Source organism: Microbacterium sp. A84 (assembly GCF_051842815.1).
Classification (GTDB): domain Bacteria; phylum Actinomycetota; class Actinomycetes; order Actinomycetales; family Microbacteriaceae; genus Microbacterium.
This window is the reverse complement of the sequence record NZ_JBPXMS010000005.1, coordinates 1-55,746: the sequence shown is the minus strand read 5'-3', so window position 1 is coordinate 55,746 and position 55,746 is coordinate 1. Positions and strand designations below refer to the sequence as shown.

Below are 55,746 nucleotides of genomic sequence, written 5' to 3'. Positions count from 1 at the left end.
CGGGCGGTGGCCCTGGAGCCGACATCGGTGGTCTGGCTGATCGAGTTCCGCGACGCCCCTCAGGCGATTACGCGAACACTGGCGATCGAGCTCTCGCCCGCTGCAGGCGGCACGCAAGTCACTCTCACGTCATCCTGGCAGCGCCAGGGCGGCTGGCGCCGCATTGTCGGATTTCTGCTGCGCTCGCTGCAGCGCTTCTTCGTGTGGCTGCAACTGTTCCAGACCGGCGGCGCGATCAGTCGGGTGTTCCGCTGATCAACTGGCGCGAAGGTCAGAATCCGAACGGGGCGAGCACCAACTTCGGTACCCGCCCCCTACCCTGGGGAGGGAAGCTGCTCATCGGGTTGAGCTGACGCCTGGCGGCGTCATGCCCAAATTATCGGTGGCGGCCACCGCAGCGTCGGATTCTGCGTGAAGTGAACGGTACATGGCGGAAAGTGATGTAAAACCAGACAGACGTGCAACCTGCGCCTGGGAAAGCTGAGAGTGGGTTCGACGCAGCCCCTGCGCCGTGCGCGTGCGTGCCTGTCGCAGTTCCCGACGCACGGTGGAGCCCTGTGTCGAGAAAGCTGCCTGCAGCGTCCGGGTTGCGATGCCGAAACGACCGCTGATAGAAGGCAGCGTCAGGTTCGGATTGGTGTGATATTCGGCGATGAAGGCTCGGACCTGAAGAACGACACTCCCCTGCGCAGAGATGTCTCCGATGATCGTTCGTGCGCAGGATTCGACGATCGCCTCCGAACAGGCCGCAAGAGCATCCGGCTCATCCTCCGCGGGCGGCGGCGAGGCGCACACGGCGTGCACGAAAGCGTAGAGCGGCGCGATCCGGTGCCAGGGGAGAGCTGTTCCTTGCACGTCGTTCGACAGATTAAGGGCGAGTGGCGGCACAACTCCGGCCCCAGCGCTGATGTACATCAGTTCGCTCTGTGGTCCCGTGACCGAAATCTCAGCCGGACGGTCACTCGGCAAGAGCATGATGGCGTTATCCCCGCGTCGGACAACGGGTCCCTGTGTCGACACCGACAGCTTGCCCTTGCGCGCGAACAGGAGAAGGGTGCGCGCTTTCGATGCTTCGTCGCGTTTCCAGCGAACCCTCACACGAGGCGTCGTGACCATCGCCAACGTGGTCTGCGCATAGTGAGCGAGGCGTGCGTCGAGGGCCAACTCCCGCCCCAATTCCGTTATTTCAAAGTTCGCGCTGCGCAGATATTCTCCGAGGCCCGCATTGCTCGCTCCGTCAGACGGATCAGTGATGCGGAACTCCTCCTTCAGGAGAGGTGTGCGATAACGAGCGCGTAGCGTTCGCACGGCAGCTTCCTTTCACGGTGTGCGCCCGATCATGGAGGCGACATAGGCGTCACCTATGAACGACTGGGTGCAGGTTCCCGAACTGTAGCACTGGCTCTCGGACGCGCCGGGCGCCGTCCGCCGAGGTGAAACCGGCGATTCGGCGAGAGACAGACGAGGAGGGGCGATCTGCTCGAAAAGTTCGCCCCTCCTGGGACTTGGATCGGACCTGACGGGAGCGGGCCGACCGTCTGTCAACTTCAGCGGATCAGCTTGCCGTCCTTACCGAAACGACGATTCCTGGTGCCAAAGAAGAGGCTGCCACCGATGAGGATGGCGGCAATCGCTCCTACGATCGTTCCTCCCGCGATATCGCTTCCCGTCGCTGCGAGACCTGATTCCTCGGGCTCGCTCGGAACGGGCGCATGCGATGGCTCGGGCGCAGGCGCAGGCGACGGCTCCGGCTCAGGCGCTGGTGCCGGCTCCGGCTCGGGCGCTGGTGCCGGCTCGGGCGCTGGTGCCGGCTCCGGCGCAGGTGACGGCTCGGGTGCAGGCGCCGGCTCCGGCGCAGGTGACGGCTCAGGTGCAGGCGACGGCTCAGGTGCAGGCGACGGCTCAGGTGCAGGCGACGGCTCCGGCGCCGGCTCCGGCTCAGGTGTCGGCTCCGGCTCCGGTGTCGGCTCCGGCAGGATTTCCGTGGGTGTCTCGGTCGTGTCCGGAGGGCTCTGCACCGGGGGCAGTCCCGGAGGGGTGCCTTCCGCTATGGCGGTATTCACTACCTTGCCGTTATCGACATCGGCTGCCGTGATCGCATACGGTGCGTCAGCCGTACAGACTGTGCTTTCGCCGGGCGAGAGGGTCGTGGGGTCACACGTGACCCCGATACCCACGGTCTCGAGCATGGTGTCGTCAACGGCAACATCATCAAGGAGCACGTTGCCTGTATTTGTGACCTCGAACTCCCACGTGATCTCATCACCCGTGTCCGTGACGCCGTTGTCGTTCACATCCGTTACTTCGGCGACGCGCTTATCCAACCCCACGGCAGGCTCAGCGTCGACGAGCGGAATCGCAAGCCCCCAGACCAGCGCGCCACGGTGTGGCGAATCCGCATGGATGGCCTCGATGACCAGACTAGACACTGGCTGAGTCAAGGTGAACCAGTGGGAGAGCTCAACGTTGGGCCCTTGTCCCGTCGCCGCGTACTCATTGCTCGCGGGGTCGTAGGTGACTACGGGTTCCACTGCGGGCGCAGCGTTACCATCCGGAACGCGATCGTAGTCATAGCTCAACCATGGTCCTCCGGCATCAGAGGTGAGCGTGATTTTCTCGCCTGCGCCGATAGCCAGATCCAGATCAGCCAAGAAAACCCGAGACCCGGCGGGCAGAACGCCAGCGTCGAGGCCGCTGAAGTCCAGCGTGAATCGCCAAGTTCCGTTCCAGAGGGTACGGACGAATGTCGAACCATGGAACGTGTCGTTGGGCGCTCCATGGCCCCAAGGCGGCTGGAAACCACCGGTGGAGAATTGGGCCGCAGAAACGTTGCCAGCGAGGATCAGCTCGCTCGTCATGGTTGCGGTGCCATGCATTGATGCATCTACTGTGTACCCGGGGACGTTCGGGTCCAGCGCCATGAGCTCTGTCGGTGTGGCGGAAGTCGGCAGGTTATCAAAAGAGGCACCAAACCCGTCCGGCGCAAGAACGAACCCCGTATACACGCCACCCGGCGCATCCTCTGGCGACTCGTAGTCAGGCGTAATCACCGTTGCTGCCGCAGATGCGGGTGTTACTCCGCCGGCGAGCACCAAACCGGTTGCGATAGCCACCGCCCACGACACCTTTCGCAGCCGAGGACCTCTCTCGTCGTCTCGATATCTCGTGTTCATGACAATCCTCTCGATCCGTGAAGGGGCATCCCCAACACCGCTCCGAGGCGGTGCACCCTACGTCCGGGCACTGGTTCTTTCCTTCGATCTGCGGGCGGATGCCAGTCGGCAACCGCTCAGAACTCCTGCGGATCTCGAGCGAGCGAGTCTTCGGGCGTTCACAGAGGAGATGAAGAACCAGAGGGCGCAGCACGCGGGCTGCGCAATATGACACGGGCACTGCACGAAACGGCGGCCGTGTGCGCCCACCCAAGGACATGTCGGCATTTACTGCCGCCAGAGCCTCAGAGCCCCGCCCCTGTGGCCGCAGCAGAGTGGGCCGCGACGTTCCAGCAGGAGAACGGTCGCGAACCGACGATGAGCGAGTATCAGGCCGCGAAACGAAACAGCCCTCCACCTGGATCCGAAGACCTGGTGAAGGGCTGTATTCATTCGCGTGCGCGAGGGGGGACTTGAACCCCCACGCCCGTAAGGACACTGGCACCTGAAGCCAGCGCGTCTACCATTCCGCCACTCGCGCGAACGTTTTGTTCCGAAGAACTCAACTTGAAGAGGATATCACGCAGAATCGCTCTCCCTGAACTCGCCAGGGCCGGCCCGCTCACGCCCCATGCCGGCGAGAAAGGCCCTGCGGCATGAGACCGGTGATGCCAAGCCCTGCCTCGTGCAGGAAAGCCATTCTCGACCTCAGCGCGGCCGGAACAACGCCAATTGCGACACCCGGCAGGCGCACATTCAGTTCACCTGGCTACGATGTGTCTACCGGTCGGCAATGCCAGAGGAGCCCAGTGGGACTACTTGACAGCTTTGAGAAAGGTCTTGAGCGCGCCGTAAACGGCGCATTCGCCAAGACCTTCCGTAGCGGCATCCAACCGGTGGAGATCGCTTCGGCCATCCGCCGCGAAGCCGACATCAAAGCCGCAGTAGTCAGCCGTGATCGCATCATCGCACCGAACAGCTACGTGGTGCACCTCAGCGCAGACGACCTCGACCGGATGCGCGCACTCGGCGGTACCCTCACCGACGAACTGCACGCACTCATCGACACCCACGCGAAGGCACAGGGCTACAGCTTCGCTGGCCCCGTCTCCATCGCACTCGAAGCCGATGAAAAGGTCGCCACCGGAACAGTCCGTGTGGACTCCGGCACCGTCGAAGGTCGGGTCAGCTGGCAGGCCGTCGTCGACGTCGACGGACGCCGCCACACCATCACCCACGCGCGCAGCGTCATCGGGCGCGGCAGCGACGCGGACATCACGATCGCGGATGCTGGATCCAGTCGCAAGCACGTCGAGATCCTGTGGGACGGCGAGCGCGCCATGATGCGCGACCTCGGCTCCACCAACGGCACCAAGGTCAATGGCGACAAGGTGCGCGAAGCGCCACTGCCCACCGACACCACCATCACGATCGGGCGCACCGACCTCGTGTTTAGAATCGTCCCCGTGACCATCGATCGCACGTCGGGAGTGAATCGATGAGCGATGTTCCTGAACTGACGCTCCTGCTGCTGCGCATCGGATTCCTGGTACTCCTGTGGTTCTTCGTGTTCGGTGTCGTCTACTCGCTGCGCGCCGACCTGTTCGGCGTGAAAGTGCGAAAGCTTCCCGCCGAGGCAGCGGCCGGCGTACCGGCACCGATCGCCACACCGGCCGCGGTCACCGCAGCAGTGGCATCACCGGCCGCAAGGCCGCAGGGCGCACCGCGCACCAGCGGAGCCGCCACCACACGCACTGTCTCCAAGCTCATGATCACCTCCGGTCCGAAAGCGGGACTCGAACTTCCCCTCGGCACCGAGCCGATGACGATCGGCCGCTCGAGCGAATCCGGCCTCGTCATCCGCGACGACTACACCTCCAGCCACCACGCCCGTCTGCTACTGCGTGGCGACAGCTGGATCATCCAGGATCTCGACTCCACGAACGGCACGTTCCTCGCCGGCGCACGCGTGAGCGGGGCTCCGGCACCGATCAGCATCGGCGACTCCATCAAGGTGGGCGCCACAACCTTCGAGCTGCGAGCCTGACGCGGGCATGGTCTTCGAAGGATCGAGTGCTGCGATCTCCCACACCGGGAAGATCCGCTCCAACAACCAAGACTCCGGCTACTCCGGCGACAACCTGTTCGCCGTCGCCGATGGCATGGGCGGCCACGCCGGAGGCGACGTCGCATCCAGCATCGCCATCCAACGGTTGGAACGCCTCGACCAGGACTACGACTCCACCGATGATGCGCAAGCGTCCCTCCAGGCTGTGGTTACGACGGCCGCAGCAGACCTCATCCGTGCTGCCAAAGAGCGCCCGGAGCTTGCCGGTCTCGGCACCACGGTCAGCGCAATCATCATGGTCGATGACCACGCCGTCATCGGTCATATCGGCGACTCGCGCATCTACCTCTACCGCGATGACGAGCTGACGCAGATCACCGCCGACCACACCTTCGTCCAACGCCTGGTCGACTCCGGCCGCATCACCCTGGAAGAGGCTCGATACCATCCGCGCCGCTCGGTGCTGATGCGCGTGCTCAGCGACATGGACAATGACCCAGAGCTCGACCTCTTCGTCATGCCCACGCTCCCGGGCGACCGTTGGCTGCTCTGCTCCGATGGCCTCACGGGTGTCGTCGACGACCCGCACATCCTCAAGGCCATGCGTCTGGGCCTGCCCCCGGGCCGCACCGCCGACAATCTGCTCAAGCAGGCACTCGACGGCGGCGCCCCCGACAACGTGACGATCGTGCTGGTCGAGGTGGGTGGCGCGCATCCGCTCTCCTCCGGCCCCGCGACCATCGTCGGATCCGCATCCAACCCCTCCGGCATGCTCATCCCGGCCGCGCGCGCTGGCCGCGCCAGCTGGCTGCACCCCGTGCGGCAGGCCGCCAACGAGCCCTCGCACTTCGAGCCGGCCGCCGACTACCTCGAAGAACTCATCGAGGAGGATCGCCGCCGCGCCAAGCGCCGTCGTATCGGCTGGATCGCTGCGCTGGTCGTCGTGATCCTCGCACTCACCGGCGCGGGATTCCTCGCGTACAGCTGGACTCAGACGCGCTACTTCATCGGCGCTGACGAAGACAGCGTCGTGATCTTCCAAGGCGTGCAGCAGAGCATCGGCCCGATCTCGCTGTCGACCGAGTTCGAAGACACCGACATCCTGCTCGCCGACCTGCCGCCGTACCAGCGTTCCTCCGTGGAGCGCACGATCAACGCGCGTTCGCTCGCCGATGCCATGGCGATCGTTGACCGCCTGCGCGCTGGGGCAGAAGCCGTCACCGGCGAAACCACCATGCCCCGCCCCACACCGACGCCCACTCCCACGACGCCGCCCGCGACCCCGACCGCCCCTGCCGAAGGCGAGGACGCCGGATGAGCGCCGACGTCGCCGCCGATACCGCGGTCATCAAGGCGCTGCGCCGGATGCGGATGCCGCAGACGCAGCGCAACCGCGAGTTCTGGTTGCTGCTTTTCGCCTGCGCCCTGAGCGGCGCGGCGCTCACACTCGTGCAGCTGGGTGCGCTCGGGGGTATCGACCCGTTCATCCTGTTCATCGGTGGCGGCCTCGCCGTGCTCGCCTTCGCTCTGCACTTCGTGCTGCGGTTCGTGGCATCCGATGCTGACCCCTTCGTCCTGCCCATCGCTACCCTGCTGACGGGCCTCGGCATCTCGATGATCTACCGGCTCGACATCGCCGAGCACCTCACCGGGTGGGCGGCGTATTCGACGAAGCAGCTGGTGTGGACGGCGATCTCACTCGCCGGCGCCATCACGATCGTCATCCTGCTACGCAACTACCGCATCCTCTTCCGGTACACCTACGTGTTCGGTCTCGCCGGAATCGTGCTGCTGCTGCTGCCGTTCGTCCCCGGGCTGGGCGTCAGCGACGCCGGGGCCGACGTGTGGGTCTCACTCGGTGGCCTCTTCTCTTTCCAGCCCGGTGAGATCGCCAAGATCTGCCTGGCGATCTTCTTCGCCGGCTACCTGGTGCGTACCCGCGAAAGCCTCACCTCGGTGGGGAAGTCATTCCTTGGCATGACCTGGCCCCGGATGCGAGAGCTCGGACCCGTCATCGTCGTCTGGGTGATCTCGCTCGGCATCATCGTCGTGCAGCGTGATCTCGGTACCGGAATGCTGATTTTCGGCATGTTCATCGCGATGCTGTACGTCGCTACCGGCAAGACGAGCTGGGTGCTGATCGGGTTGACGCTCGTGGCGGCCGGAGTGTTCGCCGCCACCCAGATCCTGGCGTACGTGCGCGGCCGCTTCACGAACTGGCTGTTCGCATTCGATCCGGAAGTGGTCGACCCTTCCGGTTCCGGATACCAGCTCGTGCAGGGCATCTTTGGACTCGCACACGGCGGGCTGATCGGTACCGGTCTCGGTCAGGGTCGGCCCGACATCACCCCGCTCGCACAGAGCGACTACATCATCCCCAGCCTCGGTGAAGAGCTCGGCCTGATCGGCCTGTTCGCAATCCTGTGCCTCTACATGGTGTTCGTCAGCCGCGGCGTGCGCATCGGCATCGCCGGCCAAGACGACTTCGGCAAGCTTCTCGCCATCGGCCTCTCCTTCACGATCGCCCTGCAGGTGTTCATCATGGTCGGCGGCGTCACCCGCCTCATTCCGCTCACCGGTCTCACCACGCCGTTCCTCGCTGCTGGCGGCTCGTCGCTGGTCGCGAACTGGCTCATCGTGGCGTTGCTGCTGCGAATCTCTGACGGCGTACGTCGCCAACCCCGGGTGGTGATCGGCTGATGACAAAAGAACTCCGACGCCTCAGCATCGTGATGCTGTTCATGTTCCTGGCCTTGTTCGCTGCGACCAGCTGGATTCAGGTGATCGAAGCCGACCCCCTCGCGCAGGCGGAGGGCAATCGGCGCGCTGTGCTGGACAGTTTTGAGATCCAGCGCGGCTCGATCATCGCCGATGGTATGCCGATCGCGACGTCGGTGACCTCAGACGACGAGTATCGGTACCAGCGCGTGTACACCGACTCGCCGATCTGGTCGACCGTCACCGGCTTCTTCAACCCGGTGCTGCAGTCCTCCACCGGTATCGAGAACGCCCTGAACCCGGAGCTCTCCGGAACCGGAGCGAGCGCCTTCTTCACGGAGATCGAGCGCATCTTCTCGGGACAGCCGCAGCGCGGATTCAGCGTCGAGCTGACTCTGGATGCCGCAGCGCAGCAGGCCGCGTACGAAGGACTCGGCGGCCTGCAGGGTGCCGTGGTCGCCATCGAGCCTGCGACGGGCAGGATCCTCGCCATGGTCTCCACGCCCGGATACGACGCGAACTCGCTCGCGGTGCACAGCGGCAGCCAGGCCGAGGCCGCCTACGATGCTCTCGACGCCCTGAAGCCCAACCCGCTCGCAAACCGCGCGATCGGCGAACTCAATCCGCCCGGGTCGACCTTCAAAGTTCTGGTCGCGGCCGCGGCATACGCCACCGGGGATTGGACCGCGCAGTCGACGCTGCCCAACCCTGCCCGTTACACGCTGCCTGGTTCCACGGATCCGGTGTTCAACGCCTGGAACGGCACGTGCGGATCCGGGGAGACTGTGACGATCGCCGAGGCCCTCCGCCTGAGCTGCAACATCCCGATGGCGGAGCTCGCCGTCGAGATCGGTGACCAGGCGATCCTCGAGACCGCCGAGAAGTTCGGCTTCAATCAGCGCTTCGACACGCCGCTGACATCCGCCATTTCCAAGTACCCCCGCGGGCTGAGCGACGACAAGACGGCGCTCACCGGGTTCGGTCAGGGAGACGTCACGGCAACGCCGCTGCAAGTTGCGATGATCTCGGCCGGCCTTGCTAACGATGGAGTCGTGATGAACCCTCGCCTGGTGGATGCCGTGATCGGCAACGATCTCTCGGTCATCCGTGAATACGAGAATACGGAGTTCGACCGCGCAGTCGATGCCGACGTCGCCGATGCGGTCACCGCTTCCATGGTGGCGAGCGTCGCGAACGGCGCGGCGACGGGTGCAAGAATAGACGGTATCGACGTCGCCGGTAAAACGGGGACGGCCGAGCACGATGATGACGATCCGTACACGCTGTGGTTCACCGGTTTTGCGCCGGCGGACAACCCCCGCGTTGCGGTGGCGGTCGTAGTCGAAAACGGCGGCGGAATGGGACAGTCGGGATCCGGTGACTTGCTCGCCGCCCCGATCGCGAAGAAGGTCATAGAGGCGGTGCTTTACAAATGAGGCCGACGCAGGGTGTGTCGTTCGGTGGTCGATACGAGCTCCAGTCACGTATCGCGATCGGCGGTATGGGCGAGGTGTGGGAAGCGACTGATCACGTCATCGGACGCATCGTCGCTATCAAGATCCTCAAGGACGAGTACATGGGGGATCCGGGCTTCCTCGAGCGCTTCCGCGCTGAGGCCCGGCACGCCGCACTCGTCAACCACGAGGGCATCGCCAGCGTGTTCGACTACGGCGAAGAGAATGGCAGTGCCTTCCTCGTCATGGAGCTCGTGCCCGGTGAGGCACTCTCCACGCTTCTCGAGCGCGATGGTGCACTGAGCGCCGACAAGACGCTCGACTTCGTCGCGCAGACGGCATCCGCGCTGCAGGCCGCACATGCCGCTGGTCTCGTGCACCGCGATATCAAGCCCGGCAACCTGCTGATCACCCCGGATGGCCGGGTGAAGATCACCGACTTCGGCATCGCCAGAATCGCCGACCAGGTGCCACTGACGGCGACCGGTCAGGTCATGGGCACCGTGCAGTACCTGTCGCCTGAGCAGGCTTCGGGTCACCCGGCATCCCCGGCGACCGACACGTACTCGCTGGGAATCGTCGCGTACGAGTGCCTGGCAGGCAAGCGCCCGTTCACCGGCGAGTCTCAGGTCGCGATCGCAATGGCGCAGATCAACGAGCAGCCCCCGCCGCTGCCGCCGACGGTGCCGATCCCGGTGCAGAACCTCGTCATGGCGATGATCGCGAAGAAGCCGGCCGACCGACCATCGTCGTCGGCAACCGTTGCGCGCGCAGCGCAGGCCCTGCGACGCGGCGACTTGAACTCCGCAGCGATCGCCGTACCGGCGATTGCATCCGGCGGCGTCGCAACCGATGACGTGACCAGACTCCTCACCTCGAACGGCGAGGACGGCGCCACGCGCATCCTCGCGACCACGGCGCAGCTGCCTGCCGGCAGCGCGGATGACGAAGGTCACTCGAAGAAGAAGCGCAGCTCGTGGACGTGGCCGCTGATCGCACTGATCGCGCTGCTCGTGATCGTGCTCGCCGGCACCGTGTACGCGCTGACGAACCAGGGTGATCCGACGCCGGTCGATACGCCCACATCCGCAGCGCCGACGACACCACCACCCACCACTCCCACCCCGGCACCGGAGCCGACACGCGTGAACGTCGATTCGCTGGGATTGAGCGGGCTGACCTGTGAAGAGGCCACGACAACGCTCACCGAGAACGGCTTCACGCTGTTCAGCTGCGTCCCTGGTAACGCGGCAAGTTCAGACGAAGAGGTGGGCCGGATCTACCAGGTTGAGCCGGGCGGCAACGTGGCGGTAGACCAGACAATCACGCTCACGCACTACGGGGATCGCACACCGCTGACTGCGCCGTCGGACACCCCGGTGATCAACGGGAACCCGACCGAGGTCGAGGCCGGTTCGACCGTGACGATCACGTGGGGCGCAGGGTTCACGTGCCCCAGCGGAACAAATGTCGACGGCTACACGGTGAATCTCACCGGTGCCACGTTCGTCGACGGCGTCGGACCCACGTTCGCCGCGGACGTGCGCAGTGTGCAGGTTCTGGTCTCCGATGCCGAGCGCATGGTCGCCTCTTACGCCGGGATCTGCGCTGGCGGCGGAGAACCGCGCACCTCGGCGAATTCGAATGATCTTTCGGTGACCATCACCCAGCCGGCACCGGAGCCAACACCGCCGACGCCGACGCCTGGCGCGGACAGCGGCGATGTTGGCGGTGTCGTCGATGGCGGCGACGTCGTCAACAAGGACGGCACCGACAACAAGACCGGCGAAAGCTAAGGGTATCCTTGGTAGATTCACGTCGTTGCTAGACCAGGGGGAGCCTTCCGTGTCCGCAGAGCCGCGCATCATTGCCGAGCGATACCGTGTGGACGAACCCATCGGCCACGGCGGCATGGCGAAGGTCTATCGCGGTTACGACATCACGCTCGGTCGCGAAGTCGCCATCAAGATCCTTGACCCTGACCTCGCTCGCGACACGGCTTTCCGCACGCGCTTTCGTCTGGAAGCACAGGCGGCGTCGCGCATGTCGCACCCATCGGTCGTGCGCGTGTTCGACGCCGGAGACCCGATGTCGGGTGGCGACGGTTCTGCTGTGGCCGGATCGCCGGGCAGCGAGCCATACATCGTCATGGAGCTCGTGCAGGGACGCCAGCTGAAGGAGATCATCGCTGCAGGCCCCGTGCCGGTCGAGGATGCGCTCCGCTACGTCGACGGCATCCTCGAGGCGCTCGACTACTCGCACCGCGCCGGCGTCGTGCACCGCGACATCAAGCCCGGCAACGTGATGGTCACTGAAAAAGGCCAGGTCAAGGTCATGGACTTCGGCATCGCGCGAGCGGTGTCCGACTCATCATCGACCGTGGCTGAGACGACCCAGATCATCGGCACGGCCGCCTATTTCTCTCCCGAGCAGGCCAAGGGCGAGCCGGTGGATGCACGTGCCGACCTGTACTCGACCGGCGTCGTGCTCTACGAACTTCTCACCGGCCGTCAGCCGTTCCGCGGCGAGTCGCCGGTGGCTGTCGCGTACCAGCACGTCAGCGAGACGCCCCTGGCGCCCACTGAGGTCAATGAGGACGCCCCCGGCGCTCTTGACCCGATCGTGCTGCGTGCTCTCGCGAAAGACCCGTATCAGCGCTATCCGGATGCAGCGAGCTTCCGTGCGGCACTGGACAGCGCCGCCGCGGGCAAGGCTCCGAGCAAGAAGCAGCTCGGCGCACTCACCAGCGAACTGTATGGACCGAGCCCGCGCCAAGCGCAGGAGACGGCGCGCTCCCTTCGTCAGCTCAGCACCGACACGACGATGGCCCGTACCCAGTCGGGTCCACCTGTGGTGTGGATCTGGGCAGGCGTCGCGCTGCTGGCCGTGTTGCTCGTCTCGGTGCTGCTGTGGGTGATTCTGATGCCACGTGGTGAGCAGATTCCGACCTCATCTCGCGTCGTGCCCGACCTCATCGATGTCTCCTCACAGCGCGCACAGGCCGACCTCGAAGAACTCGGCCTCCTCTCCACCATCGTCACCGAAGCCAATGCCGAGGTCACCGAGGGCAATGTGATCCGCACCGATCCGAACGCCGAGCAGTCGGTGGAGGTCGGACAGACCGTCACCGTCTATGTCTCTGCGGGCGTCGAGACGGTGATCGTGCCAACGATCATCGGTCTCTCGCAAGCAGCGGCGATGGAGGCTCTGGTGGCAGAGGGCCTCACGTTGGGCAATGTGAATCCGAGAAACGATGCGGAGAGCGCCGCCGACACGGTGCTCGAGACGACGAACGTCGAGGCAGGTGACGAAGTCGCGCCGGGCTCGATCGTGGATCTCGTCGTTGCCAGTGGGCGAGTCGCGATGCGCGATGTGACCGGATTCACCTTGGATGCTGCCACGGCTGAGCTGGAGAATCTCAAACTCACCGCCGTGCCGACGCTGATGGGCGCGTGCGGTGCGGAGGATTCTCCTGGGGTGGTGCTGTCGCTGTCACTCGCGCCGGGTGATGTTCCGGTGCACTCTGAGGTCGAACTGCGTTACTGCGAGTGATCCGAGGGCAGCGGCGTCAGCCCCGCCGATGCCTTTCCCGCGTCGTACGCTACTCCAGCCGCTGACGCGACCTCGCTGAGCCAGTTGGCGAGCAGCCGGTAGCCATGCTGAGTGAGCACGCTCTCCGGGTGGAACTGTACGCCTCGGATCGGCAACTCACGGTGGGAGAGCGCCATGACTGTGCCCGACGCAGTGCGTGCCGTGACGATGAGTTCCGGCGTCAGTTCTGCCTCCGGCAGGGCCAGTGAGTGGTACCGACCCACATCGAACGGTGAGGGGATGCCGTCGAACAGCGCCGATCCGTCGTGCGTGATCGTCGAGACCATACCGTGCATGAGCTCCGGCGCCTCGGAAACTTCGGTGGCGAAGGCGGCGCCGATCGCCTGGTGTCCGAGGCAGACCCCCAGTAGTGGCAGCTGTCGGTCGGCCGCGAGGCGGACGATTTCGACCGACGCTCCGGCATCCCGTGGCCGGCCGGGGCCGGGCGAGAGCAGCACGCCATCGAACGCAGGCAGTATTCGGGCGAAGCCCGTTGCCGTCTCGGCATCCGCCTCGATCATCTCGGCGTCCGCACCGAGCTCACGAAGGTAGCCGACGAGCGTGTGCACGAAGCTGTCGTGGTTGTCCACCACGAGCACGCGCACGCTCACTCCAGATCGACCTCGCCCGGGGTGATGAGCGGGCTGACCCACGGGAAGGCGTAGAAGAAGAGCCCGTAGAGGATCGCGGCGACCACGACGAGCAGGATCAGCACTCGTATCCACCACGGGCCGGGCAGGATGCGCCAGATTGCTGCGTACATCAGATCTTCCTCACCATGACAGGGATGCGACTTCGTCGACGGATGCCATTGATTCTGGCGCCCCCTCGGCGCGAGGCTGGAAGCCTTCGAATACGGAGTAACCAACGATGCGCTCGGCCAGCGAGTAAAGGGGGGAACAGGCGGTCAGTGTCAGGTATCGCTCCCCCGTGGCGACACCGGGAACCTGGGGAACATCCAAAAGCACATCGACCTCGTTCGGCTGGACGTATTCCAGCGTGCGGAACCGGTAGGTGTACCAGCCCTCCTGCGTCTCGATCACGATGGCGTCATTCAGGCGGAGCTTGTCCATGCGGTTCAGCGGAAAGCCCCAGGTCGTCCGGTGACCGGCGACCGAGAAGTTGCCGACCTGCCCCGGCATCACGGACTGATCGTAGACACCGATCCAACCGTTATCGAGGGTGACGGAACGGCTGGTTCCGCCCGCGATGGTGACGTTGTAGTCGTCGCCGAAGCGAGGAATGCGCATCTGTGCGAGAGACTGACCGTTGCCCGGATGCTCCAGAAGCGGCGGTTCGTACCAGAGGGCACCAGTCTCTTCGTCTTCGATGACCGGCGGCAGCTCCGGAACAGGCAACTGCTCCCACTCCTGCGTGATCTCCTGGCCCTGACTGTTGCTCTGTGCACTGATGATGAGGTCGCCGATCCACATCTGCCAGGCGACGAACAGCAGCACGACCACTCCCGCCGTCAGCAGAAGCTCGCCGAGCACACTGGTGACGGTGGCGGGAGGGCGCCTGCGCTGACGCCGGGCACGCCTGGTCAGCGGCGCGGCGGAGGCAGTCATAGGGGCGATCTTATCCCCCGCGGGTGAACGGAAACCCGTGAAAACTGCAAACCGGACCGTCTTGGGTAGAATGACCCCATGGCACGTGACCGTAAGAGCGAAGAACCCGTTGTTGAGCGCGCGGAAGGCGAACAGGCCCCGAATGCCGTGTGGTTCAAGCCGGTGATGCTGGGCTTCATGCTGCTGGGCCTAGCGTGGATTCTCGTGTTCTACGTTTCAGGGATGCAGTTCCCCATTCCCGGCATCGATTCATGGAACCTTGCCATCGGCCTCGGCATCGCGATGATCGGCTTCCTCATGACCACGCGCTGGCGCTGAGCCCCGCACCCAGTTTTCTGAAAAGGCCCCTCGCCGTGAAGCTCGGCGAGGGGCCTTTCGCATGCCCAGAAGTTATCCCCAGAGTTATCCACAGCCTGGGGAGAATTACACGCTTGTTATTCACAGGGGTGGAAAACCCTGTTAACAACTTCTGATCAGGTCAGAATCAACGGCGGCACGATGAAGACGGCTGCGAGCAGAATCACGGCGAGGGCGATCAGCAGCAGAATCTGCCAGCGCCGCTGCGAGCGCTTGCGCGTGCGCAGGACGATGAGTCCGACCAGTGCGCCGACAACGGCACCACCGAGGTGCGCCTGCCACGCGATGTTGAAGCCCGGCACGAATCCGATCACGAGGTTGATGCCGAGCAGGACGAACAGCCCGGTCATGTTGGCACCGAGATGCAGGCCGATCACCAAAAGGGCACCGAATAGGGCGAAGACCGCGCCGGATGCGCCGATCGTCGCCGTGTCCGGCGCGATCAGAGCGACCGCGACCGAACCACCGAGTGCGCCGAGCACGTACAGGGCGAGGAAGCGCCAGCGGCCCAGCATGGGCTCGAGGCTGCGTCCGAGCATCCAGAGCGCAAGCATGTTCAGAGCGATGTGCCAGATTCCGCTGTGCACGAGCGCCGCGGTGATCAGACGCCAGGGCTGGAAGGGCGCACCGGAAAGTTCAGGGAAGAGGTAGCCCACCCAGAACTGGAACAGTCCGGTGATGTTCAGACCGGGTACCAGTTGCAGCAGGCCGACGAATGCGGTGACAGCGATGATGCTGTAGGTCATGACCGGATTGCCGGATTGAACGGTAGCCATCGACACTGTGGAGCGGCGACCCCACTGCCGCTGGGCACGCTTCTGCGCGGGGGTGCGGTTAGTGCGCTGCTCTTTCATGCACTCCGGGCAGATGACGCCGACCGGCGCCTGAGTCTGACACTCGGGGCAGACGGTGCGCATGCACCGCTGACAGAGCACGAAGCTCTGCCGATCCGGATGGCGATAGCAGTAATTCTCGCGATTGTTCGCGAATTCAGGCGAAGTCATCCGGATCGGCCAGAGCTGACGTGATCAGACGGCGACGATGTCGACCGACTGCAGGACGACGTCTTTGACCGGGCGATCACCAGCGGCGGTGGGAACAGCGGCGATCGCGTCGACGACCTTCCGGGAGGCGTCGTCGGCAACCTCGCCGAAGATCGTGTGCTTGCCCTGCAGCCACGGGGTCGGGTCGGTGGTGATGAAGAACTGCGAGCCGTTCGTGCCCTCAGGCTTTCCGGTGATCGCGTTGCGACGAAGGCCGGCGTTCGCCATGGCGAGGATGTAGGGCTCGCTGAAGTTGAGCTCCATGTTGATCTCGTCGTCGAAGTTGTAGCCGGGGCCGCCGACGCCCTGACCGAGCGGGTCGCCGCCCTGGATCATGAAGTTCGGGATGATGCGGTGGAAGATGACGTCCTTGTACAGTGCGCCCTCGCCCGGCTTGTTGGTGGCGGGGTTCGTCCAGTCCTGGGTGCCGTCGGAGAGTCCGACGAAGTTCTTGACCGTCTTCGGAGCGTGGTCGCCGAAGAGGTTGACGACGATATCGCCGTGGTTGGTGTGCAGAGTTGCAATGTGAGAGTGCTGAGCCATGACTACATTCTCGCAGAGCTTCATATGAGATGGTCGATTCTCCCCCTGCATCCAGACTCGTCTGGCAAGATGGGGAACCCCGTACTCCAACTCGGCAGGAGAACATTGTGAGCCTCACCCGCAAGCGCAAGAAGGAACTGCGCCGTCTGCAGAACGACGCCACGGAACTCTGGGAATCCCAGCAGGTACTCGTCGGTCATGCAGCAGACGTCGCCCGTGAAGCTGGTCGCCAGCTTGGCAACGTCGGCCGCGAGCAGGTTCTTCCTGTCGTGCAGGACACCTACAACCGTCGTGTCGCACCGACCGTCGATCGCGGAATCAAGATCGGCCGCCAGGTGATGGACGACAAGGTCGTCCCGATCGTCGGCGGCGTCGTCGGCACCGCGCTGTCGGCGTGGGATATCGCGAACGCGAAGCGTCAGGGCCTGTCGTTCTCGCACCAGCCCGCAGCTCCCGTGAAGAACGGCCCCGGCCTCGGATCGGTCATCGCCGTCATTCTCGGTGTCGCTGCAGCTGCTGGTGTGCTCTACGCCGCGTGGCAGGCGCTGCGCACCGACGATGAGCTCTGGGTTGCTGACGACCCGCTTTCCGCACCGGACGCGTGAGTTCACCTGACCTGCATTCGCGGGTGAGGGAAGCTGCGGCGGCCCGTGGTCTTGACATCGAGATCCGCGAACGACCAGAGGCGAACAGCCTGCACGAGGCTGCCTCGCTGCTCGGCATCGACCCGTCCGGCATCGTAAAGACGCTCGTCGTCAAGCGCGCAGACAACACATACCTGTTCGCGCTGGTGCCGGGCGGGCGCTCGATCTCGTGGCCGAAGCTGCGCGCTCTGGTCGGCGTGAACAAGCTGCGCCTGCCCGAACCCGAGCTGGCCCTGGCCGCGACCGGTTACGCGCGCGGCACCATCGTTCCGATCGGCAGCACCACCGACTGGCCGATCTACGCCGATGAGTCGATCGTCGGCCAGCAGGTCGCCATGGGCGCAGGTTCGCATGGCTTCAGCCTGTTCGTCGACGCGGATGCGCTGATCGCCGCGTACGGCGCGACGGTTGCCGACATTTCAGTTCCTGAGCAGCCTCGCGGCTGAAAGGGCGAGGTCATGCAATTCCGCGTGCTCGGGCCGGTGTCATTCAGTTCGGGCGGTGTCTGGCGGCGACCGAGCGGAAAGCTCCGGCAACAACTGTTAGCCGTATTGCTCACCCGCCCGGGCGAGCTCGTGGGGTATGACGCGCTTGCTGAGGCTCTGTGGAGTGAGCCGGTCGCCAACGCACAGCAGCGGCTCCACCTGCACATCCACCGACTGCGCCTCGAGCTCGCAGAGCCCGAGCTGATCGTCGGCGAGCAGGGCGGCTACCGACTGCAGGCGGCGCCTGATGCTGTCGATTCGCTGCGGTTTGAGCGCGCGGCACACTCCGCGCTCGCGCTCACACCCGGTACGCCGGGCCGTAGCGCCGCCGCACGCGCGGCGCTTGACACCTGGTCGGAACCATGGGGTGGTGTCGCCTTCGCCGGTGCCGATGCGCCGCCGTGCCGTGACGAGTCGGCACTGCTCGATGCACTGCGGATCGATGTCGCCGAGGCCTTCTTCGCCGCGGAGATCGACGAGGGTCGCCACCTCGACGTGCTTTTCGACTTGCGCAGGGCAGCCCAGCAACACCCGCTTCGCGAGCAACTGCAGGGTTTGCTGATGTCGGCGCTGCACCAGTCGGGCAGGTCGCAGGATGCTCTCGAGGTCTACCGGATCACGCGCGACACCCTCGTCGACGAGTTGGGCATCGAGCCCTCCGGTGCGCTCCAGAGCATCCAGCAGGCGGTGCTCACCGGCTCGGATGCGATCGCGTCGATCCAGTCGGGTCCGACGCCCGCGCAGCTGCCGCCCGCAGGACCCCTGATCGGCCGCGAGACGGAGCTCACACAACTCGACGTACTTGACGGTATGGCGTCCGGAACCCTCGCCGTCTTGAGCGGGCCGCCAGGGGTCGGCAAAAGTGCACTGGCAGTCACCTGGGCGTCACGGCACCGCGATGCCTTCACCGACGGACAACTCTTCGTCGACCTGCAGGGCTACAGCGAGACCACACCACTACGCCCGGATGCCGTTCTCGACGGCTTCATCCGCGCGCTCGGCGCAGATCCCAGCGGCCTCCGCGACATCCGCGAGCGCACCGCCACCTTCCGCAGCATCCTTGCCCACCGATCTGTGCTGGTCGTGCTCGACAATGCGCGCTCGGCCGAGCAGGTGCGCCCACTGCTACCAAGTGGCCCGAGCTGCCTCGCGCTGGTGACCAGTCGCGACAGTCTAAGCGGGCTTACCGCCGAGTTCGACGCGCTGCGCGTCGAACTCGGCGGGCTGGGCGCTGCCGAGAGTGTGACGCTGCTGCGCAAGGCATCGCGCGATGCGCCGGGCGCCGCCTCAGAGTCCGACACCGCGTGGCTCGATCTCGCCGACCGTTGCGGCCGCCTGCCGCTGACGCTGCGGGTCGCCGGCGAGCTCGTCCGCGAGGATCCGACCGCGCTGCACACGCTGGTCTCGGCGCCCTCCGGCGAGACGCTCGACCGGCTCGAGCTCGGCGAGCCCGCCGGCAGCGCACGAACCGTGCTCTCCTGGTCGTACCGTGCACTCCCCAACGATGCGGCGGCCATCTTCCGCGCTCTCGGCGTGCAGCCAAGCACAACGATCGACCTCACCGGCATCCAGGCGTTGACCGGATTCGACACTGCGCGGGCCCGCCGAGGCGTCGACGCGCTCGTGCGCGCGCATCTCGCGACCCTCGAGGACGGGTGGGTGCACCAGCACGACCTGCTCGCGGCCTACGCCCGCGACTGCGCAGGCGAGCTTGAGAACGACAACCGGGAGCACATGCTGATCGGGCTTGCCGACGATCTGCTCGCGCGCAGCAGCGCTGCGCGCGACGCGTGGGAGACCGGTACGGAAACCGACGAGTTCGATGATTCGGATGCGGCGCGGGACTGGCTCCTGCACGCGCTGCCACTCATTGTCGACACCGCATCCCATCTGCCGGTGAGCTGCGATCGTACCGTTGTAGAGCTGTCGCAAAGCCTCTATCTCGTCTTGCTCCGGGCGTCCGCTCACGACCTGCTGGATCGGCTGCTTGCGAGTGCGCTCGCAGCGGCGGATCGCCTGGGGGATCTTTCTGCGAGAGCGCGCGCGATCGGGGCGATCGGCATCGCTGCGCATCGACGCGGTCGGCCGCAGGACGGGATCGAACAGCTGCTGCACGCACGCGAATTGGCCGAGCGCGCCCAAGATCCCGCGACCCGCGCGGTCATCGCGAACAATCTCGGAGTACTGCTGGCGGTGGTGGGCCGGCAACAGGAAGCCCTCGACCTGTATCGGGAGGCGCGCGCCCTCGCTGTTGAGCGCGATGATGCCGAACGCATCCGCGTCGCGGACAGCAATATCGGCACCACGCTCACCGAGCTGGGCCGGTTCGATGAAGCCGAGCCGATCTTGGTGGAGCGGTACGAGGTGGACCTCGCGCAGGGCCGACGGTCGAGGCTGGCGTACAGCGCGTGCCATCTCGCCGAGTGGGCGATCGAAAGCGGCGATGTCGACCGCGCAGCCGCGTTGGCCAATCAATCGATTGAGGCTGCGCGCGAGCATGCCAATCTGGTGATTGAGGCTTACGCCACCCTGGTACTGGGCCGGGCAGCGCTCGCCCGTGATGATGGCATCCGAGCGGCGGCCATCCTCGAAACCGCGTTGAAGCTTGCCCGACGCACCCGAGAAACGGAGCTGATCGCGCTGGCACTCGCCTGGCGCGCGCGGTCGATCGTCGACACCGACCCGCAGGGATCGCGCCGTCTGCTCGACGAGGGTCTGACGCGCGCACACCGCGATGGCATCGTGCTCGCCGAGATCCAGCTGCAGGAGGCCAAGGTGTTCGTGCTCACGCGTGTCGGGCACGAACCGGAAGCTGCGGTGGCCGGGGCGCACGCACAGCGGTTGCGCGAGCAGTACGGCACCGCCTGACAAGAACGGCCCGCCCGAACGGCACCATCCGGCTCAGATAACCTCGGCCATGCGCAGGGCGATGTCGACGAGCTTCACGCGCTGCAGTTCTGCGACAGCGGGAACGGTGAACCAGCCGGCCATGTCGGTCGAGCCATCCTCTTCAAAGCGCAGCTTGCCGCCGGAGATTTTCGCGCGGTAGACGATGCGCAGCGTGTGCAGCGGCACGTTGGCCTTCTTCACCCGACGACCAGCAGGAATGACTCGGGAATGCACACCGAGCAGTTCCTGCACGTGCACCGTGTAGCCGGTCTCTTCACGGACCTCTCGGCGCACAGCGTCCTCTGGATCTTCACCGGCTTCGAGCCCACCACCGGGCATCGTCCACGCGACGCGGCGGCCCTCGGTCCAGCGCGCCAGCAGCACCTTGCCCTCGTCGTCGGTGACGACCGCGTACGCTGCGACCCGCAGATCCATGGGACTCACACTAGTGGGGTGCCAAGATCGCACGACACTAGATTACATACCGCCCGGTCGGTATGATGGCGATTATTCCCACCGAAAGGACACTCCATGACCCGCACCGCCATCGTCACAGGAGCCGCCCGCGGCATCGGCGCCGCGACCGCCATTCGCCTTGCTTCCGACGGTCACGCCGTCGCCGTGCTCGATCTGAATGAAGCCGCCTGCGCCGACACCGTGCAGATCATCACCGATGCGGGCGGCCGCGCCATCGCTGTCGGTGCGGATGTCGCCGATGCCGCCGCGGTCACCGCGGCCGTCGACCTGATCGCCGTCGAGCTCGGCGCACCGACAATCCTGGTGAACAACGCCGGAATCATCCGCGACAACCTGTTGTTCAAGATGACCGAGGATGACTGGGACTCCGTCATCTCGGTGCACCTGCGCGGCGCATTCCTGATGAGCAGGGCCGTGCAGAAACATCAGGTCGACGCGGGTTGGGGTCGGGTCGTGAACCTGTCGAGCACCTCGGCGCTCGGCAACCGCGGCCAGGCGAACTACGCGGCGGCAAAGGCCGGGATGCAGGGCTTCACGAAGACCCTCGCCATCGAGCTGGGTCGTTACGGGGTCACGGCCAACGCGATCGCACCCGGCTTCATCGTCACCGACATGACCCGCTCGACCGCCGAGCGCGTGGGTGTCGGCTTCGACGACTTCGTTGAGCACATGGCGAAAGAGATCCCCGTGGGTCGTGCGGGACAGCCCGAAGACATCGCTGCCGCGGCGTCCTTCTTCATCTCCGAGCAGGCCGGCTTCGTATCCGGTCAGGTGCTGTACGTGGCAGGCGGGCCGGCGTCATGAGCATCGTCGCCGGGCACCCCTCAGAGCTCGCCGGAGCGATCGGACAGAGTGCCACCGGCGACTGGTTCATGATCGACCAGGCACGCATCCAGGCGTTCGCGGATGCCACCGAAGACTGGCAGTGGATTCATCTTGACCCCGAGCGTGCGGCATCCGGTCCGTTCGGCGCCACCATCGCGCACGGCTACCTCACCCTCTCCCTGCTGCCGCGCCTCACCGAAGGACTGCTGCAGGTCGACGGTGCCGCCATGGTCGTGAACTACGGTCTCGACAAGGTGCGCTTCCTGCAGCCGGTGACGGCCGGATCCCGCGTGCGCGCGGTCACCGAGGTCACTTCTGCCGAAGGCGGCGCGCAGGGCTGGCGTGTGGGGATGCGTACGACGGTCGAGATCGAGGGCTCTGAGCGTCCGGCGTTGGTCGCCGAGACGGTCGCGCTGTTCATCCCGGCCTAGGAGCAGGAGCTACCGGCCTCACAGACCGACTTCACGCGTGACGTCCTTCCACGGAATCGGCGTCTCGCCGAGCCGGTCAGTCTCATCCCACGCCGGATCCACCGCGCGGATGTCGGCGAGCTCTTCCGCGTCACTGAGGAGTCGAGCAAGTGAGTCCGTATCGACGACGACGGCGACTCGCACGTTACCCCGAGTCAGATAGACGGGCTCACGTCGCGACTGATCGACCACGAAGGCGAGGCGATCACGAGCATCGGTGAGGGTGATCTCAGTCATACCTGCAGGTATACGCCCTGAGACGCGTGCACGGAAGTGTGCGAGACTGTAAACATGTCTACAGGCGTTCTCAGTGTGCGACTCCCAGAGGAGATCAAGGCTCGGCTGGATGCCCTCGCCGAAGCAACGGGACGCCCCGCTGCTTTTTACGTGCGTGAAGCTGTCGCCGAGCATCTCGCCGACATCGAGTATGCCTACGCACTCCGCACGGAGGCTGAGGCGATTCGCCGAGGCGAAGTTCGCACCCGCTCCCTCGACGAGGTTGCGACAGAACTCGAACTCGACTGAGCAACTTCGCTAGTTGCGAGTCGGGGTTGAGCCGTGTGGAGCATTGAATTATCGCCTCGTGCTGAGAAGGCAATGCGCAAGCTCGACAAGCAAGTCGCGCGTCGTGTGCGAGACGGGCTTGTCCGGCTCGCCTCGCTCGAAGACCCCGCCGTCTCATGCAAAGCACTCAGCGGTCCGCTGATCGGGCTGTGGCGCTGTCGCGTGGGAGACTACCGCGTCATCCTTGATATCAACCGCGGCCAGGTCGTCATTGTCGCCCTCGACCTTGGGCACCGCGGCGATATCTACGACTGACTGCCAGCCGGCCTCCCGCTCGAATCACCTCACACCCGCTCGAGCACCATCGCCATGCCCTGGCCGCCGCCGACACACATTGTCTCGAGCCCGTAGCGGCCACCGGTCACGGCGAGGCCGTTGAGCAGCGTCGAGGTGATGCGCGCACCGGTCATGCCGAACGGATGCCCGACGGCGATCGCCCCGCCGTGCACGTTCAGACGCCCCTCGTCGATGCCGAGCTCACGCGCCGAAGGAATTACCTGTGCCGCGAAAGCCTCGTTGATCTCGACCAGGTCGATGTCTGAGATGCTGAGTCCCGCCAGGGCGAGCGCGCGTCGCGAGGATTCAACGGGCCCCAGCCCCATGATCTCTGGCGACAGAGCGCTCACCCCGGTCGAGACGATCCGCGCCAGCGGCTCGAGTCCCAGCTCGTCGACGACGCGATCCGACACGATGACCACGGCCGCTGCCCCATCATTGAGCGCGCAGCAGTTGCCCGCGGTGACCGTGCCGTCCGGGCGGAACACCGGCTGCAGTCCCGCGAGCGTCTCGGCCGTCACCCCGGCACGAGGCCCGTCGTCGGCCGAGACCACCGTGCCGTCGGCAAGGGTCACCGGCGTGATGTCCCGTGCCCAGAATCCCGAGGCGATCGCGGCCTCGGCCCGCTGCTGCGACCGTGCGGCGAAGGCATCCTGCTCGTCGCGGGTGATGCCGTGCACTTGCGCCACGTTCTCGGCCGTCTGCCCCATCGCGATGTAGGGGTCAGGCATCGCGCCATCGAGCCGCGGGTCGGTCCATGCCGGAGTCCCGGCCGCCGCGCGCCCCGTCGATCGCTCGCCGGCCGCACCGAACACCGGGTTCTCGATTACATGCCCTGGCGAGGCATCCGCAGCGCCGTGCACGTACCGACTGACCATCTCGACCCCGGCCGAAACGAAGACATCGCCCTCGCCGGCCTTGATCGCGTGAAACGCCATTCTGGTGGTCTGCAACGACGATGAGCAATAGCGATTCACCGTGGTGCCTGGCACGGTGTCCAGCCCCAGCAGTACTGAGACGATGCGGGCGATGTTGAACCCCTGCTCGCCAGCCGGCTGCCCGGTGCCGAGCAGCAGGTCATTGATGCGAGTCGGATCCAGGCCCGGCACCTTGTCGAGCGCGGCCTGCACCATGCGCGCGGCGAGATCGTCACCGCGCAGCGAGGTGAGCGATCCCTTTCCGGCACGGCCGATCGGGGAGCGGGCGGTGGCGACGATGTATGCCTCGGGCATGAGATCTCCTGTGGGTGTGCGCGTGTGGGTGATGAGTCAGACGAAGGCGGGGATGCCAGTGATGGCACGCCCCACGATGAGCGAGTTCATGTCGTAGGTGCCCTCGAACGTGTAGACGGCCTCGGCATCGGCAAAGTACCGCGCGACGCCGTGATCGAGCTGGATGCCGTTGCCGCCGCAGATCTCGCGGCTGCGGGCCACGACCTCACGCATCCGCTTCGTCACGAACGCCTTCGCCATTGCGGAGTGATGATCGCGCTGGGCGCCCTCATCCTGCAGCTGCGAGACGCGCATGCACATCGCGATGGATGCCGTGATGTCGGCGAGCGAGTCGGCAAGCTTCTGCTGCACGAGCTGGAACGAGGCGATCGGCTTGCCGAACTGCACCCGATTCTTGGCGTATTCGACGGATGCTTCGTAGGCGCCCACCGCGACACCAAGAGCCTGCCATGCGACATCCCCGCGGGTGAGGCGCAGCACCACCGCGAGGTCACGGAATCCATCGATCTTCTGCAGCCGATCACTCTCCGGCACCACGACGTTCTCGAGCACGATGTCGGCATTCTCGACTGCACGCAGCGACTGCTTGCGCTCGATTTTGGTGCCGGTGAATCCGATCGCTGGCGTGCGTACGAGGAACCCCTTCACCTGGTCGTCGGCGACATCTCGGGCCCAGATGACGACAAGGTCAGCGAAGGCGCCGTTGCCGATCCATCGTTTCGCACCGTTCAGCACCCATTCATCACCGCGGCGCTCCGCCGTGGTCTCCAGTCCCTTGGCCGTGTCGGAGCCGTGGTCGGGCTCGGTGAGACCGAATGCCGCGACCAGTTCACCGGCAGCGAGCGTGGGCAACCATTCGGCCTTCTGCTCGTCGGAGCCACCGACCCAGATCGCAGTCATCGCCAGGCCGCTGTGCACACCGATGAAGGTGGCCGTCGACGGGTCCGCGCGGGAGATCTCCATCGCCACCCACCCGCGGAAGACCGCGCTGTTCTCGAACTGCCAGGTCTCCGGGAATGCGTTGCCGTACAGGCCCAGCTCCGCGATTCGCGGCACCAGGTGACGCGGGCTCTCCGCGCGCTCCCAATGGTCATCGGCGAACGGTCGCACCTCGGTGTCGAGGAATGCGCGGATCGACGTCAGCGCCCGCTGCTCGGTGTCAGTGAGCCGGCTCTGGAACTCGTAGAAGTCTGCAGCCAGCAGCGGAGCGAGCGGGGCATCCGTCAGTGCTGTCGTGGTGAGGGTGGACGTCATGGTCTCTCCGATCGTCGGTGATCACGATCGAGTATGCATCATTTTTGACAATGTTGCACAACGAATCTGGAAACGTTGCATTTTTACGGTGCTGCGCAGGTAGAGTTCTGGCATGACCAGCACCGCCACCCGCACTGTCGCCAACGCCGCGCCCGCAGTGACGATCGCCGATGCAGGCCTCGTCTCGGCGCCCTCCTGGCTATCCGAGCGCCTGCGCACGCACGCCGATGCGCGGCGGGCCTTCGAGGCCGCGCGGGAGAATTTCATCGCGGGTCAGCGCATCGACATGGGCAGTCTCGCCACCTCACTCGGCATCGAGCGCACCTCACTGTTCCGCTGGGTCGGCAACCGCGATGCCCTCCTCGGCGAAGTGCTCTGGTCGCTGGCCGTCCCCACACTCATACAGGCCGAGCACGCGACCGCCGCGCTGAGTGGTGGGGAACGCATCGCCGGCATCCTCACGCATTTCGTCGATGATCTGATCTCGGCCGAGTACTTTCGCCAGTTTCTTCGTCGCGAGCCGGCCCGCGCGCTGCGGCTGCTCACCACCAAGGAGAGCCCCATTCAGCGCCGCTACGTCGCGACCGCCGAGTGGCTGGTGCGTCGTGAGATTGGCGACGAACCGCTGGGTGGCGCGATCGATCCGGCTGGGCTCGCCTACCTACTGGTGCGGATGTCAGAGTCGTTCACCTACGCCGACCTGATCTCCGGCGACCAGCCCAGCGCCGCGCGTGCCCGCATCGCCTTCCGGCTGCTGCTGCGCGTCGACGCCTGAGGCTTCCCCGTCACTCGCCAGAACTCACCAGAACTCGCCGGCACCCGCCCCCACTCGCGACCTCTCAAGGAGAGACCATGACGACCTTTCGTGTGCACGAGCCGTTCCCGACGCGGTGGAACGACAACGACCAGTACGGCCACATCAACAACACCGTCTACTACCTGGCAATGGACACCGCCGTGAACACCTGGATGATCAGGGAAGGCGGCCTCGATCCCCAAGGCGACGCGATCGCGCTGTGCGCAGCATCCTCGTGCGAGTTCCACGCCTCAGCGTCGTTTCCCGATCCCCTCGCGGTCGGCATCGGGATCGAGCGCCTGGGTGCCACGAGCATCACGTGGAAGCTGGGCATCCTGCTCGGAGATGAGCAGATCGCGACGGGTCGCTTCGTGCACGTGTTCGTGGATGCCGCGACCCGAAAGCCCACACCAGTTCCGGCATCCATCCGAGAGGCGATCGAGTCGCAGATCGTCCCCGCGCACTGAGCCCGCACGTCGAATCCGCCCGCACGTCCCGCCGAGCCCGCCAGGCCCGCCAGGCCCGCCAGGCCCGCCAGGCCCGCACACATGCAGGGCCGATGAACGGATGCACGGCCATTCACCGGCGTTTCGCCCTGCAGGCGTACGATCTCCCTGCATCCGTGCAAGAAATGGCCGTGCAAGGAGTAGTCGCGCAAGGAGTAGTCGTGGACATACCGACCATCCGGTATGGTATTCATGACGGCTCATCGCAGAGCTGCAGGAAGGCGGGCACAGATGCCTGAGGTACCCGGGCTCGACGTGATGGCGCTGACCGCATGGCTGGCCACCACCCACCCTGAACTCGCGCCTGCGCAGCTCACCACAGGTGACGGCCTGCGCGCCGAGGTCATTGCCGGTGGCCGCAGCAACCTCACCTACGCCATCGACGGGGCGACGATTCCGCTGATTCTGCGTCGTCCTCCGCTCGGACACGTGCTCTCCAGCGCGCACGACATGGGGCGAGAGCACCGCGTGATCTCTGCCCTGGCATCCACACCGATTCCGGTTCCGGTGGCGGTGGATCTCGTCGATGACACCGGCGGAGCCATCACCGGCAGCCCGTTCTTCCTGATGGCGCGTGCGCCCGGCCGAGTGCTGGCATCCCTCACGCAGAACGCCGACTACTCCCCCAACGGGCTGCACGCACTGAGCCTTGAGCTCGTGCGACATCTCGCCGACCTGCACGCCGTCGACCCAGCGGAAGTGGGCCTGGGTGACTTCGGCCGCCCCGACGGCTACCTCGCACGTCAGCTCACAACCTGGCGCCGGCAGCTCGACGCCTCACGTTCGCGTGCGACCCCCGATCTCGACCGTCTGCAGGAGGCTCTCGCCGGCGGCGTACCCGAGACGGCGCGCACCGGCATCGTGCACGGCGACTACCGCCTCGACAATGCCCTCGTCGACGGCCCGCGCGAGCATCCGCACATCTCCGCGATCCTGGACTGGGAGATGGCCACACTCGGCGATCCGCTCGTCGACCTCGGCATCTTCGCGCTGTACTGGGACATCGCCGACCTCCCAGGTGGCGCCGGAGCAGTGCCGAGTGCCGTCGATCCGTCGGCCGGCTACCCCGGCTTCGACGAGCTCGCCGACGCATACGCGGCGCACGCCGGCATCACGCTGCCGAACCTCAACTGGTACCGCGCCTTCGCCGCGTACAAACTTGCCGTCATCCTCGAAGGCATCCACTACCGCTTTCGCGCAGGCGACACCGTCGGCGAAGGTTTCGAACGCATGGGCGGGCTCGTCGAGCCGCTCGCAAGGAAAGGGCTGCAGGTGCACTGATGGACTTTGCTCCGGATACACGAACCACCGAGATCACCGCGCAGGTGCGCGCCTTCCTCGACGAGGAGGTGTTCCCCGCCGAGGCCACCCTCGATGCGCAGCTCGCAGCGACGCCGGGCGAGTGGTCGTTCCGCCCGATCGTTCGCGAGCTGCAGCAGAAGGCACGCGCACGCGGACTGTGGAACCTGTTCCTGCCGGGCGAGGCCGCAGCGACGGGAGGCGCAGGGCTCACGAACCTGCAGTACGCGCAGGTGGCTGAGTTGACCGGATGGAGCCCCCGGCTCGCTCCCGTCGCATTCAACTGCGCGGCCCCCGACACCGGCAACATGGAGGTGCTGAACGACTTCGGCACTCCCGAACAGAAGCAGCAGTGGCTCACCCCGCTGCTGAACGCCGAGATCCGCAGTGCGTTCTGCATGACGGAGCCGGATGCCGCATCCAGCGACGCCACGAACATCGGCACGAGCATCCGCCGTGAGGGTGATGAGTACATCATCACCGGACGCAAGTGGTGGTCGACGGGCGCGATGAATCCGGATGCCGCGATCTTCATCGTGATGGGAAAGACGGATCCGGATGCTGCGCGCCACCGCCAGCAGTCGATGATCCTGGTGCCGCGGGACACTCCTGGGGTGCAGATCGTGCGCCCGCTGACAGTGTTCGGGTACGACGACCGCGATCACGGTGGTCACGCCGAGGTCGTCTTCGATGACGTGCGTGTGCCGGCTGCGAACCTGATCGGAGAGGAGGGCGGCGGTTTCGCGATCGCGCAGGCGCGTCTCGGCCCCGGTCGCATCCACCACTGCATGCGCGCCCTCGGCATGGGTGAGCGTGCCCTCTCACTGCTGATCACGCGCGCCAATGAACGGCATGCTTTCGGTCGCACGCTGGCCGAGCAGGGCGTGATCCGTGAGTGGGTGGCCGAGTCGCGCATCCAGCTGGAGGCCCTGCGCCTGCTCGTGCTGAAGACCGCCTGGCTGATGGACACCGTGGGCAACCGGCAGGCGTCGACGGAGATCCAAGCGATCAAGATCGCGGTGCCGCGCGCAGTGCAGACGATCATCGACCGCGCCATCCAGGTGCACGGAGGTGCGGGCGTATCGGGTGATACTCCGCTCGCCGAGCTGTATGCCGGCATCCGCTCGCTGCGGATCGCCGACGGCCCTGATGAGGTGCACCTGTCGAGCCTCGGGCGAGCGCAACTGCGCCTCTGATCGAGCCCTGTTCATCTCAAATATTCACGTCAAAGGAGACATGATGACCCACACCGCTGACCCCGCCATCGACGGCCCCGGCTTCCCGACACTGTCGGTCGCCGCTATCCTCGCCGAATCAGCCGTCCGGCATGCCGACCGCACGGCCGTGCACTTCGCCGGCACCGCGACCACCTACCGCGATCTGTGGGACCAGACGCGTGCGTATGCCGGGGCGCTGCGTGACCGGGGCATCGGCAAGGGCGACCGCGTGGCGATGCTGATCCCGAACGTGCCCGACTTCGCCCGCGTGTACTACGCGGTGCTGTCACTCGGCGCGATCGCGGTACCGGTGCATCTGCTGTTCAAGTCAGAGGAGATCGCCTACGTGCTGCGCGATGCCGAGGCCGATCTGCTCGTGGTCGCCGCCCCTCTGCTCGGCGAGGCTGTTCCTGCGGCGCAGCAGGCGGGCGTGCCGCTGACCACGGTGTTGCTTCCTGCGGATGCCGGTATCGAGCTTCCCCACCTGGAGCTGGAGGCCGCGGCATCCGAACCGATCGTGCGACATGTCGCGACCGGACCGCTTGATCCCGCCACGATCCTCTACACGAGCGGAACCACCGGCACGCCGAAGGGTGCGGTCGGCAGCCACCTGTCGATCATCGAGCAGGTGCACTGCACCCTGATCGACGCCTTCGACATCCGCGCGTCCGACACCGTCTTCGGCGGCCTGCCGCTGTTTCACACCTTCGGCCAGACCGCGGTGATGAACATCGCGTTCCGGGTCGGAGCGGCCGTGATCCTGCTGCCGCGCTTCGATCCCGATGAGGCGCTCGCGCTGATGATGACGCACCAGGCGACGGTGTTCACGGCCGTGCCGACCATGTACGTCGGGATGCTGGAAGCTGCTCGACGCTCGAGCGACCGCCCGCCGCTGCGGTTCGCCGTCTCGGGTGGGGCCGCGTTGCCGGTCGCCGTGTTGGAGGCGTTCCATGATGCCTATGGTGCGGACGTGCACGAGGGATATGGCCTCACCGAGACCGCGCCGACCGTGTCGTCGAACCCGCTCGGCACACCGATCCGACCCGGCACCGTCGGGCGCACACTATGGGGCGTCGATGTGGCGATCGCGGATGCCGAAATCGATGACCGTGTCGTGCTCGACGAGTCGGGTGAGAGCCTCGGCGAGATCGTCGTGCGCGGGCACAACCTCTTCAAGGGGTACCTCGGGCGGGCGGAGGCCTCGGCCGCCGCGGTCGTCGACGGATGGTTCCGCACCGGTGATCTCGGCACCTACGTCGACGGCGTCCTGACGATCGTCGACCGCAAGAAGGACATGATCGTGCGCTCGGGTTACAACGTGTATCCGACTGAGGTCGAGGCCGTGCTCGCTCGGCATCCTGATATCGCTGTCTCCGCCGTGTTCGGTATCGCCGACGACGTCAAGGGCCAGGAAGTGCACGCCGCGATCGTGGCCCGCGAGGGCGTGTCCTTGGATGCAGACGAAGTCATCGCGTTCGTGCGCGAACACATCGCCGCCTACAAGTACCCGCGCGTCGTGCATCTGGTCACCGAGCTGCCACTTGGCAGCAGCGGCAAGGTACTCAAGCGTGAGCTGGTGGAGCAGTACTCTCGCTGAGCATGCCCGGAACGGCATGGGGTGGAACGACATGGTGCAGCAGCGCCAGTCCCTCCCGCGATGCCGAACCGGCGGGGGCGGTGTGTGTCACCAGCAACTGCGCATGCGAGCCTGGTGACTGCAGCGACTGCTTCGTCACCGTGAGTGAGCCCACCAGAGGATGGCGCAGTTCGTAGACGGCGGTGTTGCGAGCCTGCACCCGATTGTCTGCCCACAGCCGGGCGAACTCGGGGCTCTTCATCGACAGCATCCCGATCAGCGATGCCAATGCGGTGTCATCCGGATACGTGCCCACGGCCAACCGCAGGTCACCGACGACGGCACGACTCTTCGCTGGCCAATCCACGTAGAGGGTCCTCAGCGCCGGGTCGAGAAAGACCAGCTCTGCGAGCACAGGCCGCGACCGCGGATGCTGCGGGGCCTCGTAACTGAGATGCGGAGTGAGCAGCGCGTGGCCGAGCCGATTCCACGCGAGGACCTCGCTGCGCCGCCCCAGCACCATCGCCGGGACGTCAGGCATCGAGTCGATCAGTTCGAGGAGCGCCGGATCAGCCGTTTCGACGCCGCGAATGGCGCGCGTGCGCAAAGTCCCATCGTGATGGCTGGCCAACTCGTGGAGGTGCGCGCGCTCATCATCGGTGAGTAGCAGGGCTGCCGCGATCGAGTTGAGCACCTGGGCGGAAGCGCCGTTTGCCTGGCCCTGCTCGAGGCGCGTGTAGTACGAGGAGCTGACTCCGGCCAGCACCGCGAGTTCTTCGCGGCGCAGTCCCTGCACCCTGCGGTTGTCGCCATACAGCGTCAACCCTGCCTGTTCCGGCGTGATCCTGGCGCGGCTCGCACGCAGGAACATCCCCAGCCCGTTCTTCTCGGTCATCCTCCCATTGTGCCTGCGACTGCCGACGGCTGGGTATCCCGCTCAGGGATACCCACACGGCGGGCTGGTCCGTTCTCGGCCACGGTCGCACAGTGGGATTCGGGCATCCCCCCGCACCGACACCAACCAAAGAGGTACACGCTCATGTTCACCACACGATTCGCCACTGCCAGTCTCGGCCTGCTCACCGTGGGGGCTGCACTCACGCTCAGCGCCTGCTCTGTGCCAGCGGCACCTGCCGACGCGGCCCCTGCCGACGCCTCACCCGCAGTCTTCTCCACAGCGACCGACGCCACCATCGTTGCGTCCTTCGACCTCACCGCCGGTCAGCTGCCCGAGAACATCGTGAGCGCCGCCGGCGACGCAGTGGCGGTCACCTTCGCGGCCAGCCGCCAGATTGCCGAGATCTCCGCCGCCGGCGACGTCGACATCCTGGGCACACTCCCCGCCCCCGCCGGCGGAGGCACGGCCACCCCCGTGCTCGGATTCCCGCTGGCGACCGGCCTCGCGCTCGTCGACGACGCGTACTACGCGCTGTACGCAACCGGGGAAGCAGACACGACCGGCCTGTGGAAGCTTGACGCCGACGGGGAGTTCGACCTGGTCGCGTCGCTTCCGTCGGCCGGCCTGCCGAACGGACTGGCCTTTGACGAGCAGCATGACCGTTTTCTGGCCGCAGACTCGGTCCTCTCTGCGATCTACAGCATCACGCTCGACGGAGACGTGTCGACCTGGTCGGCGGATGCTGCTCTCGCTCAGGACGGCTTCCTCGGTGCGAACGGCGTGCAGCTGCACGGCGGTGACGTCTACGTCTCAAATCTCGACGCCGGGACGATTCTCCAAATCGACATCCAGGATGACGGGGCTGCGGGCGAGATTACCGTCGCAGCCGAGGATCTTGTCGGTGTCGATGACTTCGCCTTCACCGGACGCGAAGATCAGATCGTCGCAACCCTCGATCCGAGCAGTGAAGTCGTCCTGGTGACCAATGGTGAGCGCACCACGGTGCTCACCGAAGATGACGGGCTCAGCAATCCGACCTCGGTGCTCGTGCAGGACGACACGATCTACGTGCCCAGCGCCGCCTATGTCACCCAGGACAACCCCAACCTGTTGACCGCCACTCTCGCCGGTAAGTAGTAGGCGGCGGCGAGTAGATACTGCCTGCGGGCCGGATCCTTCGATCCGGCCCGCCTCTGAACCGCGGATGCCCTTGACAGCCTCCGACGCATCGTTCATTCTCACAACTAGATACACGCAGGTTGTGTCGAAAAAGGATGTCTGGTCATGACGTCGTTCGCTCTCTCCCTCACCGCGCTCGTGCTGATCGCGCTCCTGCTCGGCGTGCATCTCACCGGTTACTTCGCATTGAACCCCGCACTGCGAATGATGGACGCGAGCGTCTACATTCCGGTGAAACGCGCGATCGACCTCACTGCACCCCGGCTCGCGAAACCGCTGATGCTCTCGTGCCTCGCAGTCACCGCCGCGGCGCTCATCGCAGCCGCCTTCACCGGCGCCGTGATCGTCGTGGCAGCCGACGCGGTCACACTCGCCGCCCTTGTGCTGGTCCTCCTCGCGATTCTGCGCGGCGACCTGCCGATCAACCGAGGGATGGCGAGCTGGTCGGCGGATGAACCACCTGCCGAGTGGCGCACAATTCGCGCCCGCTGGGAGCGCTTCTTCGGCCTGCGAGTCGCGGCGAACACTCTCGCGCTGCTCACAAGCGGTTTCGCGGTTGTCATCGGTGCGATGGGACTGGCCTGATGTCTTTGTGGCTACCCGTGGCCGCGCTCCTGGGGTGGATCGGGTTGTTCATCCACAACCTCGCCGACCTACCAGGTCAGACGATCATGAGCGCAGAATCACTCATCCCGCTGCTCATCACCGCCGCACTCGTCGCCCTCTGGTTCACTCCGCTGCGTGAGGGTGCAGCGTGGGCACTGCTGGCATGGGGAACGCTGAACCTTGCGGGTGCGATCGTCACCGTGCTGCCGCTGACGGTCCTGCCCTTTGAACCCGACCAATCGTTCACCCACTACGCCTTTCACCTCTTATACGGGCTCACTCAAATTCCGATCATTGTCGTGGCCGCAATCTGGCTCCGGCGACGGCGCACACGGAAAGATGCTGCGCCTAAGGCGATGAAGTAGCGGTGCCGCGCGCGAAGAGGCGGCCCGGATCCCCAGATCCGGGCCGCCTCTTCGCGAGGGACGTGAGGTCAGGACCCTGGCACACCCTCTGCGGTGAGCGCCACCGGCGCCGGTTCGACCGAGGTGACCTTGCCACCCTCGACCGAGTACGTCGTGCCGACGTAGTCCTGCACACCCTGATCGACAATGCTGATGCCGACGCCGAGGTAGGCGGCATGGCTGTCGTCACTGAAGGACAGGGGCAGGATGCCGTTGCCGGCGAGGTCACCGGAGCGCACAGCATCCACCAGCGATTCGCGTGTCGGATTTTCGCCCGCGGCAGCCAATGCCTCAGCGAACAGGTACGCGACGCTCATCCCGTAAATGGTGTTGCCGTCGAACGGTGCGCCGTTGTTGTACTCGTCGTTGACCGTCTGGAACAGCGTCACCCAGTCACTGTCGCCACCGAGTGCGGGCAGGTAGTTCGTCCCCACGAATCCCTGCAGCAGCTGCGGGCCGACTTCTTCACCGAGGTAGCCGATGAGGGTCGGGTAGTCGGCACCGGAGGAGGACGAGAACCACTGCGGGAACCAGCCCAGCTGTGCAGCGGTACCCAGCGCGAGCGCCGTGAACCCATTGATTGTGCCGAGGATGTTGATCTCACAGCCGGCGGCCTTGAGCGCTCCGATCTGCGCAGTGACGTCCTGGTTGGATGTCGAGTAACGCTCGACGTGCGTGAGCCCGCCCTCGCCGAGGACGAGCTCGGCGCCCTCGATCATCTCGTCGCCGAAGTCATCGTCCTGCCCGAGCAGACAGACCTTCTTGTCGGGGTACTCGTCGGTGGCATACTGCGCCAGCGCAGCCGATTCCACGATGTAGTCGGCGTTGAATCCGAAGGTGAACGGATACTTCTCCGGCTGGTTCCAGTTCGTGGAACCGGACGCGACGAACAGGTCGGGCACCTCGTTCTGGTTCAGGAAGTCGAGCACGGCCGTGTGTGGCGCGGTTCCCAGACCGTTCACGATGGCGAAGACCTCGTCCTCCTGAACAAGTTCTCTCACAACCGTCAAAGTGGTGGCGGGGTTGTAGCCGTCATCCTTGACGATGTACTCGATATCGCGCCCGTTGATGCCGCCCTGATCGTTCAGGTACGCGAAGTAGGCGGTGGCTGCGGCCGAGATGGACGAGTAGCCCGCAGCTGCGGGACCCGTGAGCGGCGTGTGTGTGCCGATCGTGACGGTGTCGTCGGTGACACCGGGGGTGGCGGCCTCAGGATCGGCCGGGGCGGGAGTGCTGCAACCGGCGAGCGCGATCACGACGGCGGATGCCATGGCGAGAGTCGCGATCCGCCGGAGCGGTGATTGCTGTGACATGTAACGCCTCTTTCTTGGAGTGGGAGTCTTTCTTGGGACCGGAATCGTTCTTGGTACGGGAGATTGCAGAACGGATGCGAAGACTTGCGAGACCGCCGGGCCGCACGAGCATCGTGATGATGAGAAGTGCGCCGAAAACGAGCACGGGGAGGTTGCCCGCAAGGCGTTGCGCGACCTCCGTCGGCAGCGGAAGCGCCGAGGTCGCGGTGCCGATGAGCCAGGGCAGCATGACGATCAGCGCGGAGCCGATCGCCGCACCGCCGATGCTGCCGAGGCCACCGAGCACGGCCGCGACCAGCAGCAGCAGCGAGAACGCCAGAGTGTAGGCGCCAGGGCTCACCGACTGGGTGACGAAGCAGAGCACCGCGCCGCCAGCACCTGCCGCAACCGCACTCACTACGAAAGCGGTGACCTTCACCTGCGCGGCGGCGACACCGTTGAGGCGGGCCGCGGTCTCGTCATCGCGAACGGCACGCATCCGCAGCCCCAGCGAGCCTCCGCGAAGTACGGTGAGCGTCGTGACGACGACTCCGGCGACGATGACGGCGACCCACGCCTGCCACTGCTCGAGGGCGATGATCGCGCTCAGCGCCTCCGGCACCCCGTCATAGGCGATCTGCAGTCCCTGGTCGCCGCGGAACACTCCGGAGAACACCGCGGTGACGGCGGGGACCGCGATCACGAGCGCCAGAGTGACGCCGGCGAGATAGGGCCCACGGAGGCGGGCGGCGGCAAGCCCCAGCAGCAGACCGAGAGCACCGGCAGCGAGGATGGCGACGAAGAGGGAGAGCAGGAATCGCGGCGCACCGGCGATGCCTGCCTCGGTCAGAGCATTGGCAGACAGCGCATACCCGTAGCCACCGGTGGCCATGAGGGCCGCGTGGCCGAGGGAGAGCTGTCCGCTCTGCCCGACCAGCAGTGTGAGTCCTGCAACCGTACAGAAGGCGGCGGCGATCGTGGCGAGTTGGAAGTTGCGGTACGGATCGAGCAGGAATGTGCCACCGATCGCGAGGATGGTGAGGATCGCGCCGAACACGATCGTGCGACCTGGGCCGCGCAGGGAGGGCAGGATGCGGTTCATGCGCTGCGCGCCTCTCGTAGGGAGAACACTCCGCCTGGCCGCAACAGCAGCACCGCGACGAGCAGCACGAGCACGCCGATCGGGGCGACCGTGGCGCCGAGGTAGCCGGTGACGAGGGTTATCGCGACGCCGACGACGAGGCCGCCGAGCATCGCACCGGCGGGCGAATCCAGGCCGCCGACCACCGCGACCGCGAAGGCGTAAACGAACAGCATGTCGGTGGAGTGCGGATTCAATCCGAGTTCGGTCGGCACCAGCAGGATCGCCGCGAGTGCGGCGACGGCGCTCGACAGCATCCATCCGATCGTCACCATCTTGTTCACCCGCACCCCCAGCACGCGTGACACTTCGGGGGCGAATGCCGCTGCGCGCAACTGCAGGCCGAGTGAGGTGCGGGTGAACAAGAGTGCAAGGGCGGCCATCACGACCAGCGCGACAATCAGGATGAACAGATCGTTCGGTGAGAGCAGCGGCACGCCGCCGACGAGGATGGGTGCGTCATCGAACGGCGCCGCCATGGGACGATACTGCGGTCCGAACAGGATGCCGAGTAGCGACTGCAGCACCATGACGAGGCCGATCGCGACGATCACACCGGTGAGCGGACTGGCGTGCGGGGCGAATCGCATCACCCCCCGTTCGATGACGAGCCCGACGACTGCGCCGGCGATGAGCCCCGCACCGAGTCCGGCGAAGTAGTTGCCGGTCAGCGCGCTGACCGCGAAGGCGACGTAGGTGGCGACGAGCGCCATCGCGCCCTGCGCGAAGTTGATGATGCGCGCAGCACGCCAGATCAGCACGAGCGAAAGCGCGAACAGCGCAAAGATCGCGCCGCGGGCGAGGCCGGTGGCGAGCAGGAAGGCGAGACGATCCATCAGAACCCCAGGTAGGCGTGTCGGAGGGCGGCGTCGCCGGCGAGTTCGGATGCCGGAGCATCCGCCACCACGCGACCGAGGTCGAGCACAACGCCGCGGTCGGCGATCGAGAGGGCTCCCGTGACGTTCTGCTCGGCGAGGAGCACGGTGATGCCGCGCTGCTCTGCGGCATCACGAAGGGTGCTCATCAGCTGTGCGACCACAAGTGGCGCGAGGCCGAGCGAAGGCTCATCAAGCGCGAGGACTCGGGGCTCGGAGATGAGCGCCCGGCCCAGGGCGAGCATCTGCCGCTCACCGCCGGAGAGCTGATGCCCATCGGCGGTACGGCGACGAGCGAGCGGCTCGAACATCTCATAGATGCCATTGATCGCGCGCTCGCGGGCGGCACCGCGATGACGCCACAGGGCACCGAGGCGGAGGTTCTCCTCGACAGTGAGTTCGGCGACGACGCTCTGCCCCTCAGGCACCAGCGCAAGTCCGCGGCGCGCGCGGTCCTCGGTGCGCAGGGATCCGAGATCGGTTCCGTCCAGCGTGATGGAACCGGATGCCGCGGGCACGAGTCCCGCGAGGGTGCGCAGCAGGGTGGTCTTGCCCGCACCGTTGGCGCCGAGCAGCGCGACCACCTCACCGGGGCGAAGGTCGATGCTGACGTCGTGCAGAACGGGTGCGCCGCCATAGCCGACGGTGAGACTGCTGATGGTGAGGGAGGCGCCGGTGCGCGTGGTGGTTTCAGTCATGAACTGGCTCCCTCTGGTGCGGCAGCATCCGCCTTCACGCCGAGGTAGGCCTCTTCCACGCGGGGGTCGTTACGCACCGCATCGGGCGTCCCGTGGGCGATGACGCGGCCGAAGTCCAGCACCACGATGCGATCGGCAAGCCCCATCACGAAGTCGACGTGGTGTTCGACCAGCAGCACGGCGCATCCTGCATCCGCCACCCGGCGAACCGTCTCCGCGAGTGCATCGATGTCATCCGCGCCGAGGCCACCGGCCGGCTCGTCGAGCAAGAGCATGGTGGGCTCTGAGACGAGGGCCCTGGCGAGGGCGACACGCTTGCGGTCGGGGTACGCGAGCGCCGCAACCGGACGATCAGCCAGCGCGGTGAGGTCAAGGGCTTCCAGCTGCGCGGTCACCGCGGTCTCGGCATCCCGTCGCCCAGATAGCGGAACGCCGACGTTCTCACGCACCGTCAGGCTGGGAAACAGTCCCAGTCCCTGCAGCGTGCGGGCCAGTCCCTGCCCGATGAGGCGAGCCGTGCGTCGCGGCGCGGGACGGCCGTCGAGCGAGATGGTCCCCCGGTTGCGAACGAGACCGCAGATCGCGTTGAACACCGTCGTCTTACCCGCGCCATTCGGCCCGATGAGGGCGACGATCTCGCCGGACCGGACGTCGAAGGAGACGTCGTCGACCGCAGTGAGTCCCCCGAAGGTCACCGTGAGATGGCTCACGTCGAGCCGGACGGGCGGCTGGTCGGATTGCAGGGTGTGCGGGTACATCGGCACCTCTTCGTGTCGCTGGTTTGATCACTCTACATCAGAAACCGACCGGGCGGTATGTAGTTGTTGCGGGCTTGTGATGAACAAATATTCGAATGTCCGTGCCCCCGTGTTGAATGGTCAGTATGAACAACGTCGTCACACAGCTTGAGGGTCTCGATGAGACCCTCGCCGTGCTGACGCGGGACGCGTTCGGCCGCGAAGTCATTCCCGATCTCAGTGATGCCGACGTCGCTGCGCTGCTCGCTGCGACCGGCCGAGTTCAGCGCAGACTTGAAGCCCTCCAGATCGAGGCGGCCGTGCAGGTGCAGGAGCGCTCGGCTCCGATGCGCGACGACCGGATCACCCTCACCTACGGGTGCGCGACGGCGGTGGACCTCATTCGGATGCTCACCCTGGTCGACTCCCGCCAGGCTCACCGGCTGGTGCGGGCCGCCGGCTTCCTGAAGCGCACCCGTAGCATCACCGAGGGCGTGTTCCTTCCGGCGCGCTATCCCGCGCTGCGCGAGGCCGTCACTGACGGATACCTGGGGCTGTCCGGTCTGCTGGCCGCGATCACTCCGCTGGAGCAGGCACGCGCGCGCATCCTCGACGATCAGCGACTCGACGCCGACCGGCGACTCGGGGCGCTCGCTCGAGGGATCGACACCGACGCGGAGTCCGACGCTTCCATCGGCCGCGGACCGCTACCGACACCCGAAGATCTCGGGCTCCTCTCGCAGGTGCTCGTCGCGTACCTCGACCCAGACGGCGCCGAGCCGACGGATGACACCGCCACCCGCAAACGCGGGTTAACGATCGGGCGCCTGCGTGATGGGACCATTCCTGTCCGCGCCGACCTGCTCCCTGAGGTGGCGGGGCAGCTGCAGCTTCTGCTCGACAGCCTGCTGAATCCTCGGGTCGACGGTCCGGAAGACCTGTCATCCACGGGCGGAGTGCATTTCGCGCCGACGGACGATGACGCCAGCGTGGGCACTGACGCCGACCACGGCCTCTCCCCCGTCGACTCGCGCACCCGTGCGCAGAAGCGCCACGATGCGTTCGCCGCGATACTCAACACCGCTGCGCGCACGGGCAATTTCCCGACGTTGGGCGGCGCCGCGCCGACCCTGGTGGTGACCGTCAACGCAGACGATTACGCCACCGGCGCAGGTCACGCGGGCGTGCAGAACACCGGTGACCTCATTCCTGCACGTGTCGCCGCACAAACGGGCTGCGCGGGCGGCATCCAACGCGTCCTCTTCGACAGCCAGGGCAGGATCGTCTCGATCGGCACCTCGGCCCGCATCTTCAACGCCCTTCAGCGGCGTGCGATCACGCTGCGGGACGGTGGCTGCATCATCCCCGGCTGCACGATCCCGGCCACCTGGTGTGAAATCCATCATGTTCGTGAGCACGCCGACGGCGGGCCGACGCACACTGACAACGGCGTGCTGCTGTGCTGGTGGCACCACCGCAACCTGCATCTGTCCGAGTGGCGAATCCGCATGAACGGCGGCGTTCCCGAGGTGCGCGGCCCACTCTGGTGGGACCGTGAACAGCGTTGGCGGCCGGCCGGGCGACCACGACCTCAATCTCCACCTCGCCATCGACAACCGGCCACCGCCTGAGCACGGGGCGGACCGGGGCGAAGAGCCTAGCGATGCGAACATCTCAGCGGTGCGGAATACCGGCGATCATGCCGCCGTCGACGACGAACTCCGCGCCACTGGTGAACGACGACGCATCGCTCGCAAGGAACACGATGGTGCCCGCCAGATCTTCCGGCTCGCCGGGGCGCCCGAGCGGAATGTCGAGATGCGCGGGGTCGATCCTTGTCGTCATCGAGGTATTGATGAATCCAGGGTGCACCGAGTTGACCCGGATCCCGAACGGTCCGAGCTCGACTGCGAGCGACGCGGCGAGGCCGCGCACCCCGAACTTCGCCGCCGTGTAACCGTGCAACCCTGCGCTGCCGCGCATCCCCTCGACCGAGGAGATATTGATGATCGATCCTTTGCCCTGCTGCTTCATGACCGGCACCACCGCGCGGCAGCCGAAGAAGGTGCCGGTGAGGTTCACCGCGATCACGGCGTCCCATTTCTCGGTGCTGAGGTGCTCGATCGGCGCGGCATTCGCGATGCCGGCATTGTTGACCAGCACGTCGACGGCGCCGAAGGCCTGAACCGACGCATCCACCGCGGCATCCCACTGCGTCTCCTGGGTGACATCCAACGAGACGAACAGCGCCCGCTCCCCCAGCTCCGCGGCAAGAGCCCGTCCGGCATCCTCGAGGATGTCCGCGATCACGACCCGTCCGCCCGCAGCATGCAGCGCGCGGACGTACGCCTCGCCGATGCCGCGCGCACCACCGGTGACCAGCGCCACCCGCCCGCCCAGATCGTTCATGACGAGACCTGGATGACCACGCGACCCACCGTCGTGCCTGTGGCGAGCTTGGTGATGGCAGCCGGTGCATCGTCGAATGGCACCACACTGTCGATGACCGGAGCGATCTTCCCAGACTCGAACAGGCGGATCAGCTCCTCGTGCGCTTCATCGACCAGGTGCGGCAGACGCTCCTGGTAGAGACCCCAGTACAGCCCGAGCACGGCGTAGTTCTTGACCAGAGCGTGGCTCACCGCGAGCTGCGGAATCTCACCGCTCGCGAAGCCGATCACGACGATGCGTCCCTCGAAAGCGACCGCACGGGTGGATGCGGTGAATGCCGCTCCTCCCACCGGATCGAACACCACGTCTGCGCCGTGGCCGCCGGTGATGCGCTTGACCTCGCCGACGATGTCATCGCCGCGCAGGATGACGTGCTCAGCGCCCGCGGCGCGAGCGACCTCTGCCTTCGCCTCGCTGCCAACCACGCCGATTACCCTGGCACCGGCGGCGGCGCCCAGCTGCACGGTGGCAGCGCCAACTCCGCCCGCCGCCGCATGCACGAGCAACCACTCGCCCGCCTGCAGCTTCGCGCGACGGTGCAGCGCGAACCACGAGGTTTGGTAGGCGATGTTCAATCCTGACGCCGCCAGAAAATCGAAGCTGTCCGGAATCGGATGCACGGATGCCGCATCCACGGCCGCGTATTCGGCGAGAACGCCGATTTTTCCCGCGACGACCCGGTCGCCCACAGCGTGTGTGGACACACCGCTGCCCACCGCAATCACTGTTCCGCTGCACTCTATGCCGGGAATGAAGGGCAGCTCCGGCTTCACCTGGTATTCGCCGCGAGCAAGCAGCACATCCGGGAAGTTCGCTGCGACTGCCGCGACCCGGATGAGCACCTCTCCTTCAGCCGGCACCGGTGTCGGCACACTCTGCTGTGTCAGCGCTTCTGCGGGTTCACCGAGACTGGTGACCTGCCAGGCGCGCATGGACTGCGGAACTTCAATGGGGGACGGCATCCGTTCTCCTCAAGCTGGCGAGAAACAGGTCGGTGATCTGCTCGGCGATGAGCGTCTTACCTTCCGGTCCCTCTGGTGAATACCAATGCGACAGATAGTGCACGTCACTGAAGAAGTGCGCGACAAGCAGCGCAACAGGGATGTCATCGCGGTAGATCCCCTCGCGCTGTCCGCTCCCGATGAGGGCGGCGAACTCGTCGTGATATCCGCGACGGCGACGGGTGACATCCTGCTGCCTGGGCGCCGAGAGCATGTTCATGCTGCGGAAGAACACAGCCCCCTCGGCGATGTGGTCGATCGAGGTCTCCAGCACGTCGATGCACGCCGCACGCAACACCTCATCGGTCGTCCCGCCCCGCGCGATGATCTCGTCGAGATGCGCCTTCTGCAGCGTCAGCAGCGAATCGTAGATGCCGAAGAGCAGATCATCCTTCGACTCGAAGTAGTGGTACATCGCACCCTTGGTGACGCCGGCGGCCTCGACGATCTGCTGCACGCTCGTGTTCGCGTAGCCGCGGGTGGCGAACAACTCGACGGCGGCGCGGGTGACGTTTTCAGGGACGTGTGAATCCTTCATACCCTCATCTTTCCGTGAATCATGATCACGCGTCGTACATATGGATCAGCGCCATCCATCAGAGCGGACGGATACTGGCGCCGCCATCGATGGACACGGTCTGCCCGGTCATCCACGCGGCATCATCAGAGAGCAGGAAGGTGACGGGACCGGCCACATCGTCGGGTTCGCCGAGGCGCGCGAGCGGATAGCCGGCGGACACCTCACCCTCGTGTCCTTCGTAAAGCGCCCGCGCGAACGCGGTCTTGATCACCGCCGGTGCGACGGCATTGACACGGATGTCGGGAGCAAGTTCGAAGGCAAGTTGCGCGGTGAGATTGATGAGCGCCGCCTTGGATATGCCGTAGAACGCGATGCCGGGGCTTGCGCTCAGGCCCGCCACCGAGGCGATGTTCACGATGCTGCGGCTGAGGCCGGCGGCAAGTGCGGCGCGCGTCCAGTCGAGAGCTGCGACCACGTTGACCTCGAGGATCTTGCGTGCGGCGTCCGCATCGACGTCGACGATGGGCCCGTAAACGGGGTTGATGCCGGTGTTGTTCACGAGGTGGTCGAGGCGGCCATGCTGAGCGGCGATGTGCGCGAAGACTGCGCCGCGGTGATCGGCATCGTCGGCGCGGCCAGCGACGGCGGATGCCGCAGGCCCGAGCTCTGCGACGGCAGCGTCGAGCGCATCCTGCTTGCGACCGGTGATGACCACGGAGCCACCCTCGGCGACGATGCGCCGAGCGATGGCAAAGCCGATCCCGCGGCTTGCCCCGGTGATGAGCGAAACTGTGCCGTCGAAGCGTGCAGTGCCGTTAGATCGTGCTGTGCCGTTGAAGCGTGCTGCGGACATGGCGCCTCCTTGCGCAACTACATACCGTCTAGTCGGTTTGAGTCACTGTAGCATGCGTCTCGTGGAAGTGCTCAGCCCACGAGCGCGCCCGCCAGGTACGTCGCCCGCACCACTGTCTCGGCCAGATCCTCAGCAGCGACGGTCACCGGGTCGCGGTCGACGACGATGAAGTCGGCGAACAGACCCGGTGCGAGCGCGCCGACCTCGTGCTCGCTGAACAGCTGCCACGCCGCGTTCGTCGTCTGACCCGCGAGCGCCTGGGCGCGAGTGACCGGCGTGCCACCAGGCATCCGGAATCCGCTGCGAGTGGTGCGCGACTCGGCGACGGCCATGTTGCGGAACGGCTCGTTCGGCGTGACCCAGCCATCGTTGTGGAAAGTTGCGCGGTGCCCAGCGGCGAATGCGGCGCCGGCATCCGCCCAGGCTCCGCCGTGTTCGGCGCCGAAAAGATCGTCGACGAGCACCTCTCCCCAGTACGTGATGTGGTCGACGAACAGACTGACGGTCACGCCGAGGGATGCTGCGCGCTCGAACTGTGCCGCAGTCATCGCACCACAGTGTTCGAGCCGGAAGCGATGGTCGGTCAGGGCGTGCCTGGTGATGATCTGCTCGTAGACGTCGAGCGTGGAATCGATCGCGAGATCGCCGTGCGCGTGGCAGGCGAGCTGCCATCCGCCCGCCGCGTAGGGCTCGGCGATGGCGAGCAACTGCTGCGCCGTGTAGTTCGCGGTGCCGACGTGGTGCGGTTCAAGGCCCAGACCACGGGTCGCATCGGTGTCGAGGTAGGGGAAGGACGTGGCGATGTTGCCGATCCACGGAGAGCCATCTGACCAGGTCTTCACCCCGATCTGACGGAACACCGGATCGTCCTCTCCGCGAGGTGCCGCCGTGCCGCCAGGACGCGACATTTCGTACCAGCGCAGCCGCACCGGCAACGCGCCCTGAGCGTGCAGACCCTCGATGAGCGGATTGAGGTCGGGGTTCCAGGACAGATCGGACACCGTCGTGATTCCGCGACGCGACAGATCGCGCAGATGCGCGACGAGCAGCTCCGGCAGATGCTGCTGCGCGCTGCCGAGCATCGGGGCGACGACCTGCTCGACCGCGGCTTCTTCAAAGGCGACTCCGGCGAGGTCGCCGTTCGCGTCACGAGCGAAGCGGGAGCCCGCCGGATCGGGCGTGCTGCCATCGATTCCGGCCGCACGAGCGGCCGCACTGTTGAAGTAGGCGGAGTGGCCGGAGTTGTGGATCACAACGATCGGAGTGGAGCCGGCGAACTCATCGAGCCAGTGGATGTCCGGGTCGGGGAGCCCCCGCTGTAGCAGCGAATCCCACCCGTTCGCGAAGACAGCCTGCCCGTCGGCGGCCGCAACCGCCTGTGTCAGCGCGGCGAGCACGCCAGCGGCATCCGGAATCACGACAGGGCGGATATCGACGACCAGATGCGACAACAGTATCGACGAATACGCGGGGTGGCCGTGCGGCTCGATGAGTCCCGGCATGACCCAGCCGTCCAGGGCCACGATGTCAGCTCCAGGGAAACGGCCAACCAGCTCGGCCGTCGTTCCAAGCGCGACGATACGGCCGTCATCGATGGCCATCGCCTCGACCTGCTCATCGATGTCGGTCGCGAGCGGACGGATGCTGCCAGTAAAAACTTTCGTCACGACGTCAGGCTCCGATCCGGTCGAGCACAGCTTCGAGACGGGCCACCGTGCCATCGACGTCGCCGAGCTTGTCGAGACCGAACAGCCCGAGGCGGAACGTCGAGAAGCCCTCCGGTTCATCGCAGTGCAGCGGAACTCCGGCAGCGATCTGCAGGCCCTGCTCCTTGAACGCCGCACCGGACTTCAGCACGGGGTCATCCGTGTGCACGACGACAACGCCGGGGGCGGCGAACTCGGGTGCCGCGACCGAGCGGAATCCGCGTTCGGCCAGCAGCGACCGAACGCGCGTACCAAGCTCGATCTGCGCCGCACGCAGTGCCTCGAACCCGCGCTCACGAGTTTCGATCATGGCGGCGAGGTTGTGGGTGAGCGGGTCAGTGGGCATGGTCGCGTGGTACGCCGCTCGTCCGGCGCGATACTCGTCAGCGATCGTCAGCCACTTGGCGAGGTCGATGGCGAAGCTCGTCGAGACTCGGGAGCGCACGGCATCTGCTCCCGCCTCGCTGAGCATCACGAATCCTGCGCACGGCGATCCGCTCCATCCTTTCTGCGGAGCGCTGAGCAGCACATCGACGCCGAGGGCCTTCATGTCGACCCACATCGCACCGGAAGCGATGCAATCGAGCACGAGCAGAGCGCCGACCTCGTGCGCGGCATCCGCGAGGGCGCGTACGTAGTCATCGGGCAGGATCATGCCGGCGGCGGTCTCCACGTGAGGTGCGAAGACGACCTCGGGGCGACGAGCGCGGATGACTCCGGTGACCTGGTCGATCGGCGCCGGGGCCCACGCGGCCTGCAGGTCATCGGTGTCGGGGCGGGCCGCGAGCACGGTGACGTCGTCGCTGATGCCGCCGGTCTCGAGGATCTGCGACCACCGGAACGAGAACAGTCCATTGCGCACGACGAGAGTGCGCCGGCCGCTGGCGAGCTGGCGAGCGACCGCTTCCATCCCATAGGTGCCGCCACCGGGGACGATCGCCGAAGTGTGCGCGTTGTACACCTCACCGAGGATCTCAAGGGTCTGCTGCATGACGCCCACGAATCGGGCGGACATGTGATTCAGGGACCGGTCGGTGAAGACCACCGAGTACTCGAGCAGGCCATCCGGGTCGACATCTTCGTGCGGCAGGTGCGGCTGGGTCATCATGCGCCCAGCATCCCACACACCGCGCTCACTCAACCGGCGTGATCTCGACCGGCTCGCCCATGTCGTAGTACGTCTGGCGGCTGGTCTCGGTCACACCCATCATCGTCGCCGTCGATTCACTGCCAACGGGAGTCCAGTCTGGGGCGAACCACAGCACGTATTCATCCACCGGCATCTCAAGCCAGGTGAAGGGCTCAGTGCTGGTGATGCGGTATGCCTCGGCGGTCTCGCCGTTGCCGATGTCGACTGTCTCGATCTCGGAGACATTCCACGACGGGCTGCTAGCGACCATGGTGGCGTTCGTGCTCGGCAGCGTGAAGAAGCGGTAGAGCTCGCTGGCTGCGCCCGCGATCACTTCCTCCGGGTCGGTCGAGTTCACATCGCCCTTGACTGGTCCATTGCCGAAGTCGACCCACATCTGATCGCCGAGGAAGGTAACGCCGATGCCGCCGGAAGATCCCGCGGTCGTCCCCTGAAGCGCGAAGTCCGGCACGAAGCGGAAGACCGCCTGCCCGGTTCCGTAGGAGTTGTGCAAGATCTCCTTGCCACTGCCCAGGCTCGGCATGATCTCTTCGACACAGGCGCCAAGTGCGTCACCGGCGAGCGTGTTCCCCGGCAGCAGGCTCAGCGAGGTGCAGGAGTCCGGTGCGACCCAGCCTGCAGGTTCTACCACCGGCTCCGCCGATGTCACGACATCCGGCTTCTCGGCGTTCTCTGACTCGGGTGCCGTGGCAGCGCAGCCGGAAAGGAGCACGATTGCTCCCATGACACCCATCGCAGCTTTGATCTTGGTCATCTCGTCCTCCCCGACGCGGTGATCGTTGTGCATCACGCACAGACCCGCTGAGATTACCAGTTCATCGCGCGGCCATCAGCGCTTGTACGGCACCTCGCCGAGAGGAAGAGGAGTGGGGTTGCGCCCGACCCAGACCACGGCATACCGGGCCAGGGCTGCGACGTCGTCTTCACGCGGTCGCGCCTTGCGCACGCGCGCTGCACGATTCGCAGCATCCACCAGGTCTTCATCATCGAGCGGGATGCCGCGACGCAGCAGCACGAGCAGCATTTCGACCATCTGGCGGAAGTCGTCGCCCCAGTTGACGCCGCCGTTGCCGTCGAACTCGTTGGCCACGCGCCCGCTGATGCGGATCGCCTCGCCCTGCGCCGTGGTCGCCGCACCCATCGCCGGGACAAGGAAGTCGAACAGGGCACTGTGTTGTTCGACCCAGCCGCCCTCGGGGAGCAGGATCGGCGAGGTACCGTCATGGCGCTCACGGGCGATGATGGGGGCAACGCTGAAGAGTTCGTAGAGACGGCGCAGCGCAGCATCCGTTCTCGGCAGAGACTCCTCGTTGAAGACTTCGCGGATGTCTTGGAAGTTCGCCGCGATTCGGCGCACGGACTCACGCATCCCGTCGTCGACCACGTCACCCGCCGTGAGGAACAGATCGGCGATCTCGGCCATCTCCTCGATCGTGGTGGTCGAGCACTGCTGCAGACCGCGCGCGAGCGGGGTCTGCCCGTCATCATCGCGGGCGAGCGCGTCGGCTCCAGCATCCAGAAGAACACGCACATTGTGAGCGTGGAACGGCACGGCCTCGTGCAAAGCCGTCTTCCCGTTCCGGTCACGTGCGGTGATGTCAGCACCGATCTCCAGGAGCAGCGCGACCTTGCCGTTCCATGCTCCGGCATGCGCGATCAGCGGCGTCGCATCCTTCTCATCGCCTGCTTCAAGATCAGCACCCTCCGCGATGAGCCACCGAACGACGTCCTCACCGGCATCCGAGTATCCGATCGCCGTCTGTCGGCGATATCCCCCATAAGCGTCCAGAGCGCTCTTGTCGAAAACTTTCTGCACGGCGTCTAGATCACCGGAACGCAGGATCTCATCGAAGTTCTTCGGGAGCGTTTTACGCTTCGAACGTGCCATGCGGCCAGCCTATGAACTCCGCGTGCTCCCGATCACATATTGCGTCCCGCGCCGGAATTGAATTTGAGGTCACGCCACAGGCATGACAGTGTGAAGAGCGAACCGAAGCTGTTTCTCCGCAGAGGTCACACCCTTATGAACATGAACTTGCCAGCGTTGCACCCCCCGATCCGGGACGGTGAAACGCTCTGACTTCCCCCGGCTCTATTGAGCCGAGCACGTCAGCACGGGCCGCGCATATCGATGCGCGGTCGGGCAGGACGAGCCTGATTCGGGCACCGAGAATCGACGAGGGAATCGCGCTCTGGCGCATCGCGCGCGACTCTCAGACACTCGACCTGAACTCGTCATACGCCTACGTTCTCTACGCCCGCGACTTCGCCGCGACGTGTCGTATCGCTCTTGTCGATGAGCACCCGGCCGGGTTCGTACTCGGCTACCGTCGACCCTCCGATCCCGAATGCCTGTTTATCTGGCAGGTCGCCGTCGATGAGCGCTTCCGCGGACTCGGTCTCGCGGGGCGGATGCTCGACGACCTGATCCACGACACCGCTGTGCACCCTCCGGTGCGCACGCTGCAGACCACGATCACTGACGATAACGTCGCCTCTCAGCAGACGTTCCGCAGTCTTGCGCGTCGCTGGAGTGACGCGCCGATGGTTGTCACCCCACTATTCGAAAGCGCACACCTGAGCCTCGACAGCTCGGATGCGGCGTCCCACGATCCCGAACGGCTCTATGAGATCGGTCCGCCGAACTAGCCGTCCCCCATCCGCCCGTTGAGGGCGGCGTGCACTCCCGCGCGACAAAAACCAGGAGAAAAACCACAGCACATGAATATTTTCACTCAGCTGGAATCCGAAGTCCGCAGTTACTCTCGCTCATGGCCGGTCGTGTTCGACCGTGCTGTCGGCACCGCGATGTACGACGAAGACGGCAAGGAATACCTTGACTTCTTCACCGGCGCCGGGGCACTGAACTACGGACACAACAATCCCGCGCTGAAGAAAGTCCTTCTCGACTATCTGGCCGATGACCGCATCGTTCACTCGCTCGACATGTTCACCTCGGCCCGCCGCGACTTTCTCGAGACCTTCAATGAAGTGATCCTGAAGCCTCGCGATCTCGACTACAAGGTCGTCTTCCCTGGCCCCGGTGGCGCGAATGCTGTCGAGGCCGCGCTGAAGCTGGCGCGCAAGGTCACTGGCCGCGAATCGGTCATCAACTTCACCAATGCCTTCCACGGCATGACGCTCGGCGCACTGTCCGTGACCGGAAACTCGCTCAAGCGCGGCGGTGCCGGCGTGCCGCTCGTGCATGCGACGCCTATGCCGTTCGATGACTACTTCGACGGCGACTACCCAGACTTCTTCTACTTCGAGCGGCTGCTTGAGGACACGGGAAGTGGCTTGAACGCTCCCGCCGCCGTGATCGTGGAGACCGTGCAGGGCGAGGGTGGCATCAACGTCGCTCGTGCGGAGTGGCTGCGCGCGCTGGCAGCGCTCTGCAAGAAGTACGACATGCTGCTGATCGTCGACGACATCCAGATGGGCTGTGGCCGCACCGGTGAGTTCTTCAGTTTCGAAGAAGCCGGCATCGTCCCCGACATCGTCTGCCTGTCGAAGTCGATCTCCGGATATGGCATCCCGATGGCGCTCACGTTGATCAAGCCGGAGCTGGATGTCTGGCAGCCCGGTGAGCACAACGGCACCTTCCGAGGCATCAGCCCCGCCTTCGCGACCGCTGCGGAGGCGATGCGCCTCTACTGGACCGACCACACACTGCGCGACTCCACCCTGACCAAGGGTGCCCGTGTCGAGGGATGGTTCAACACCTTCGTCGCGCGGTATCCGCAGCACGAACTCATTGCCAAGGGCCGCGGCCTCGCACGCGGTCTGCAGTTCTCGTCGGGTGACTTGGCGGATGCTGTCTGCCAGGCGGCGTTCGCACGGGGCCTGCTCATGGAGACATCCGGGCCCGAGGGCGAGGTCATGAAGATCCTCCCGGCGTTGACGATCACCGATGCCGAGCTCGAACGCGGCCTCATGATCATCGACGAATCGATTCGCGCCGTCCTCGGCGAGCCCGATCCGGATGCCGCAGACCACATCGACCACATCGCCGAGAGCAAGGAGCACACCCCCGCATGATCGTCCGTACCATCAACGAGATCACCGACACCGACGCCGACATCCAGACCGAGAACTGGCGCAGCAAGCGCATCGTGCTCGCGAAGGAGCAAGTGGGCTTCTCGGTACACGAGACCACGCTGTACGCGGGCACGGTGAATCAGTTCTGGTACGCGAACCACATCGAGGCGGTGTTCATCGTCGAGGGCGAGGGAGAGATCACCGACCTCGCCACCGGTGAAACCCATGCGCTCGCACCGGGGTCGCTGTATCTGCTGAACAACCACGACAAGCACGAAGTGCGCCCGCGCACCCAGATGCGCACGGTGTGCGTGTTCAACCCGCCCATCACCGGGCGCGAAGTGCACGACGAGAACGGCGTGTATCCGCTCGTCGTCGAGCCCGCCTGAGCACATCCGAACGAGAGCACGAGAGACAGGAGAAGGACGCATGACCACCACAACGACCGCAGAGGACCTGTTCCCGACCCGGTTGACCCACCCTTCGGATTTCATCACCCGCACCCAGCCTGCGGTGTGGGGATCTCCGGATGACGGACCGTTCACGGAAGCCGAACTGAACGTGCACGAGCAACGCGGCTTCACGATTCTCGACGACTTCATCTCGGCGGATGAGGTTGCGCTGTATTCCGGTGAGCTCGACAGGCTCGCCGCAGACACTGCGCTACAGAACGACGATCGAATGGTCACCGAACGCAGCACTGGAACGGTGCGTTCAGTCTTCGAGGTCGAGAAGCTGAGCCAAGTGCTGGATGCCCTCGCCCGCAGCCCCAAGGTGCTCGACCGTGCCCGACAGATCGTCGGGTCCGACGTGTACCTGCACCAGACGCGAGTCAACTACATGCCGAGCTTCACCGGCACGGGGTTCTACTGGCATTCGGACTTCGAGACCTGGCATGCCGAGGACGGCATGCCGATCCCTCGAGCCGTCAGCCTGTCGATCGCGCTGACGGACAACTATCCGTTCAACGGCGGGCTGATGGTGATGCCCGGTTCTCATCGCACGTTCGTTCCCGCCGTAGGCGAGACTCCGGACAACAACCACGAGCAGTCGCTGCAAGCACAGGAGGCGGGGGTGCCGAGTCACGCCGCCATCACGGCGATGGCTGAAAAGTACGGCATCGATCAATTCACGGGCGGCGCGGGCTCCGCACTGTGGTTCGACTCGAACATCATGCACGGGTCCGGGAACAATATCACTCCATACCCGCGCTCGAACGTGTTCATGGTGTTCAACAGTGTCGAGAACACGCTCGTAGAGCCGTTCGCGGCGAACACGGCCAGACCCGGACACATCGCGAATCGCGATTTCACGGCGCTGGTGTGAGCCCTACAGCATGCGCACGCACCCCGTGCGCATGCTGTAGGGTCATTCCCATGACAACCCGTTGGTATGCGTATTATGAGTCGGCTCTGGAGGGGCCGGCGCTGATCTAGCGCGTACCGACACCTTCAGAGCTGACAAGCCAGAGCATTTTTGCTCTGGCTTTCGCCGTTTCGGCGGGCTCTGCATCCGGGGTCCGCCTTCGCACCGAAGACAGGACCCAGGACCCATGAGCACTATCGAAGCCACCGCCAGCACTGACTCCACGGCTGACCTGCACGTCGCGAAGTTCACTTCGCTCCCCGCACCCAGCGACATTGCCACCGAGTTGCCGGTCGGCGATGAGCGCGCGGCGCTCGTCTCCCGCACCCGCAATGAGGTGCGCGCGATCATGGCGGGAGAGGATGACCGACTGCTCGTCGTCGTCGGCCCCTGCTCGATTCATGATCCCGCCGCAGGGCTCGAATACGCAGGTCGACTGGTGCGCGAGGCCGAACAGCACCGCGACGACCTGCTGATCGTGATGCGCACGTACTTCGAGAAGCCGCGCACGACGATCGGATGGAAGGGCCTCATCAACGACCCGCACCTCGACGGCAGCCACGACATCGAGGCTGGACTGCGGATGGCGCGCGGGTTCCTGCGCGATGTCACCGCACTCGGGATGCCGTGTGGCACCGAGTTCCTCGAGCTGATCAGCCCGCAGTACACCGCCGACCTCATCAGCTGGGGCGCCATCGGCGCGCGCACCACGGAGAGCCAGATTCACCGGCAGCTGGCATCTGGGCTGTCGATGCCGATCGGTTTCAAGAACGGTACCGACGGCGGACTTCAGGTGGCGCTGGATGCTGCGGCCTCAGCATCCGCCCCGCAGGCGTTCCTCGGCATCGGCGCCGACGGGCGGGCGAGCCTTGTGGCCACGACGGGAAACCCCGACACCTCGGTGATCCTGCGCGGCGGAGCCGACGGACCGAATTACGACGCCGAGACCGTGCGGCGTGCATCGCAGCGTCTGGATGCTGCGTCTCTCACGTCGCGCGTCATCATCGACGCCAGCCACGGCAACAGCGGCAAGGACCACGTGCGTCAGGCCGAGGTTGCTGCCGAGCTCGGTGAGCAGATCGCTGTGGATGGCGCGGCGATTGCGGGCGTGATGCTCGAGAGCAACCTTGTCGCCGGGGCCCAGAAGCTTGATGTGTCTGTACGCAGCCGGCTCGTGCACGGCCAGAGCGTGACGGATGCCTGCATGGGTTGGGATGCCACGGCCATCTCGCTGGCCGCTCTTGCTGAGGGTGTGCGCCGGCGTCGGGGGTGAGGCGATCCAGGTGGAATCTGGCGGTGGCGGGAAGACTTTCCGGGCTTAATCCGCCGGCCCGCAAGCCGGGTTTTTCTTCCCGCTGCGACAGGGAAGGCTCAGGTCAGGACGCGTCGCGGACGTTCAGTAACTGCCAGCCCCCGGGCACCTTGGCGAGCAGCGCATCCATATCGTCGGCGTCGATCTGCTCAACCTGGTCACGTCGGGCGAAAGTGCCCGTTGCCTTGAGCGTCGACGCACCCTTGATCATTTTGACGGGTGCGGAGATGAGATCAAAGCCTTGTGGCTTCTGCAGAGCAAGCTGGGTCTGGACAGCGGCGAGATCTGCCGCCTCAACGTCAACAGAGGTGGTTTCCACGGGACGCATCAGACCGATCAGCACTCTTTGATCCTACGTCGAGCGGGAACGAAGCCTCAGCACATGCCCTGCCTACGAGCGCCGGCGTCAATAGGCGCGTGAACAAATCTCGGCATCCTCGGGGAATACTGTCCGGGAGATGTCGATCTGTGGACGCCCCGTTCGACGTCTTTATGAAGACCTCGACGGATGTCCCTACACACGAAAGCGAAACTATGGCACGCGAACTGATCTACACCGGATTCATCACTCTCGACGGGGCGATCGACTCTCCCGGCGGCACAGGCGAGGGGCACCCAGGCGGCGGCTGGGTATTCGACACCGAATTCGTCCCCGAAGCGTTCTCACTGAAGGCGGAAGAACTCGAGGAGACGACGGCGCTATTGTTCGGCCGCAACAGCTACGAGGCGTTCTCGAACTTCTGGCCGACGTCGCCTGATCATGCGGCCTACCGCGACCTGCCGAAGTACGTCGCATCCACGACGCTCGGCGACGACGCTCTGGTCGACGGCTGGGGTCCGACGACGATCCTGCGCACCACCGAGGACATCGCCAGCCTGAAGCAGACCGACGGCGGCGCGATCTTCATTCACGGCAGCGCCGACCTCGCCCTGCGCCTGGGCGAAGCGGGCCTCATCGACCGCTACAACCTGCTGATGTTCCCCTACCTCCTGCCAGGCGGCAAAACGATCTTCGGTGCGAGTGGCGCCGATCGCCGCGGCTTGGCGCTGCGCGACTCCACGACGTATGCCAACGGAGTGGTGAGGCTCGTCTACGACGTGCGGCGCTGACGAGGTTCGCATCGGTACTCAGTCTCCGGACGCCGGCACATCCCGCAGGACCCGGTAGCGGAGGTGGACCTCGCTGGCGAATGCAGAGGTCTCCATGCGTTCGAGGCGGAGTTGATGCTCCAGGCCGGCAAAGAGAGGGATCCCTTCACCCAGCACGACCGGCACGACATGCAGGCGGAGCTCGTCCACGAGCCCCAGGGTGAGGCACTGCCTCGCGACGCGGCCCCCCAGAAGGCTCACCCACTTCTCTCCGGCGTCGTGCCGCGCACGCCGCACAGCCTCTTCGATATCGTCGACGACGAAGATGAACGTGGTCCCGTCTTGCTCGACCGCCGCTTGCTCACTGTGCGTCATCAAGTACACCGGCACCTTCAGGAACCCGCCGTACGGGATCTCCCCGTCCTCAATGGTCTGAGTCTTGTTCGCGCCCCCGACGATGGATCCGATGTCGGAGCAGATCGCTTCCACGATCTGCTCGTCCTCCGGGGCGACGGGAAATCCGTCCATCCAGTCCATTCCTCCGACGGGATCCGCCATGAACCCATCGACCGACACGGTGGCATGGATCATCACCTTTGACATGCTTTGCTCCTTCGTAGAAGTGAGTCGAGCGACTCACCATAACGAAAACATATTCTTCTATTTAAGGTGAGTCAAGTAGCTCACCACAATGCGATACTGAGGCAATGACTCGCAAGCTCTCCGTGTACCACCGACAGATCGCGGCGAACAACCGCGCGGCGATTCTCGCGGCGGCCGCGCGCCCGTTCCTGGAGAACGGCTACGATCGCACCTCGCTCGCGGAGATCGCCAGGCAAGCAGGTGTATCGAAGGCCACGTTGTTCAAGCAGTTCCCCACAAAGGCGGAGTTGTTCGAAGCGACCGTGCTCGCGGCTGGGAGCATGCCGGGCACCGAACCGGTTGCGCCAGATCCTGATGACTTCCTCGGCGGACTCGTGATTCTCGGGAAGGCCTACGTGCGGCTACTTGATCGTTCCGGCATGGCCGACCTGATGCGGATCGTGATCTCGGAATCACCGCGCTTCCCTGAACTTCGTGAGCGAACCTTCGATTTCGGTACACTCCCCGTGCTCACGGCTCTCAAAGACTTCCTCATCGCTGCGCGGGACACAGGGACTGCCGACTTCGACGATGCGGAGGCCATCTCAGCGCAGTTCCTCGGGATGATCGCGACGATGGTGTTCTGGCCGAGATTGGTCCATGGCGGATGGGCCCTCACTGACGGAGAGAAGGAGCAGGTTGTCGATCAGGCGGCCCTGACGATCACTGCACGATGCACCTGAGAAACCGTGCACCTGAGAAACGAGGGTTATAGGCCAAAAGGAGTGGATGGGTTCTTGATCTAGCCGCGTGATTCTGCGGTGAAATGGGCATCGGTATGGTCC

59 protein-coding genes and 1 tRNA gene (1 of these 60 only partly in view) are annotated in these 55,746 nt (G+C 65.5%); 32 read left to right on the top strand and 28 right to left on the bottom strand.

The genetic code is table 11. The features are described 5' to 3' along the window. On the top strand, positions 1–255 hold the 3' portion of the coding sequence (locus ACSU04_RS17105) for a Clp protease N-terminal domain-containing protein (protein WP_439290406.1). The gene continues 708 nt to the left of window position 1, outside the view; the window shows 255 of its 963 coding nt (coding positions 709–963); its start codon lies beyond the left edge, outside the window; its stop codon occupies positions 253–255. An 81-nt stretch (positions 256–336) separates the two neighbouring features. Here the strand turns inward: ACSU04_RS17105 and ACSU04_RS17100 are convergent, their stop codons facing one another. From ACSU04_RS17100 to ACSU04_RS17090, 3 genes are all read right to left on the bottom strand, one after another. Continuing rightward, positions 337–1,308, bottom strand: a complete 972-nt coding sequence (locus tag ACSU04_RS17100) for a hypothetical protein (RefSeq protein ID WP_439290405.1) — start codon at positions 1,306–1,308, stop codon at positions 337–339. 239 nt (positions 1,309–1,547) lie between these two features. Beyond that, the gene (locus tag ACSU04_RS17095) at positions 1,548–3,113 is read right to left on the bottom strand and encodes a DUF7507 domain-containing protein (protein ID WP_439290404.1); all 1,566 of its coding nucleotides are present in this window, start codon (positions 3,111–3,113) and stop codon (positions 1,548–1,550) included. A 497-nt stretch (positions 3,114–3,610) separates the two neighbouring features. Further along, positions 3,611–3,693 (bottom strand) — tRNA-Leu (locus ACSU04_RS17090). Positions 3,694–3,961: 268 nt separating this feature from the next. Here ACSU04_RS17090 and ACSU04_RS17085 point away from each other — a divergent pair. Genes ACSU04_RS17085 through pknB form a run of 7 tightly spaced genes read left to right on the top strand, consistent with a single transcriptional unit; the run spans position 3,962 to position 12,944 of the window. Then, positions 3,962–4,654, top strand: a complete 693-nt coding sequence (locus tag ACSU04_RS17085) for an FhaA domain-containing protein (RefSeq protein WP_439283398.1) — start codon at positions 3,962–3,964, stop codon at positions 4,652–4,654. Then, entirely contained in the window at positions 4,651–5,199 is a 549-nt protein-coding gene (locus ACSU04_RS17080) for an FHA domain-containing protein FhaB/FipA (protein ID WP_439290403.1), read from the top strand. Before ACSU04_RS17085 ends, ACSU04_RS17080 begins: the two co-directional genes overlap by 4 nt. Positions 5,200–5,206: 7 nt before the next feature. After that, complete coding sequence (locus tag ACSU04_RS17075) at positions 5,207–6,538, top strand: PP2C family protein-serine/threonine phosphatase (protein WP_439290402.1); 1,332 nt, start codon at positions 5,207–5,209, stop codon at positions 6,536–6,538. Beyond that, positions 6,535–7,920, top strand: a complete 1,386-nt coding sequence (locus ACSU04_RS17070) for an FtsW/RodA/SpoVE family cell cycle protein (RefSeq protein WP_439283392.1) — start codon at positions 6,535–6,537, stop codon at positions 7,918–7,920. Before ACSU04_RS17075 ends, ACSU04_RS17070 begins: the two co-directional genes overlap by 4 nt. Then, entirely contained in the window at positions 7,920–9,374 is a 1,455-nt protein-coding gene (locus tag ACSU04_RS17065; protein ID WP_439290401.1) for a peptidoglycan D,D-transpeptidase FtsI family protein, read from the top strand. The genes ACSU04_RS17070 and ACSU04_RS17065 overlap by 1 nt, the downstream gene beginning before the upstream one ends. Beyond that, entirely contained in the window at positions 9,371–11,188 is a 1,818-nt protein-coding gene (locus ACSU04_RS17060; protein ID WP_439283388.1) for a protein kinase domain-containing protein, read from the top strand. The genes ACSU04_RS17065 and ACSU04_RS17060 overlap by 4 nt, the downstream gene beginning before the upstream one ends. Before the next feature lie 49 nt (positions 11,189–11,237). Then, positions 11,238–12,944 (top strand): Stk1 family PASTA domain-containing Ser/Thr kinase, encoded by a 1,707-nt coding sequence (pknB, locus tag ACSU04_RS17055; RefSeq protein ID WP_439283386.1) that lies wholly within the window; start codon positions 11,238–11,240, stop codon positions 12,942–12,944. On the opposite strand, the gene ACSU04_RS17050 is transcribed toward pknB, so the two are convergent. From ACSU04_RS17050 to ACSU04_RS17040, 3 genes are read right to left on the bottom strand one after another with little or no spacing between them, the layout of a single operon-like run. Further along, entirely contained in the window at positions 12,932–13,594 is a 663-nt protein-coding gene (locus ACSU04_RS17050) for an anthranilate synthase component II (RefSeq protein WP_439283384.1), read from the bottom strand. The genes pknB and ACSU04_RS17050 overlap by 13 nt on opposite strands. Next, entirely contained in the window at positions 13,591–13,746 is a 156-nt protein-coding gene (locus ACSU04_RS17045) for a hypothetical protein (RefSeq protein ID WP_439283382.1), read from the bottom strand. The genes ACSU04_RS17050 and ACSU04_RS17045 overlap by 4 nt, the downstream gene beginning before the upstream one ends. A 10-nt stretch (positions 13,747–13,756) precedes the next feature. Next, positions 13,757–14,551, bottom strand: a complete 795-nt coding sequence (locus ACSU04_RS17040; RefSeq protein WP_439290400.1) for a class E sortase — start codon at positions 14,549–14,551, stop codon at positions 13,757–13,759. Positions 14,552–14,629: 78 nt separating this feature from the next. Here ACSU04_RS17040 and ACSU04_RS17035 point away from each other — a divergent pair, with 78 nt between their 5' ends. Then, positions 14,630–14,869: a cell division protein CrgA gene (locus ACSU04_RS17035; RefSeq protein WP_439283379.1), complete on the top strand. Its 240-nt coding sequence runs from the start codon at positions 14,630–14,632 to the stop codon at positions 14,867–14,869. Positions 14,870–15,024: 155 nt separating this feature from the next. Here ACSU04_RS17035 and ACSU04_RS17030 read toward each other — a convergent pair whose 3' ends face one another. Next, positions 15,025–15,684, bottom strand: a complete 660-nt coding sequence (locus tag ACSU04_RS17030; protein WP_439290399.1) for a rhomboid family intramembrane serine protease — start codon at positions 15,682–15,684, stop codon at positions 15,025–15,027. Between the two features lie 252 nt (positions 15,685–15,936). Next, positions 15,937–16,494, bottom strand: a complete 558-nt coding sequence (locus ACSU04_RS17025) for a peptidylprolyl isomerase (protein ID WP_439283375.1) — start codon at positions 16,492–16,494, stop codon at positions 15,937–15,939. Between the two features lie 107 nt (positions 16,495–16,601). Here ACSU04_RS17025 and ACSU04_RS17020 point away from each other — a divergent pair, with 107 nt between their 5' ends. The 3 genes from ACSU04_RS17020 to ACSU04_RS17010 are packed head-to-tail and all read left to right on the top strand — an operon-like array spanning position 16,602 to position 20,491. Beyond that, complete coding sequence (locus ACSU04_RS17020; RefSeq protein WP_439290398.1) at positions 16,602–17,099, top strand: DNA helicase; 498 nt, start codon at positions 16,602–16,604, stop codon at positions 17,097–17,099. After that, complete coding sequence (locus tag ACSU04_RS17015) at positions 17,096–17,584, top strand: aminoacyl-tRNA deacylase (RefSeq protein WP_439283371.1); 489 nt, start codon at positions 17,096–17,098, stop codon at positions 17,582–17,584. The genes ACSU04_RS17020 and ACSU04_RS17015 overlap by 4 nt, the downstream gene beginning before the upstream one ends. A 12-nt stretch (positions 17,585–17,596) precedes the next feature. Continuing rightward, a complete protein-coding gene (locus ACSU04_RS17010) occupies positions 17,597–20,491 on the top strand; it encodes a BTAD domain-containing putative transcriptional regulator (protein WP_439290397.1) in 2,895 nt (964 codons plus the stop codon). A 33-nt stretch (positions 20,492–20,524) separates the two neighbouring features. On the opposite strand, the gene ACSU04_RS17005 is transcribed toward ACSU04_RS17010, so the two are convergent. After that, positions 20,525–20,947 (bottom strand): NUDIX hydrolase, encoded by a 423-nt coding sequence (locus ACSU04_RS17005; RefSeq protein WP_439283368.1) that lies wholly within the window; start codon positions 20,945–20,947, stop codon positions 20,525–20,527. Between the two features lie 96 nt (positions 20,948–21,043). Here ACSU04_RS17005 and ACSU04_RS17000 point away from each other — a divergent pair, with 96 nt between their 5' ends. Further along, on the top strand, positions 21,044–21,793 hold the full coding sequence (locus ACSU04_RS17000; RefSeq protein WP_439283367.1) for an SDR family oxidoreductase: 750 nt from the start codon (positions 21,044–21,046) through the stop codon (positions 21,791–21,793). Then, entirely contained in the window at positions 21,790–22,245 is a 456-nt protein-coding gene (locus ACSU04_RS16995; protein WP_439290396.1) for a MaoC family dehydratase, read from the top strand. The genes ACSU04_RS17000 and ACSU04_RS16995 overlap by 4 nt, the downstream gene beginning before the upstream one ends. An 18-nt stretch (positions 22,246–22,263) precedes the next feature. Here the strand turns inward: ACSU04_RS16995 and ACSU04_RS16990 are convergent, their stop codons facing one another. Then, positions 22,264–22,521 (bottom strand): type II toxin-antitoxin system Phd/YefM family antitoxin, encoded by a 258-nt coding sequence (locus ACSU04_RS16990; RefSeq protein ID WP_439290395.1) that lies wholly within the window; start codon positions 22,519–22,521, stop codon positions 22,264–22,266. Positions 22,522–22,575: 54 nt separating this feature from the next. On the opposite strand from ACSU04_RS16990, the gene relB reads away from it, so the two are divergent. Both relB and ACSU04_RS16980 read left to right on the top strand, forming a co-directional pair. Beyond that, complete coding sequence (relB, locus tag ACSU04_RS16985; protein WP_439283362.1) at positions 22,576–22,809, top strand: type II toxin-antitoxin system RelB family antitoxin; 234 nt, start codon at positions 22,576–22,578, stop codon at positions 22,807–22,809. A 33-nt stretch (positions 22,810–22,842) separates the two neighbouring features. Beyond that, positions 22,843–23,103 (top strand): type II toxin-antitoxin system RelE family toxin, encoded by a 261-nt coding sequence (locus ACSU04_RS16980; RefSeq protein WP_439290394.1) that lies wholly within the window; start codon positions 22,843–22,845, stop codon positions 23,101–23,103. A gap of 29 nt (positions 23,104–23,132) precedes the next feature. Here ACSU04_RS16980 and ACSU04_RS16975 read toward each other — a convergent pair whose 3' ends face one another. Continuing rightward, positions 23,133–24,356, bottom strand: coding sequence for an acetyl-CoA C-acetyltransferase (locus tag ACSU04_RS16975; protein ID WP_439290393.1), 1,224 nt, complete (start codon positions 24,354–24,356; stop codon positions 23,133–23,135). A 36-nt stretch (positions 24,357–24,392) separates the two neighbouring features. Beyond that, positions 24,393–25,610: an acyl-CoA dehydrogenase family protein gene (locus ACSU04_RS16970; protein ID WP_439290392.1), complete on the bottom strand. Its 1,218-nt coding sequence runs from the start codon at positions 25,608–25,610 to the stop codon at positions 24,393–24,395. A gap of 112 nt (positions 25,611–25,722) precedes the next feature. Between ACSU04_RS16970 and ACSU04_RS16965 the strand changes: the two genes are divergently transcribed. From ACSU04_RS16965 to ACSU04_RS16945, 5 genes are all read left to right on the top strand, one after another. After that, entirely contained in the window at positions 25,723–26,385 is a 663-nt protein-coding gene (locus tag ACSU04_RS16965) for a QsdR family transcriptional regulator (RefSeq protein ID WP_439290391.1), read from the top strand. A 77-nt stretch (positions 26,386–26,462) separates the two neighbouring features. Then, positions 26,463–26,873: an acyl-CoA thioesterase gene (locus tag ACSU04_RS16960; RefSeq protein ID WP_439290390.1), complete on the top strand. Its 411-nt coding sequence runs from the start codon at positions 26,463–26,465 to the stop codon at positions 26,871–26,873. A gap of 270 nt (positions 26,874–27,143) precedes the next feature. Next, a complete protein-coding gene (locus tag ACSU04_RS16955) occupies positions 27,144–28,193 on the top strand; it encodes a phosphotransferase family protein (protein WP_439290389.1) in 1,050 nt (349 codons plus the stop codon). Beyond that, positions 28,193–29,407, top strand: coding sequence for an acyl-CoA dehydrogenase family protein (locus tag ACSU04_RS16950; RefSeq protein WP_439290388.1), 1,215 nt, complete (start codon positions 28,193–28,195; stop codon positions 29,405–29,407). The genes ACSU04_RS16955 and ACSU04_RS16950 overlap by 1 nt, the downstream gene beginning before the upstream one ends. 43 nt (positions 29,408–29,450) lie before the next feature. Beyond that, a complete protein-coding gene (locus ACSU04_RS16945) occupies positions 29,451–31,025 on the top strand; it encodes an AMP-binding protein (RefSeq protein WP_439290387.1) in 1,575 nt (524 codons plus the stop codon). Here the strand turns inward: ACSU04_RS16945 and ACSU04_RS16940 are convergent. Beyond that, complete coding sequence (locus tag ACSU04_RS16940) at positions 30,991–31,899, bottom strand: helix-turn-helix transcriptional regulator (RefSeq protein WP_439290386.1); 909 nt, start codon at positions 31,897–31,899, stop codon at positions 30,991–30,993. The genes ACSU04_RS16945 and ACSU04_RS16940 overlap by 35 nt on opposite strands. 144 nt (positions 31,900–32,043) lie before the next feature. Here ACSU04_RS16940 and ACSU04_RS16935 point away from each other — a divergent pair, with 144 nt between their 5' ends. The 3 genes from ACSU04_RS16935 (at position 32,044) to ACSU04_RS16925 (ending at position 34,052) form a co-directional block, all read left to right on the top strand. After that, a complete protein-coding gene (locus tag ACSU04_RS16935; RefSeq protein WP_439290385.1) occupies positions 32,044–33,039 on the top strand; it encodes a hypothetical protein in 996 nt (331 codons plus the stop codon). 147 nt (positions 33,040–33,186) lie between these two features. Continuing rightward, positions 33,187–33,666, top strand: a complete 480-nt coding sequence (locus ACSU04_RS16930; RefSeq protein WP_439290384.1) for a hypothetical protein — start codon at positions 33,187–33,189, stop codon at positions 33,664–33,666. Positions 33,667–33,683: 17 nt separating this feature from the next. Next, entirely contained in the window at positions 33,684–34,052 is a 369-nt protein-coding gene (locus ACSU04_RS16925) for a hypothetical protein (RefSeq protein WP_439290383.1), read from the top strand. A gap of 68 nt (positions 34,053–34,120) precedes the next feature. Here the strand turns inward: ACSU04_RS16925 and ACSU04_RS16920 are convergent, their stop codons facing one another. The 5 genes from ACSU04_RS16920 to ACSU04_RS16900 are packed head-to-tail and all read right to left on the bottom strand — an operon-like array spanning position 34,121 to position 38,855. After that, on the bottom strand, positions 34,121–35,404 hold the full coding sequence (locus ACSU04_RS16920) for an ABC transporter substrate-binding protein (RefSeq protein WP_439290382.1): 1,284 nt from the start codon (positions 35,402–35,404) through the stop codon (positions 34,121–34,123). Continuing rightward, complete coding sequence (locus ACSU04_RS16915) at positions 35,301–36,485, bottom strand: ABC transporter permease subunit (RefSeq protein ID WP_439290381.1); 1,185 nt, start codon at positions 36,483–36,485, stop codon at positions 35,301–35,303. The genes ACSU04_RS16920 and ACSU04_RS16915 overlap by 104 nt, the downstream gene beginning before the upstream one ends. Then, entirely contained in the window at positions 36,482–37,360 is an 879-nt protein-coding gene (locus ACSU04_RS16910; RefSeq protein WP_439283340.1) for a branched-chain amino acid ABC transporter permease, read from the bottom strand. The genes ACSU04_RS16915 and ACSU04_RS16910 overlap by 4 nt, the downstream gene beginning before the upstream one ends. Then, entirely contained in the window at positions 37,360–38,097 is a 738-nt protein-coding gene (locus tag ACSU04_RS16905; protein WP_439290380.1) for an ABC transporter ATP-binding protein, read from the bottom strand. Before ACSU04_RS16905 ends, ACSU04_RS16910 begins: the two co-directional genes overlap by 1 nt. Then, positions 38,094–38,855 (bottom strand): ABC transporter ATP-binding protein, encoded by a 762-nt coding sequence (locus ACSU04_RS16900; protein ID WP_439283336.1) that lies wholly within the window; start codon positions 38,853–38,855, stop codon positions 38,094–38,096. The genes ACSU04_RS16905 and ACSU04_RS16900 overlap by 4 nt, the downstream gene beginning before the upstream one ends. Before the next feature lie 125 nt (positions 38,856–38,980). Here ACSU04_RS16900 and ACSU04_RS16895 point away from each other — a divergent pair, with 125 nt between their 5' ends. After that, complete coding sequence (locus ACSU04_RS16895; protein WP_439290379.1) at positions 38,981–40,465, top strand: DUF222 domain-containing protein; 1,485 nt, start codon at positions 38,981–38,983, stop codon at positions 40,463–40,465. 43 nt (positions 40,466–40,508) lie between these two features. On the opposite strand, the gene ACSU04_RS16890 is transcribed toward ACSU04_RS16895, so the two are convergent. The 8 genes from ACSU04_RS16890 to ACSU04_RS16855 form a co-directional block, all read right to left on the bottom strand. After that, a complete protein-coding gene (locus ACSU04_RS16890) occupies positions 40,509–41,243 on the bottom strand; it encodes a glucose 1-dehydrogenase (protein WP_439290378.1) in 735 nt (244 codons plus the stop codon). Then, positions 41,240–42,247: an NADPH:quinone oxidoreductase family protein gene (locus tag ACSU04_RS16885; protein WP_439290377.1), complete on the bottom strand. Its 1,008-nt coding sequence runs from the start codon at positions 42,245–42,247 to the stop codon at positions 41,240–41,242. Before ACSU04_RS16885 ends, ACSU04_RS16890 begins: the two co-directional genes overlap by 4 nt. Further along, on the bottom strand, positions 42,231–42,824 hold the full coding sequence (locus tag ACSU04_RS16880; protein ID WP_439283330.1) for a TetR/AcrR family transcriptional regulator: 594 nt from the start codon (positions 42,822–42,824) through the stop codon (positions 42,231–42,233). The genes ACSU04_RS16885 and ACSU04_RS16880 overlap by 17 nt, the downstream gene beginning before the upstream one ends. Before the next feature lie 58 nt (positions 42,825–42,882). Next, positions 42,883–43,659, bottom strand: a complete 777-nt coding sequence (locus ACSU04_RS16875) for an SDR family oxidoreductase (RefSeq protein ID WP_439290376.1) — start codon at positions 43,657–43,659, stop codon at positions 42,883–42,885. Between the two features lie 71 nt (positions 43,660–43,730). Then, complete coding sequence (locus tag ACSU04_RS16870; RefSeq protein ID WP_439290375.1) at positions 43,731–45,326, bottom strand: amidohydrolase; 1,596 nt, start codon at positions 45,324–45,326, stop codon at positions 43,731–43,733. Between the two features lie 4 nt (positions 45,327–45,330). Then, the gene (locus ACSU04_RS16865) at positions 45,331–46,473 is read right to left on the bottom strand and encodes an aminotransferase class V-fold PLP-dependent enzyme (protein ID WP_439290374.1); all 1,143 of its coding nucleotides are present in this window, start codon (positions 46,471–46,473) and stop codon (positions 45,331–45,333) included. Positions 46,474–46,498: 25 nt separating this feature from the next. Further along, a complete protein-coding gene (locus ACSU04_RS16860) occupies positions 46,499–47,269 on the bottom strand; it encodes a hypothetical protein (RefSeq protein WP_439290373.1) in 771 nt (256 codons plus the stop codon). Positions 47,270–47,344: 75 nt separating this feature from the next. Further along, positions 47,345–48,403: an ankyrin repeat domain-containing protein gene (locus tag ACSU04_RS16855; protein ID WP_439290372.1), complete on the bottom strand. Its 1,059-nt coding sequence runs from the start codon at positions 48,401–48,403 to the stop codon at positions 47,345–47,347. Between the two features lie 188 nt (positions 48,404–48,591). Here ACSU04_RS16855 and ectA point away from each other — a divergent pair, with 188 nt between their 5' ends. The 5 genes from ectA (at position 48,592) to ACSU04_RS16830 (ending at position 53,191) form a co-directional block, all read left to right on the top strand. Continuing rightward, the gene (gene ectA / locus ACSU04_RS16850; RefSeq protein ID WP_439290489.1) at positions 48,592–49,164 is read left to right on the top strand and encodes a diaminobutyrate acetyltransferase; all 573 of its coding nucleotides are present in this window, start codon (positions 48,592–48,594) and stop codon (positions 49,162–49,164) included. Positions 49,165–49,236: 72 nt separating this feature from the next. Then, a complete protein-coding gene (gene ectB / locus ACSU04_RS16845; protein ID WP_439290371.1) occupies positions 49,237–50,553 on the top strand; it encodes a diaminobutyrate--2-oxoglutarate transaminase in 1,317 nt (438 codons plus the stop codon). Next, positions 50,550–50,942, top strand: a complete 393-nt coding sequence (locus ACSU04_RS16840; protein ID WP_439290370.1) for an ectoine synthase — start codon at positions 50,550–50,552, stop codon at positions 50,940–50,942. The genes ectB and ACSU04_RS16840 overlap by 4 nt, the downstream gene beginning before the upstream one ends. 40 nt (positions 50,943–50,982) lie before the next feature. Next, entirely contained in the window at positions 50,983–51,879 is an 897-nt protein-coding gene (thpD, locus tag ACSU04_RS16835) for an ectoine hydroxylase (RefSeq protein ID WP_439290369.1), read from the top strand. A gap of 226 nt (positions 51,880–52,105) precedes the next feature. Beyond that, positions 52,106–53,191 (top strand): 3-deoxy-7-phosphoheptulonate synthase, encoded by a 1,086-nt coding sequence (locus ACSU04_RS16830; protein ID WP_439290368.1) that lies wholly within the window; start codon positions 52,106–52,108, stop codon positions 53,189–53,191. Positions 53,192–53,294: 103 nt separating this feature from the next. Here ACSU04_RS16830 and ACSU04_RS16825 read toward each other — a convergent pair whose 3' ends face one another. Continuing rightward, positions 53,295–53,573, bottom strand: coding sequence for a hypothetical protein (locus ACSU04_RS16825; RefSeq protein WP_439290367.1), 279 nt, complete (start codon positions 53,571–53,573; stop codon positions 53,295–53,297). A 191-nt stretch (positions 53,574–53,764) separates the two neighbouring features. Between ACSU04_RS16825 and ACSU04_RS16820 the strand changes: the two genes are divergently transcribed. After that, the gene (locus tag ACSU04_RS16820) at positions 53,765–54,340 is read left to right on the top strand and encodes a dihydrofolate reductase family protein (RefSeq protein WP_439290366.1); all 576 of its coding nucleotides are present in this window, start codon (positions 53,765–53,767) and stop codon (positions 54,338–54,340) included. A gap of 18 nt (positions 54,341–54,358) precedes the next feature. Here ACSU04_RS16820 and ACSU04_RS16815 read toward each other — a convergent pair whose 3' ends face one another. Then, the gene (locus tag ACSU04_RS16815; RefSeq protein ID WP_439290365.1) at positions 54,359–54,922 is read right to left on the bottom strand and encodes a dihydrofolate reductase family protein; all 564 of its coding nucleotides are present in this window, start codon (positions 54,920–54,922) and stop codon (positions 54,359–54,361) included. Between the two features lie 104 nt (positions 54,923–55,026). Here ACSU04_RS16815 and ACSU04_RS16810 point away from each other — a divergent pair, with 104 nt between their 5' ends. Further along, the gene (locus ACSU04_RS16810) at positions 55,027–55,644 is read left to right on the top strand and encodes a TetR/AcrR family transcriptional regulator (RefSeq protein ID WP_439290364.1); all 618 of its coding nucleotides are present in this window, start codon (positions 55,027–55,029) and stop codon (positions 55,642–55,644) included. Positions 55,645–55,746 lie beyond the last annotated feature (102 nt).

Bases quoted from the DNA above. Each gene is read 5' to 3' on its own strand.
- ACSU04_RS17080 (WP_439290403.1), top strand. From the start codon at position 4,651: ATGAGCGATGTTCCTGAACTGACGCTCCTGCTGCTGCGCATCGGATTC.
- ACSU04_RS17075 (WP_439290402.1), top strand. From the start codon at position 5,207: ATGGTCTTCGAAGGATCGAGTGCTGCGATCTCCCACACCGGGAAGATC.
- ACSU04_RS17070 (WP_439283392.1), top strand. From the start codon at position 6,535: ATGAGCGCCGACGTCGCCGCCGATACCGCGGTCATCAAGGCGCTGCGC.
- ACSU04_RS17065 (WP_439290401.1), top strand. From the start codon at position 7,920: ATGACAAAAGAACTCCGACGCCTCAGCATCGTGATGCTGTTCATGTTC.
- ACSU04_RS17060 (WP_439283388.1), top strand. From the start codon at position 9,371: ATGAGGCCGACGCAGGGTGTGTCGTTCGGTGGTCGATACGAGCTCCAG.
- ACSU04_RS17045 (WP_439283382.1), bottom strand. From the start codon at position 13,746: ATGTACGCAGCAATCTGGCGCATCCTGCCCGGCCCGTGGTGGATACGA.
- ACSU04_RS17040 (WP_439290400.1), bottom strand. From the start codon at position 14,551: ATGACTGCCTCCGCCGCGCCGCTGACCAGGCGTGCCCGGCGTCAGCGC.
- ACSU04_RS17035 (WP_439283379.1), top strand. From the start codon at position 14,630: ATGGCACGTGACCGTAAGAGCGAAGAACCCGTTGTTGAGCGCGCGGAA.
- ACSU04_RS17030 (WP_439290399.1), bottom strand. From the start codon at position 15,684: ATGGCTACCGTTCAATCCGGCAATCCGGTCATGACCTACAGCATCATC.
- ACSU04_RS17025 (WP_439283375.1), bottom strand. From the start codon at position 16,494: ATGGCTCAGCACTCTCACATTGCAACTCTGCACACCAACCACGGCGAT.
- ACSU04_RS17010 (WP_439290397.1), top strand. From the start codon at position 17,597: ATGCAATTCCGCGTGCTCGGGCCGGTGTCATTCAGTTCGGGCGGTGTC.
- ACSU04_RS17005 (WP_439283368.1), bottom strand. From the start codon at position 20,947: ATGGATCTGCGGGTCGCAGCGTACGCGGTCGTCACCGACGACGAGGGC.
- ACSU04_RS17000 (WP_439283367.1), top strand. From the start codon at position 21,044: ATGACCCGCACCGCCATCGTCACAGGAGCCGCCCGCGGCATCGGCGCC.
- ACSU04_RS16995 (WP_439290396.1), top strand. From the start codon at position 21,790: ATGAGCATCGTCGCCGGGCACCCCTCAGAGCTCGCCGGAGCGATCGGA.
- ACSU04_RS16990 (WP_439290395.1), bottom strand. From the start codon at position 22,521: ATGACTGAGATCACCCTCACCGATGCTCGTGATCGCCTCGCCTTCGTG.
- relB (WP_439283362.1), top strand. From the start codon at position 22,576: ATGTCTACAGGCGTTCTCAGTGTGCGACTCCCAGAGGAGATCAAGGCT.
- ACSU04_RS16975 (WP_439290393.1), bottom strand. From the start codon at position 24,356: ATGCCCGAGGCATACATCGTCGCCACCGCCCGCTCCCCGATCGGCCGT.
- ACSU04_RS16970 (WP_439290392.1), bottom strand. From the start codon at position 25,610: ATGACGTCCACCCTCACCACGACAGCACTGACGGATGCCCCGCTCGCT.
- ACSU04_RS16965 (WP_439290391.1), top strand. From the start codon at position 25,723: ATGACCAGCACCGCCACCCGCACTGTCGCCAACGCCGCGCCCGCAGTG.
- ACSU04_RS16960 (WP_439290390.1), top strand. From the start codon at position 26,463: ATGACGACCTTTCGTGTGCACGAGCCGTTCCCGACGCGGTGGAACGAC.
- ACSU04_RS16955 (WP_439290389.1), top strand. From the start codon at position 27,144: ATGCCTGAGGTACCCGGGCTCGACGTGATGGCGCTGACCGCATGGCTG.
- ACSU04_RS16950 (WP_439290388.1), top strand. From the start codon at position 28,193: ATGGACTTTGCTCCGGATACACGAACCACCGAGATCACCGCGCAGGTG.
- ACSU04_RS16945 (WP_439290387.1), top strand. From the start codon at position 29,451: ATGACCCACACCGCTGACCCCGCCATCGACGGCCCCGGCTTCCCGACA.
- ACSU04_RS16940 (WP_439290386.1), bottom strand. From the start codon at position 31,899: ATGACCGAGAAGAACGGGCTGGGGATGTTCCTGCGTGCGAGCCGCGCC.
- ACSU04_RS16935 (WP_439290385.1), top strand. From the start codon at position 32,044: ATGTTCACCACACGATTCGCCACTGCCAGTCTCGGCCTGCTCACCGTG.
- ACSU04_RS16930 (WP_439290384.1), top strand. From the start codon at position 33,187: ATGACGTCGTTCGCTCTCTCCCTCACCGCGCTCGTGCTGATCGCGCTC.
- ACSU04_RS16920 (WP_439290382.1), bottom strand. From the start codon at position 35,404: ATGTCACAGCAATCACCGCTCCGGCGGATCGCGACTCTCGCCATGGCA.
- ACSU04_RS16915 (WP_439290381.1), bottom strand. From the start codon at position 36,485: ATGAACCGCATCCTGCCCTCCCTGCGCGGCCCAGGTCGCACGATCGTG.
- ACSU04_RS16910 (WP_439283340.1), bottom strand. From the start codon at position 37,360: ATGGATCGTCTCGCCTTCCTGCTCGCCACCGGCCTCGCCCGCGGCGCG.
- ACSU04_RS16905 (WP_439290380.1), bottom strand. From the start codon at position 38,097: ATGACTGAAACCACCACGCGCACCGGCGCCTCCCTCACCATCAGCAGT.
- ACSU04_RS16900 (WP_439283336.1), bottom strand. From the start codon at position 38,855: ATGTACCCGCACACCCTGCAATCCGACCAGCCGCCCGTCCGGCTCGAC.
- ACSU04_RS16895 (WP_439290379.1), top strand. From the start codon at position 38,981: ATGAACAACGTCGTCACACAGCTTGAGGGTCTCGATGAGACCCTCGCC.
- ACSU04_RS16890 (WP_439290378.1), bottom strand. From the start codon at position 41,243: ATGAACGATCTGGGCGGGCGGGTGGCGCTGGTCACCGGTGGTGCGCGC.
- ACSU04_RS16885 (WP_439290377.1), bottom strand. From the start codon at position 42,247: ATGCCGTCCCCCATTGAAGTTCCGCAGTCCATGCGCGCCTGGCAGGTC.
- ACSU04_RS16880 (WP_439283330.1), bottom strand. From the start codon at position 42,824: ATGAAGGATTCACACGTCCCTGAAAACGTCACCCGCGCCGCCGTCGAG.
- ACSU04_RS16875 (WP_439290376.1), bottom strand. From the start codon at position 43,659: ATGTCCGCAGCACGCTTCAACGGCACAGCACGATCTAACGGCACTGCA.
- ACSU04_RS16865 (WP_439290374.1), bottom strand. From the start codon at position 46,473: ATGATGACCCAGCCGCACCTGCCGCACGAAGATGTCGACCCGGATGGC.
- ACSU04_RS16860 (WP_439290373.1), bottom strand. From the start codon at position 47,269: ATGACCAAGATCAAAGCTGCGATGGGTGTCATGGGAGCAATCGTGCTC.
- ACSU04_RS16855 (WP_439290372.1), bottom strand. From the start codon at position 48,403: ATGGCACGTTCGAAGCGTAAAACGCTCCCGAAGAACTTCGATGAGATC.
- ectB (WP_439290371.1), top strand. From the start codon at position 49,237: ATGAATATTTTCACTCAGCTGGAATCCGAAGTCCGCAGTTACTCTCGC.
- ACSU04_RS16840 (WP_439290370.1), top strand. From the start codon at position 50,550: ATGATCGTCCGTACCATCAACGAGATCACCGACACCGACGCCGACATC.
- thpD (WP_439290369.1), top strand. From the start codon at position 50,983: ATGACCACCACAACGACCGCAGAGGACCTGTTCCCGACCCGGTTGACC.
- ACSU04_RS16830 (WP_439290368.1), top strand. From the start codon at position 52,106: ATGAGCACTATCGAAGCCACCGCCAGCACTGACTCCACGGCTGACCTG.
- ACSU04_RS16820 (WP_439290366.1), top strand. From the start codon at position 53,765: ATGGCACGCGAACTGATCTACACCGGATTCATCACTCTCGACGGGGCG.
- ACSU04_RS16815 (WP_439290365.1), bottom strand. From the start codon at position 54,922: ATGTCAAAGGTGATGATCCATGCCACCGTGTCGGTCGATGGGTTCATG.
- ACSU04_RS16810 (WP_439290364.1), top strand. From the start codon at position 55,027: ATGACTCGCAAGCTCTCCGTGTACCACCGACAGATCGCGGCGAACAAC.